The following is a 55397-nucleotide window of genomic DNA, read 5'->3' on the forward strand; positions in this document are numbered from 1 at the left end:
GTGCCGGAAGATCAGTTGCGCGATCTCTATCTGAACGGAGACTTCGACAGCCCGACTACCGAAGCCATCGAGGCGGCCCCGGCGGATAGTGCCCCAGAAGTGGAATACGACATTTTCGGCGACGCTGTGACCCCGGCAGCCGAAGCACCACCTGTTACAGTGGCGGTACCGCAATACCAGAGTCATGAGCATCGCTTTGCCCGCGCGGCATTCAACCTGTGGGCAACGCACTTGCGTGGCCTCAGCCGTCGCCAGCATTTGCTGGACCAGTTGGAGCTGCCGTCCGACGCCATTGCCTTGCTGGTCAAGGAACTGGTGGTCTGCGCCGAACGTCTGGACCTGCCCTTGCAGCTAAGCCAGGCCTTGCTCAAGCGTGCCCAGAGTGGTGTGCGCAGAGAAAACCTGGTTCAGCGCCAGGTGCTGACTGCACAACTGTTGCTCGACGATTTTACCGCCTGGTTCGGTCATACCGCACAGCCTGCCAGCCAACGGCCTACCGGCCTGCTGGGCGCAAAGCAGCCGCTGTTTTCTTTCTATCAGAAGGAAATGCCCGGTCGCTTCCCGCTTCTGGCACCGCAAGCAGACGACCAGAGCGTGATCTTCGCCGACGACTGGATTTCCGGTATTGCCATTCACACCCAGAACAATGTGGGCCATCGCAAGGGCAAAGAAATCACGCCCGAGCAGAATGAGGCCCTGGGCCGCGTCATCCAGGCCTTCAAAGCGAGATAATTCATGTCCATCACGATCAAGCTCACTCCCCTGGCCAATCCGGCCCCCGGACGCGCCTTTCTCCAAGTACGTGGTTGGGAGCATGATGCTGGCAACCTGGAGTTCGCCATCCAGCGCAATCAGGATGATTACTACCTGCAGCACAACCAGCAATGGGGCAATGCGCCTTGCTGGTTCGCTCAGCACTTTGTAGAAGATGCCGACGGCAACTCGATAAGCTATGAGGCTGGCCCGGAAATCGTCGATCCGCTGCTGAGTTCAGTGACGAGCATATTCAACTTTCGCCTGCGCAGTCCGGACGGCAGCGCCGAAGATGAAAACCCCATGCGCCTTGCTCCCGGCCTGAACTCATCTCTGGCGGTGAGTGCAACCAATGTGGGAGCAGCGCAAACAACTGTCAGCCTTGGCCAGCCTCAGGCAATACCACAACCGGTTGTCGAACCCGTAACCGAACAGCCAGAAGAAGTACAACCGCTGCCCGCCCCCATCGCCGAACCACCGACACCAGCCAAAAGCCGCACGGCCCTGTTGCTGATCGGTGTTCTGGTCTTGCTGGCTATCGCGGCGGGATTGTGGTTCTGGCTCAAGCAGCCGGTGACTCCCGAACCCGTTGCACCTGTAGCAACTCCGACAGTCACGGTGCCTGCACCGACAGTAGCCGCAGCACCATGCAGCGTCGAAGCTTTGAGCAACGAGACTGAACTGAACTTTGTCCAGGGCTGCATCAAACAGGCACCCGACAGCGCGACTCTGCTCAAGGTCATCGAGCTGGCCAAAGCCAACAAACAATGTGGCGTCGCGCAACGGCTGTACGCCAACCGTGCCCAGGCAGGCAATGTCGAAGTGGCTCAGGCCTATGCTCGCGAGTACGACCCCAAGTACCTGCAACCCAGCGCCTGCTTCACCACTGCGGACAATGCCACTGCCGCTTACTGGTACGAAACCATCCTCAGTTATCAGGCCGACAACGCCGAAGCAGCAGAGCGTCTGAAGGAGCTCAAGCCGTGATCCTGCGCAACGTCTCCCTGACTCTCGCCACTTGCCTGTGTTTGAGCAGTGGCTACGCCCTGGCCGCCGACAAACCGCTGCTGCAGGAAGGCAAGAAAACCCTGTTCCAGCGCGTACTCACCACGCCCGGATGTCACTTGAGCACTGCTGCCGGTGGTACTCCCGGCGCAGAGCAACCGGCGTTCAGCCGTTTCTATGTTTACGAGCATGCCACTGCAGGTAATGCAGAGTGGCTGAAGGTCGGCCCGGACAGTTTCGGCAAGACCAGTGGTTGGTTGCCCGCATCCTGCACCGTGGACTGGAAGATGCAGTTGACCCTGGCCTTCACCAACCCGGCCAACCGCGATCGTTTGATGTTCTTCAAGGAGCGCAAGACCCTGGAAGGCATCCTCGATGCGCCGGACCCGGTGAGCCATGTTGCTCCGCTGCGGGCCAAGCTCAAGCAGAACACGCTTGCGCCGGGCGTACTGGCTCAGGAGCCGGAATATTTCATCGACATGCAAAAGCAGTTCTACCTGCTGCCGGTTCTCAGTGGCGAAGAAGTCATGACCGAAGCAGGCTTTCGCACGCGCATTCTCAATGTTGCCTCGGTCAGCAAGGCTGATCCGGCGAATGCTGTGCAGGCAGGCCTGGCCGGTGCAGCACAGGGGCAGCCGCCTATGGACGCTGCCAGCCAGCTCAAGGAGTTCAGCGCTGCCGTCGTGTTCGTGATCGATTCGACCATTTCCATGGACCCTTACATCGAACGCACTCGCGAAGCCATCAGCAAGGTCTACGCGCAGATCGCCAAGGAAAACCTTGGGCGCCAGGTGAAATTCGGCCTGGTGGCGTTCCGTTCCAGCACTCAGGCAGTACCGGGACTGGAATATGTGACCAAGATGTATGCCGACCCCAATACCGTGAAAGACGGTGATGACTTCCTGGCCAAGGCCGCCGATCTCAAACAGGCGAAAGTATCGAGCAAAAGCTTCGACGAAGACTCGTATGCAGGGGTCATGCAGGCCATCGAACAGGTGGACTGGAACCCTTTCGGCGCCCGCTATGTGGTGCTGATTACCGATGCAGGCGCTCTGGATGGCGACGACAAACTGTCCAAGACTGGTCTGAATGCCGAACAGGTACGCATCGAGGCCAGCAACCCTGGCGTGGCCATCTACACCCTGCACTTGAAAACAGCCGCTGGCGTCAAGGACCACGCCAAGGCCGAAGCACAGTATCAGGCGCTGTCCACCTACACAGGCACCAACACCTCGCTGTACTACCCGGTGGATGCTGGCGACCTGAATACCTTTGGCAGCAAGGTCGATACTCTGGCCAGCGCCATTACCAGCCAGGTGAAAGCCGCCTACATGGGCGACGATGCCATTGGCAGTGCCATGAACGCCAAGGCCACCCCTGCCGAGCAGAAGATGCTCGACGACGCGGCACTGATAGGCCATGCCATGCGCCTGGCCTATCTGGGTGAGAAAACCGGTACCCAGGCACCGCCGGTATTCCAGGCGTGGATTGCCGACCGTGACCCGATCAAGCAGAACGTCCCGACCACTGACGTGCGGGTGCTGCTGACCAAGGCGCAACTCAGCGACCTCAGCGACGTATTGAAGAAAACTCTCGATGCAGCCAACGAAGGCCTGATTTCTCCGAGCGAGATGTTCGAGCGCCTGCGTTCTGTTGCCGCCACCATGGGCACCGACCCCAATCAGCTCAAGCAGAACGGCACCGCCAAGCTGTCGGAACTGGGCGTGCTGGGAGAATACCTGGAAGACCTGCCCTACCACAGCGAAGTGCTGAACCTGGATGAGGAAACCTGGAAAAGCTGGGATGGCCTGGCTCAGGAAAAATTCATCCGCACCCTGTCTACCAAACTGCGCCATTACCAAGTGTACAACGCCGACGTTGACCGCTGGGTATCACTGGCAGAAGGCAGCGACGCCCGTGACAACGTTTACCCCGTACCGCTGGAAATGATGCCCTGAAATGCTTCGGATCAAGGGACTGAAGATACAGCGAGGAACCGGCTCGAGCGTGCATCGGGTTCATATGCCTGAATTGAATCTGGCACGCGGCGCAGTCCTGGCGATTACCGGCGAAAGCGGATGCGGCAAAAGCACACTGCTCGAAACCCTGGGACTGTTGCTGGCTCCCGAAGCGCTTGGGCAGTATCGCATGGGCAATCAGGACATTGCTGCCCTGCTGGCAGCCGACGATCAAGTTGCACTGGCCGATGTACGCGCCCGCTCACTGGGGTTTGTGCTGCAAAGCGGCGGGCTGCTGCCGTTCCTCAAGGTCAGGGACAACATCAACCTGCCCAGACGATTGCTGGGGCTGAGCAACAAAAGTGCTCATGTGGAGCGGGCCATCGATGCCCTGCATCTGGGGCCCTTGCTGGACAAGCTGCCTCAGGCCCTGTCTATCGGTGAACGGCAACGGGTTGCCTGCGTGCGCGCCATTGCCCATCAGCCACAACTCTTGCTGGCCGACGAACCCACCGCGGCACTCGACCCCCACAACGCGCGACAACTGTTCGAGTTGCTGCTGGGGCTGGTGGACGAACTGGGCCTGAGCGCGCTGGTGGTCTCCCATGACTGGAGTCTTGTGGACAGCTTCGGCCTGCCGCGCCTGAATGCCGTCAACCTGCCGGGGGAGACGCGCTTTGAAGCAATCCATTGAACGCCTCGCCCTGTTGGTCAGCCTGGCTCTGACCGATCTCTGGCATGACCGCAAGGTATCCTTATGCATCGCGGCCTCGCTGGTGGCAGTGATCGCTCCCCTGTTGTTGTTATTCGGGCTCAAACATGGCGTGGTCAGCCAGTTGCAGGGCGAGTTGCTTCGCGACCCGCGCAATCTGGAAATCAAGCTGTTGAGCAGCGGCAACTATGACCAGCATTGGTTGGATACGCTGCAACAGCGGCCGGAAACCGGCTTTGCCCTTGGCATGACCCGCTCGCTCAATACCCAGGCTGATCTGATCGGCAGCAAAGGCCGTTTTGTCGATAACGCCGAAATCATTCCCACCGCTGCCGCCGACCCTCTATTGAACATGCCTGCCAGCTCACTCCTGCCCGGCCAGGTAATTCTCAGCTCTGCGGCTGCCGAACGCCTTTCCCTGATGGCCGGCGATACCCTGCGCCTGCGTGTGCAACGGCGTCTGGCCGGCACTCTGGAAAGAGGTGAAACCACTCTGACGCTGGCTGCCACCCTGCCAGCGGCGAGCTTTTCGCGTCCGGCAGCATTCGTCCATCCCGATCTGCTGCTGCAACTGGAACGTTTTCGCGATGGCTATGCGGTCGATGCCTTGGGTGCCACAAGCGGCCAGTCAGCAGAGCCTCTGACGCCCCGCTATGCCCGAGCTCGCCTGTATGCACGGGACATCGAGAGTGTCGCACCACTAGAGAGCTGGCTGAACGCGCAACATATCGAAACCGGCAGTCGACTGGCCGACATCGAGAATGTCAAAGCGATAAACCACGTGCTGGGCGTTATCTTCGGAGTGATTGCCGGTGCAGCCCTGCTGGGTTGTATCGCTTCGCTGGTGGGTGCCTTTCTTGCCAATATCGACCGTAAACGTCGCAGCCTGGCATTGCTGAGACTGCTGGGTTTTACCGGCCCGGCGGTTGCCGGTTACGTGGTCTTGCAGGCCATCGTACTGGCATTGGCAGGCTACCTTGGCGGTCTGTGTTTCTACCTTGCTGGCAGTCAGGCCTTCAACCAGTTGCTGGGCGGTCAGCGCATCACCGGCAGTTTCGTTTGCCATATCACCCCTTTGCACAGCCTGACAGCGCTGGCGCTCGCCCTTGCGGTCGCGGCGCTAGTCGCGCTGGTCGGTGCCACACGTGCTATCAGAATCCAACCTGCGGAGAGTCTTCGTGAACTCTAGACACTGGCGCCACTTGCTGTTTGTACCACTGGCCATGGCCAGCCTTCAGGCTTCGGCTGCCTGGGAAGAGAAACTCTACAACCCTATGCCCGCAGCCGAAGACGTGGTACTGCCCATGCCTTGCGACGGCGCCATGGTGTTTCGCAAAGTGTTCATTCCCCTGGCCGGCCCGCTGGACGACTACCCCATCAATATCGGTGGCGACAACAGCGAATGGGGCTATGTGGAACAGACTCACCCGGCATTCATCGCGGGCAGCTTCACCGCAGAGAAAACCGCCAAATCGCGTTACTACCTGCTGGCCAAATACGAGATGACGGACCTGCAATACCGAGCCCTGACGCAGACAGAATGTCCGACACCCTCGAACAAGCAACGACTGCCAGCGGTATCCCTGAGCTGGATGCAGGCCATGGAAGCCGCCGACAAATACAACCTCTGGTTGCGACAGAACGCAGCCGACAAGTTGCCAAAGGAAGATGGCGTAGCTGGCTTCGTGCGCTTGCCGACCGAAGTGGAGTGGGAGTTTGCCGCTCGCGGCGGACTGAACGTCAGCACTGCAGAGTTTCGGGACCTGCGCTATCCGATGCCGGATGGACTGAACGCTTATGAATGGTTCGCCGGGGCACAGTCTTCCAACGGACAGTTGCAACTGGCAGGCCTGCTCAAGCCCAATGCCCTTGGCCTGCACGATATGCTCGGCAACGTCGACGAGATGATGTTCGAGCCGTTCCGCCTGAACAAGCTCGACCGTCAGCACGGGCAAGCGGGTGGCTATGTGGTACGCGGTGGCGACTACCGCACGGCTCAGGGCGAGTTGCGCAGTGCTTTACGCAAGGAGCGCAATTACTACGAAGACAAGGCCGCCGCCACCAGCAAGACTACAGGCCTGCGTCTGGCATTGGTGTCCAGCACCCTCACCTCCCGCGAGCGGGTCAGCAGTATCGAGAGCAGTTGGAAAAAACTCGGTACCGGTAGTGGCGAAGCCGCTGAGGGTAACGACAAGAATGCCGTGCAGGCGTTAGGCACTCTGGCTTCGGGTGTGGCCGACGAAGCCTTGAAGGAACAGCTCAAGACCCTGGAAAACCAGCTGCGTGCCAGCAATCAGCAGCAAGAAGAGACCCGTGACCAGGCCATACGCGCCAGCCTCAATCTGGGCGCATTTCTGTGTACCAAGATGCTCGACGACGGCAAATACCTGGACTTTCTGCAGAAGAACTACGACCTCAACTGTTCAGCCAACGAGCAGGACAGCAGTTGTCCGATGCGCAAGGGCAAGCTCGACGAGCAGAAAGACCGTCTGCACAAGCTCAGCCGCTACTACGCCAGCAGTCTGGTGGATTCCGGCACCCTGTATGGCGAACCACTGCTGGCACGACAAGTACCGGTCATGGGTGAAATCGTCGCCCGCAACGAACAGCTCAAAGAGCTCAAGCCGTATCTGCAGACACACTGGATCAATCAGCAGGCCTTTCTCAAAACCCAGAAAATCGACACCGATGCCTGGCTTGGCCGCTGCAAGGCCGTCAGTCAGTAATTCGATGCACCGTATACCACCAGGAGCTGTAGCATGAAACAAGTATGTGATTATCTTCCCAAGGCCATGCTGGGCCTGTTTCTTTCCGTCACTCTGGTACTGGGCGGTTGCGCTCACACCGGCAGCAACATGCTTGGTGAGACCGGCACGGCACCCGACCCGCGCCTGACCCAGAGCGCCGACGCCAAATTCTTCTCCACTTCCGGCCTTACAGCCTGTGCCGGCGCTGCCGGGGTCGGCATTCTGGCCTGCGCAGTAGCCAACCCCAACGACAAGGTCAAATGCATGGTGGTCGCCGGTATCGCCGCGTGCGGCGTGGCCATGGGTGCCAACTATTATTACGACTATCGCCGCAGCCAATACTCCAACACGGCCCAGCGTCTTCAACTGATGAATGACGAAGTCAAAGCCGATACCGATAAAGTCGCTTTGCGCACCGCAACCCTGCAACAGGTGATCAACGACGACAAAGGGCGTATCGCCGATATCCAGAAGTCCATCCAGAACAAGACTGTAGACAAGGCCAAGGCCCAGCAGGAAATCGCCAGTGTCGACAGCAACCTGACGCAAATGCGCAAGGATCTGGACGGCATGCGCACAAAAGTGACGGAGTACCAGAAAACCGCGCAACTGGAACGCACCAATGGGGGTGGTAAGCAAGTCGCTGAAATCGAAGCTGAAATCACCAAGATGAACACCAAGGTCGCTTCTCTGCAAAAAGAAGTTGACGGCCTTTACAGCCAGCGCTCGGCTATCACTCTGGGTTGAGGTAAACATGATCATTCGCGCATTGCTGGTCAGTTCCGGGCTGTTGCTGCTGGGAGGCTGTGCCACTCAACCGGGTAGCTGCGACTCAAACAATACTGAAGCGAGCCTGATCGCCAAGATGAACTGCGATCATTCGGGTGGCTACAGCGACCAGGTCCGCCAGCGTGAGCAGGCATTGGTGGCGGCACGTAACGAAAACGCTGCTTTCCACGAGGTCTACAACAATCTGGTCGCCCAACAGCAAGCCACCAGCAAAAGCCTGGCCGAGCAGCAACGTCAACAGGCCGTCCTGGACACGTCCATGAGCACACTGCTGGGTCAGCTCAAGACCCGTCATGCCAACAAGTCACAGGTCCAGCAGCAGATCACCGACCTGGAAAAACAGATGGCTGCCCAGAAGAAACTCACCGCCAGCACAGACCCGGCAGTGATCGAAGCCCGCAAGCAGGAACTCAAAAACCTTCAACAAAAGGTTTCAAGGCTGCAGCTCAGCCTCGGCTACGAATGACCCTCTCTTGAGGCCCTGCGGGGCCTCATCCTGTTCTGGACCGCGCTATGCAACGCATCACCCGCGACGCTACATCCCCTCCTCCAGAACTGCTTCGCAGCCTGGAAAGCAAAGTCGAACTTCTGCACCGTCACTTTCCGCCCAGTGTTGCCAGCCTTTACGCCACTCCACGTGCCGGAACGCAGGACACACTGCATTGGTGGTCAGAACTCGGAGGCCAGCCGCTGACCTATGACAGCCTTGGCCCTGGAGCACGAAAAGCATTACTGGCCCGCTATGAACAACGCCAGCAGGCCATTCAGCAATTGGTGGATGAGCTTGAGGCTCGCGGCAAAATCGAAGATTCTCAGGCCCTGGGCACCCTGATCAGTGCTCCGGACCTGGATAATCTCTACAGCCTGAACGACGAGCCGGTGGTGGTCCGCTGGGGTTTGAAACCCAAATTGCCCCCCGTTGTACCACCCGCTTCCAGTACTACGCCTACGTCTGTACCAACACTTTTGCCTGGAGTGTCATCAAGGCAATGGGGGCTGCGCATTCCTCTGTGGCTGCTGTTGTTACCTTTACTGCTTCTTTTGCTATGGCTGCTCTGGACCTGGCGTGGCAGTTTGTGGAGTCTGATTTACCCAACGCCTGTAGAACGTTATAGCTGCACCGCGAACGCCCCAAAACCGGATTTCGTAGTAGTACTGGATACCTCCGGCTCGATGAATCTCAACATCAATGCAACGGCCGCAGACGAAGAATGGCTATTTCAGGTAGGCCAGAACCTGCCTGAAACCAATCCGAGAAAAGCCCGCCTCCTCGCAGAGCCCACCCGCCTGACCGTGGCCAGACAATCCTTTGCGACCATGATCGATCAACTGCGCCCGGATATCGACGCCCGCCTGATTACCTTCAAAGGCTGTACCACGACGGTGGATCAGGGTTTGTTTGGCCTCAAGGCTCGACCACAACTGATTGCCAAGGTTAACCAGCTCCAGGCGGATGACGGCACGCCTCTGGCAGCCAGTCTTGCCGAGGCAGCCAGCAAGGTCGACGGGCGCTTCAAGGATGCGGTCGTGGTGATGTTTGTTGACGGAGAGGATGGGTGTGAGCAAAACGCTTGCGAGGTGTCCGCACGTATCGCCAGCCAGCAGCCACGACTGCGGGTGAACGTGGTTAATATCAGTGACAGCACCCTGTCCAACTGCATTGCCGAAAACACCGGAGGCCGGGTCTATGCGGCAAACGATGCGGTAGAGGTACAACGCATGCTGCTTGAAGCCATGGATGAAGTATCGGAGCAGAACTGCTCGGGCGAGCAGCAGCCATAACGACCTGGAAATTGACCTGAAGCGGCTCACACCGCTTCAGGCTGACGTTCACAAGACCGGCTTCAGATGTCGAAACGATCCAGGTTCATCACTTTGGTCCAGACGGCAACGAAGTCGCTGACAAATTTCTCCTGGGCATCGGCGCTTGCATAGACTTCGGAAATTGCACGCAGTTGAGCGTGGGAGCCGAAGACCAGATCGACGCGGGTGCCGGTCCACTTCACTTGACCGGTCTTGCGATCACGCCCCTGGAAGGTGTCGTTGGCGCCTGAAGCCGCATTCCACGCCGTTCCCATATCGAGCAGATTGACGAAGAAGTCATTGGTCAACGCCTCTGGCCGTTTGGTAAACACACCATGCTGGCTATTGTCGGCATTGATGTTCAGGACCCGCAGGCCCGCCAGCAGCACGGTCATTTCCGGTGCGGTCAGGGTCAGCAGTTGAGCCTTGTCCACCAGCAGCGCTTCGGCCGAGACCTTGTAGTTGCCCTTGAGGTAATTGCGGAAGCCATCGGCAACAGGTTCAAGGAAGCCGAAGGACTCCACATCTGTCTGCTCCTGCGAAGCGTCGGTACGGCCCGGTGTGAACGGCACCTTGACGCTCTGCCCGGCGTTGCTGGCCGCCTTTTCGATACCTGCACTGCCCGCCAGTACGATCAGGTCGGCCAAGGAAATCTTCTTGCCACCCGTTTGGGCACTGTTGAATTCGGCCTGAATCCCTTCAAGGGTTTTCAGTACTTTCGCCAGTTGCTCAGGCTGGTTGACCGGCCAGTCTTTCTGCGGAGCCAGACGGATACGCGCACCATTGGCACCACCGCGCTTGTCGGAACCACGGAAGGTCGAAGCCGATGCCCATGCAGTGGATACCAGTTGCGAAACCGACAAGCCTGAAGCCAGGACTTTGCTCTTGAGGGCTGCGACGTCATTGTCATCAACCAGGGCATGGTCGAGGGCTGGAAGCGGATCCTGCCAGAGCAGTTCTTCGGTTGGGTTTTCCGGCCCGAGATAACGCGCCAGCGGGCCCATGTCGCGGTGGGTCAGCTTGAACCAGGCGCGGGCAAAGGCGTCGGCCAGTTGATCCGGGTTGGCGAGGAAGCGACGGGAAATCGGCTCGTAGATCGGATCGAAGCGCAGCGCCAGGTCGGAAGTCAGCATGCTCGGCGCATGGCGCTTGGAGGGATCGTGGGCATCAGGCACCGTACCGGCGCCTTCGCCGTTCTTCGGAGTCCACTGGTGAGCACCTGCCGGGCTTTTGGTCAGTTCCCATTCGAAGCGGAACATGTTTTCCAGATACTCGTTGCTCCACTTCGTGGGAGTGGAGGTCCAGGTCACCTCCAGGCCGCTGGTGATGGTGTCGGCGCCCTTGCCCGTGCCAAAGCTGTTTTTCCAGCCAAAGCCCTGCTCTTCAAGGCCTGCCGCTTCAGGTTCGGCCCCCACATGGCTTGCCGGACCTGCACCATGGGTCTTGCCGAAGGCGTGACCGCCTGCGATCAGGGCAACGGTTTCTTCGTCGTTCATGGCCATGCGGCCGAAGGTTTCGCGAATGTCCTTGGCGGACTCGATCGGGTCCGGGTTGCCCTCGGGACCTTCCGGGTTTACGTAAATCAGGCCCATCTGCACGGCGGCCAGCGGGTTTTCCAGATGGCGCCCTTCGCTGTCGGTGCGCTTCTCTTCGCTGCCATGCAGCTCAGGCTCGGCGACCAGAACGCCTTCCCCCGGTGGCTGGGTGTCCTTGCCATAGCGAGTGTCGCCACCCAGCCAAGTCTTCTCCGCCCCCCAATACACGTCTTCTTCAGGCTCCCATACGTCCGGGCGACCGCCGGAGAAGCCGAAGGTCTTGAAGCCCATGGACTCCAGCGCCACGTTGCCGGTGAGGATGATCAGGTCGGCCCAGGAAATCTTGCGTCCGTACTTTTGCTTGATCGGCCAGATCAGACGCCGTGCCTTGTCCAGGCTGACGTTGTCCGGCCAACTGTTGAGCGGTGCAAAACGCTGCTGACCGGCACCTGCGCCGCCACGACCATCGGCGGTCCGGTAAGTCCCGGCACTGTGCCAAGCCATGCGCACGAACAATGGGCCGTAATGACCGAAGTCGGCTGGCCACCAGTCCTGAGAGTCGGTCATCAGGGCGTGCAGGTCTTTTTTCACGGCCTCCAGATCGAGGCTTTTGAACGCTTCAGCATAATCGAAGGCCTCGCCCATTGGATCGGACAAGGATGAATGCTGATGCAGGATCTTCAGATTGAGTTGCTCAGGCCACCAGTCTCGGTTCGTTGTACCACCACCTGCAGCATGGTTGAACGGACATTTTGATTCGGTTGACATGTACTGCTACCTCTTGGTCTGCATCCTGCTATCCGGCCGGGCCTCAGCCCGGAACGCGCGACAGATGATGTCTATGGCATATACGGTGCCCGCAGATTCTCTGGGCTCCGTTCTCACGGCAGTGCTGTTTGGCCGATCATCAAGCAGCGCTTGACCGGCTCAATTAGCCTAGACGACTCCATGATGCAGAGCTAGAGGGGTAAATCCGACGGGCAACAAAAAACCCGCTGCCAGCCAGAGGGGGCGGCAGCGGGTTTCGGAGGTTGTGGGTTTATTTGCTGTCAGGCAGCGCGTAGGCGATCACATAATCGCCACGATCAGGTGACTGACGCGCGCCACCGGCAGTGATGACGATGTACTGCTTGCCGGTCTTGGGCGAAACATAAGTCATAGGGCCGCCCTGGCTGCCCACTGGCAGACGGGTTTTCCAGACTTCCTCGCCGTTGGCGGAGTTGAAGGCGCGCAGGTAGTAATCCTGAGTTCCGGCGATAAACACCAGACCGCCCTGGGTAGACAGTGTCCCGCCCAGTGTCGGCATGCCGATCGGCAATGGCAGGTGCATCTTGATGCCCATGGGGCCGGTATCTTCAACGGTGCCCACCGGCACTTGCCAGGCGACTTTCTGTGTCCTCATGTCGATGGCCGTCAGAGTGCCGAAAGGCGGTGCCTGACAAGGAATACCGGCCACCGACAGGAAACGGTTCTTGTTCACGGCGTACGGCGTGCCCTTGAGCGGTACTGCACCCATGCCGGTGTTCAGCGCTTCACCGCCGGACGAGGCCTTGGCATCTTTTTCCTGCGGCACCATCTGAATCCACAGGCCCAGGCGCATATCGTTGACGAAGATGAAGCCATGGACCGGATCGGTGGAAATGCTGCCCCAGTTCATGCCGCCCAGAGAACCCGGGAAACTCAGCGAAATGTCAGTGCCCGGTGCGGTGTACAGGCCCTCATAACGCATTTTCCTGAACGAGATACGGCACAGCATCTGATCGAACGGCGTCGCGCCCCACATATCCGATTCCGTCAGGTGCGGCGCGCCGATCTGCGGCATCCCTACCGACAGAGGCTGGGTTTTCGAGTAAGGCTCGTTGGGGATGTTGGACGGTTTGACCGGAATCTCGTCAACCTGGGTCAGCGGCTGACCAGTGGCACGATCCAGGACGTAGATCTGACCGGCCTTGGTGCCGATCACCACGGCTGGCACCTTGCTGCCATCGGCCTTGGTGAAATCGATCAGGCTGGGCTGCATGGGCAGGTCGAAGTCCCACAGGTCGTTGTGAACGGTCTGGTAGACCCACTTCTCTTCACCTGTGGTCGCGTTCAAGGCCAGCAGCGAAGCACCGTACTTGTGATCCAGCGCGGTACGCTCTACCCCATAGATGTCGGTGGACGAACTGCCCATGGGCAAGAACACGGTATTCATCGCCGGGTCGTAGGACATCGGCGCCCAGCTGTTGGGCGTACTGCGCACGTAAGTGCTGTCCGCAGCCGGTGCATTCCGCTCCTGAGGGTTGCCCGGATCGAAGGCCCAGCGCATTTCACCGGTGACCACGTCAAAACCACGGATCACTCCGCCCGGCATATCGGCCTGAACGTTGTCTGCAACACGACCACCGACGACTACAGTGGTCCCGGCCATGAGCGGCGCGGAAGACAACTGATAGTAAGAATCCGGAACCTTGCCCAGACCGGCTTTCAGATCGACCTGCCCGTTATTGCCAAAACCCTGGCAAAACGCACCGGTATCGGCATCCACGGCAATCAGGCGCGCGTCGATGGTGTTGGTCAGCAACCGGCGCTGGCAATTGGCACCCGCCGGAACGGAAACGGCCTTGGCTGGCGTGCTGCCATCGGTTGGCTGAGTAACGGCGGCTGTGGCATCAAAGTAAGCCAGTCCGCGACAACGCTGCCAGACTGCCGACTGCGCGTTGATCTCGTTCTTCCACAGCTTTTTACCGGTGTCTGCATCCAGCGCAATGATGTTGTTGTGCGGGGTGCAGATAAACACCTTGTCGCCAATCTGCAACGGCGTGGTCTGGTCTTCGGCACCATTGCCGTTGCTGATTGCGATGTCGCCGGTGTTGTAGCTCCAGGCTGGCACCAGTTCCGAGACGTTGCTGCGATTGATCTGGTCCAGCGCTGCGAAACGGCTGCCGCCTTCATCATTACCGTAGTGCTGCCAGTCTTTCTGCGCCTTTGCCGGATCGACACGGGTCAGGCCCGGGCCATTGCCGTCAGGAGAAACCGAGGCATGGGGCACGAACATTCCCGCACCAGACGCAACAATGGCGATAAGCAAAGCACCCGCCAGCGCGTATCCGGCAGCACCGCCCTTCAAGCCATTGGCCCTGCACAGCGCCGGATAGATCAGCGCCACCAACAGGCTGAGGACACCCAGAGCGAACAGCCGCGAAATCAGCGGCCAGAAATTCAATCCGGCATCGGCCAGCGCCCAGATCACCGTAAGTGCCATCAGCGCAGCGAACAGCCAGGCACCCGCAAGACGTTGTCTGAAGAGCAGAACGCTTGATGCAATCAGTCCAAGACCAGCCAGCAGAAAGTACCAACTGCCGCCCAGCGTGACGAGATAGCCGCCTCCTGCGGCGAAAAGCAATCCAAAGACCAGCACACCCAGCGCGACAACCCGGATGGGCCAGCGACTGAAGGATGCCGAAGGTTGAGACTTAGTCATGTTGCATGATCCTGCTGATGCATGAACCCTTGAGAAAAGAGGCTTTTCCGTCGGCTCAGAGGCAAAGCCCACTGTAGGATTTTCCGGCTCTGAACATCGGGCCCGATGTCTGCGAAAAATTATTAACTAAACGGTTACTTTTTTAACGATACCAAAAAAGCCGCTACCTGCGTCAGATTGTCACCCACGCAAAATGAGAATGACTCTTACGGATCTGGTAACAATCTATCTACCGGAACAAACAAGGAAGTGCCGACGGGAATCTTCGCGTCATGCAATTCGTAGCGGGCTGGCTGTGAGATTGAGTGGTTCGGGCAGGTACTCTCTCGGGGAAAGCGAGTTCATTCGCGAATGACTGCATTGAAGGCGATACATTCCCTTTGGATGTACCGGCCTTTCGCGAATGAGCGGAGCGCCGCCCGATTCACTCCTATAGGGGCCTATCTGAGTGGCGGCTCTTCATCTTCGTCTACCGGCGGGTTGACCGGCAGATCAGGATCGTCGCTCTCATCATTGTTGAGATCATCCAGGGCTGGATCGGCATCAAAACCGGTTTCGCTGTCCGTCGGTCTGGTAGCGGGGCTTTGTGAAACATTACCCGGTGCATTCTCGTCAATTTCCATGACCATTCTCCGCGTGAAGCACAGGATATCTGCGCTTTGTAGTGAGAAACGCCAGGGGTCCAGGAGTGCAAGGCAAACGATGAGTGGTGGATGCTTGACCACAAATGGCCATCAATCAGGATTCGGCCATGGGTCCTGTGCATTGGCGAATCGACATGATCCAGCATCGCCAAAATACATCACGCCATGATATAAATGCCGCCCTTCCCTAAACCGAAGCGACGCTATCCCCATGGCTGACACCCTCCACAAGCAGGATTTTGAAACCCTGTCCGAATTCCGTTATCAACTGAGGCGTTTCCTGCGTTTTTCCGAAGAGGCCGTGCAGACCTGCGGTGTTACTTCCCAGCAGTACCTTCTGATGCTGCATACCCAGGGTTTCAGCGAGCGCGACTGGGCAACCGTGGGTGAGCTGGCAGAGCGTCTGCAGATCGTGCCGCATGGGGCAGCGGCGCTGATGAAACGTTGCGAGGCTCTGGGACTGGTGAAGACTCAACGCAACGCCGCGGACCGGCGTGAGGTACAGGTCCGTCTCACCGACAAAGGCAGTGAGGTGCTGGCACAACTGGCTTTTCTGCATCGTGAAGAGCTCAAGTCGGCTGGCAAGCGTTTCCGCGTGCCTTTCGAGCAGGAGTGAGCCATGCAGCATAAACGTGACTTTGCCGTGAGCTACAGGATGCTGGCCCTGGTTGCCCTGTCGGTGCCGATTGGTGCCCTGGCCGTGGCTGCTGCGGCCCTTCTGTTGGCATTGATTCATCTGTTCACCAATCTTTTTTACTTCCAGCGTCTTTCGTTTACCGACGTCTCCCCGGCTGACAGTCATCTGGGCTTGTGGGCCATTGCCTTGCCCGTGCTGGGCGGTCTGATCGTGGGGCTGATGGCTCGTTATGGCTCCAGCAAGATCCGTGGACATGGCATTCCCGAAGCCATCGAGGCGATTCTGTTCGGCAAGAGCAAGCTGTCGTTTCGGGTCGCCGCGCTCAAGCCGCTGTCTTCGGCCATTGTGATTGGCAGTGGCGGGCCATTTGGAGCCGAGGGTCCGATCATCATGACCGGCGGTTCGATCGGATCGCTGCTTGCCCAGCACATTCAACTCAGCGCCGCCGAGCGCAAGACGCTGCTGGTGGCCGGTGCCACTGCCGGTATGACCGCCGTATTCGGCACTCCGATTGCCGCGGTCCTGCTGGCCGTGGAACTGCTGTTGTTCGAGCTTCGCCCGCGCAGTCTGGTACCGGTTGCGATTGCCTGCGCGGTTGCAGGTTTCCTGCGTGGGCAGTTGCTGTCCAGTGAACCACTGTTCGCCGTACAGACGCCTGCCGTAACCCCGATGATCATGTGGGGCTGCGTCATCGCCGGGCTGGCCAGTGGGATGCTGTGTATGGTGCTTTCCTGGTCGTTGTACCGGGTCGAGGACCTGTTCGGTCGTCTGCCATTGCACTGGATGTGGTGGCCGGCGCTGGGTGGTCTGGCGATTGGTGTTGGCGGCTATTTCGAGCCTCGTGCACTGGGTATCGGTTTCGATGTCATTCGCGATCTGCTCAACAATCATTTACTGCTGAGTGCCGCGCTGGCATTGCTGGCGGTCAAGGCAATCATCTGGGTCATCGCTTTGGGTTCCGGCACTTCCGGTGGCGTACTTGCACCGCTACTGATGCTCGGAGCCGGCCTGGGCGCAGCATTGGCCCATGTGCTACCCGATGGCCAGGGAGCGCTCTGGCCACTGGTCTGCATGGCCGCGACGCTGGCCGGCGTGCTCGGTGCGCCACTGACGGCTGTGGTTTTCGCTCTGGGGCTGAGCCATGACCTGGAAGCCCTGCTACCCCTGCTGCTGACCGTCACTGTGGCCTATGCACTGACGGTACTGGTCGCCAAGCGCTCGATCATGACCGAAAAAATCGCCCGTCGGGGTTTGCACATCTATCGGGAATACTCGGTGGACCCGCTGGAACGTCACGAAGCAGGCGAGATCATGACACGTCAGGTGCTGACCCTCGACGCCGACGCCTCTGTCGATCACGTTCGTGAACAGGCCTTCGGCAGCGGCCAGGCACATCGAGCCTATCCAGTCGTGCAGCAGGGCCGCTTGCTCGGGATGGTCGATCGCCAGACCATGAATGCCCCTGCCAAACGCCTGGGCGATCTGTTTTCAGAACCGCCCGTCTTCTGCCTGCCCGGTGATAACTGCCGCCAGCTAGCCGGACGCCTGCTTGCCTTGGGGCTTGAACGCATTCCAGTGGTCCGCGACGCGGACAGTCTCGAAGTTGTGGGGCTTGTCAGCCGCAGCGATCTGCTCAAGACCTCTGTCGGCGTCCACGAAGAAGAAAATGTACGGGAACAGCCTCTGCGCTGGGGAATCCCACGCTGAAACACCACAGTAGCCTGGGGCCGTGCGCCCCATGGTTTTCAATTATTCACGGTTGCCCTGAACATGCCTTCACCGTCCAACATGACCCTTGCGGCGCGCTTGCGCTCGCTATGGCCTGCGCCCCACGCCATCGACACCCGAGAGAAGTTACGCGCCAGCAGCGGCGCGGCCCTGGGAATTCTGTTGGTCGCAAGCGTTGCAGCGCTCTGGCTGCACGGCGCATTCGCCATGGAACACAACCTTCTGGCCATGGCTATCGTCGCGCCCATCGGGGCCAGTGCGGTATTGGTGTTTGCCGTGCCATCGAGCCCGCTGGCGCAGCCCTGGTCGGTGGTGGGCGGTAATACGGTTTCGGCGCTGGCGGGCATTGCCTGCGCCAAATGGATTCCGGATGCCACACTGGCTGCCGCCCTGGCAGTCAGCTTGGCGATTGCCGCGATGCTGGCGACCCGTTGCCTGCATCCGCCGGGAGGCGCAGCGGCGCTGTTGATGGTGATTACCGGTTGCGATCAGTTTATATACGCGCTGAGCCCGGTGATGCTCGATTCACTGCTGCTGGTGGCCGCGGGCGTGGTCTACAACAATCTGACCCGCCGTCCCTGGCCCCATGTTCAACAGGCGAAAAGCGACTCGCCTGCCAGCCGTTTCAGTGACGCGGATCTGGATGCCGCCCTGGCCCATTACAACCAGGTGCTGGACGTCAGCCGCGACGATCTTCACGAACTGCTGGAACGGGCAGAAGCCTCGGCCTACCAACGCAAGATGGGCGAGATACGCTGCGCAGACGTGATGAGCACGACACCGATAGTCGCCCGCCAGGAAATGCCTCTGCGCGAAGCCTGGGCCTTGATGCGTCGACACAAGATCAAGGCGTTACCGGTGATTGACCGGCAACGCCATCTGATGGGCATAGTGACAGTGGCCGATTTCATGAAACAGATCGACCTGGACGCCCACGAAGGCGTGGGCTGGCATCTGCGCGCACTGCTGCGTCAAGTCAGCAACAAGCAACCGGCGAGCATTGTCGGTGAGATCATGACCCGCAAGGTACGCGTCGCCAGTGCCGAGCGCCTGCTGACCGATCTGGTGCCGGTGTTTTCGGAAAATGGCCATCGACATGTGCCGATCATCGACGCCCAACGCCATCTGGTGGGCATCATTACCCAGTCGGACTTGATCAAGGCGCTGTATACGGCGGTGCGGGTCTAGAGCGCTTTCAAAAAACGCCCCACCCCCGCACTCGACAATGCTGACCGCTAAACTTTCAGGCCGAACGCTCAGTTCGAGTTCTGGGTAACGAAGCTGCTGACCGCACGCACCACGGAGTTTGCACCTTGCTGAATCTCCTGGATCACACGGTCTGCATCGTTGGCCAGGGTCAGCGCCTCGGTGGCCTGCTCCGTGCTGCGCTCGATCACGCCAACAGCGCCGGAAGCAAGGCTCTGGTTTTCCTTGACCACGCTCACGATATCTTCCGTTGCCTTGGTGGTCCGGGAAGCCAGTTGTCGAACCTCGTCAGCCACCACGGCAAAACCTCTGCCCTGCTCACCGGCCCGGGCGGCTTCGATGGCAGCGTTGAGAGCGAGCAGGTTCGTCTGCTCGGCAATACTGCTGATGGTCTTGACGATTGTCCCGATCACCTGACTCTGGGAATCGAGCGCTTCGATGCCTTGAGTCGCCTCCTGCATGGACCGGGTCAGACGATCCAGGACCTCGACCGTATTCTTGATCACTGCGCGCCCCTGCTGGGCAGTAGTGTCAGTCTGGACAGAGGTCTGATACGCCATATTCGATGCCTCTGACACCGCCTTTTCGCGCTCGACCTGGTCAGTGATAACGGTTGCGAACTTGGCAATTTTATACAGCTTGCCATTCGCATCCGTGATGGGGTTGTAAGAAGCTTCAAGCCACACATCCCGACCGTATTTATCGATACGGCGGAAACGATCGACAATGAACTCGCCTCTGCGCAGCCTTTCCCAGAAGCTTTTATAAGCCTCTGAACCGGATTCCTCCGGCGTACAAAAGATGCTGTGATGTTTGCCTTTGATCTGGGCAAGTTCATAGCCCATGGCCTTGAGGAAGTTGTCGTTTGCGCCAGTCACAATTCCATCGAGCGTGAAATCGATGACAGCGGTCGAACGCTGCAAGGCATTGACCAGCGCCTCATTCTCCCGCGAAGCCTCGATGGTACGCGTCAATACGCTCGAATACAGCGTGATCTGTTCGACACCACCGGTTTCATTCCTCAATGGCACGACAATCGTTCGCAGCCAGACCTTGGAACCCTGCTTGTGATTCAACCGCAGCGTCCCGCTGAAGTGCTTCCCTTCCCGAATAGCACCCAGAGCCCGCTTCTGGTGGACATCACCGCTGAGCTCCGACGGACTCAATTCTTCCAGACGACGCCCGACCACATCGCTGGGCGAATAGCCGAGCTCGGCTTCAAACAGGGAATTGATGGATTTCACGTTCCCTCGACCATCCAGTACTGCAGCTACAGTCTCTAAATCCAGAGCCTGACTGGCCTGCTCCAGCATGGCGAGTCGAAGTTCCAGTGCCTTGTTGGCTTGTTTCAAATGGGAATTGAACATGATGTGTATCCGAGGAAGGTTGCATATTGCATCGGATATTGAGCGGGAATCTTTAGTGGTGGCGAGGAAGAAAGCACGATATTCGTAACGCAGACGCGAGGTTTTGAAGGAAAGCCGTAAAAGCACCAAGCCCGCTAGATGCGGGCTTGTCATATCTGCTCTATCCCTGACGCTTGATCTCCTCCTTGTCAGCCGCCTTGACGCGTCTGGCTTCATCTTTGATTTCCCCCACCAAGGCCGCAATGGCGCGCCCCCCACTGAGTTTGGCAGTCGAAATGCCGGTCATGGTCAGTTCCGGGATATGGGTTTCCGGGTTTCTCAGTTCGATGGACATCAATCCGTCCGGGGTGATGGTGCATTTGCAGATCGAAGGCCTGAAGGCCACTTCCATAACATGACGCAATTCGAGATGAGAAAGCATTTGACCGTCCCTGTAGACGCTACATCGCGGGTTGACACTTGAGTCTAGCCCAAGGTTGCAGATGTGGTTTTTGTCTGACGGAGCATGTGTAAATTTTTATGTCGATACTGCACACCAGCAACAGAACAGCATGGTGTAATTGGCATAAGGCCGGGGCTACTCGATTTCCTGGAGGACTATTCAGGTAAGAAGCTAAAAACACCTACTCCGAATCGATAAGGCTGTCAGTTTCAGGTCCTTCATCATTTTCAAGATTTGTTTGAGCTTCGCCGCCAGACTCCGGGCTTTCCGGAGGTGGATTCCAGTCTTCTGGCCGCTCGTCACTGCCCTGCTTTGGCTCAGACCGGGCTTGCTCAAGACCGGAGCCATGGTTTTCACCCGTATCGGTCGTCTTTTCAGCCGGCCCTGGGTAAGCACTTTCAGGCCCGTTGTCTTCGATTCCCATGGTTGATCTCCTTCTGTGCGCAGGGTTTCTGCGCGTGTATCGAGTGAGAGAGTCAGGGGGGCTGGGAGTGCAGAGTTGTTAGACGAGCGGCTGACCATAACTGAGCAAGCCCCCAAGCCGTCCATTAAAGCTTGTGGCTGCCCAAGGCCAGAAACCGCCGCGGGATGCCTTGCGATATGCACAGAAAGAAATCATGAACTCGATATTTTCTTACTGGACTACGGCCTGCTTCTCGATAAGGCCTTATCAACGCTTCGTCTCGATATCTGTTAAATCGCAGGATTGGCAGTCGCCTTCAATCGGCGGACATCACAAAGAAAGGTTGTACAGCGCGGCTCAGCCATAAGAACGGCAGTATTTGATTAAAGCTGAGAACATGGCAGCAGTAACCGGTTCACGCGGACCGGTTCTGACAATCTTGAAGAGAAGGCAAGTGTAAGTCGAAATCCCAAGATCACTCGAAATATCACTGGGCCATAAATGAAAAAGCCACCAAAAGGTGGCTAAGTCATTGAAAAATATGGTCGGGACGGAGTGATTCGAACACTCGACCCCTAGCACCCCATGCTAGTGCGCTACCGGACTGCGCTACGCCCCGACTAGGCGTGAAACTGTTTCGCAACTTGCGAAAGCGATGAGGAATATACCCTAAGCTTTTGAATTATGGAAGTATCTTGCTCACTCATCATGCACGAAGAATGACAAGGACATCTTCCAGCTCGGCAATCATCTGCCGGATCATCTGCTTGTTGTGCTGGGTATCGTCCTTCGCTTCGCCACTGGAAAGACGCAACCGGGCTCCACCGATGGTGAAGCCCTGGTCGTAGAGCAAACCGCGGATCTGGCGGATCATCAGCACGTCCTGGCGCTGATAATACCGACGGTTTCCGCGTCGCTTGACGGGGTTGAGTTGAGGAAACTCCTGCTCCCAATAACGCAGAACGTGCGGCTTGACCGCGCAGAGCTCGCTGACTTCACCAATGGTGAAGTAGCGTTTGCCCGGGATAGGCGGTAGCTCGTCGTTATGACTTGGTTCCAGCATAAGCCTCAACTCGGGCCTTCAACTTCTGCCCTGGACGAAAGGTGACCACACGGCGAGCAGTGATCGGAATCTCCTCGCCGGTCTTTGGATTTCTACCAGGCCGCTGGCGTTTGTCGCGCAGGTCGAAATTGCCGAATCCGGACAATTTCACCTGTTCGTTGTCCTCCAGAGCGTGCCTGATTTCCTCAAAGAACAGCTCAACCAATTCCTTGGCTTCTCGTTTATTCAGGCCCAGCTCTTCGTACAGACGTTCGGCCATCTCAGCTTTCGTCAGAGCCCCCATACGCTACTTCCTTAACGTGGCGTTTAACCGTTCCTCAAGTGAATTGAGGATAGCAAGTGTCGTTGCGTTTACCTCATCGTCAGTAAGAGTGCGCGATGGATGCTGCCAGGTCAAGCCAACTGCAAGGCTTTTTCTATGCGGATCAATGCCTTTACCCTGATAAACGTCAAATAGCCTGAGGTCCGTGAGCCATTCGCCTGCATTTTCACAAATAACGTCAAGAACTGCGCTTGCATTGACGTCCCGATCAGCCAGCAGAGCCAGGTCGCGACGCACTTCCGGGAAGCGAGAAAGCTCGTGGAATTTCGGCAGACGGCCTGTGGCCACTTCAGCCAGGACCAGCTCGAACACGAATACCGGACGATCAAGGCCCAGCGCTTTTGCCAGTTCCGGATGAATGGCACCCAGGAAACCGACTTCACGACCATCGCGTTCGATGCGAGCAGTCTGACCGGGATGCAGAGCCGGGTGCTGACCTGCCGAGAAGGTGAACTCACCCAGCGCGCCAGCAAAACCAAGCACCGCTTCCACGTCCGCTTTCACGTCGAAGAAATCGACGGCATCACGGCCTTGTGCCCAGCCTTCAGGCAAGCGGCTTCCGCAAACCACACCGGCAAGCATAGGCTCTTGCTTGAGACCCTCAAGCTGGCCGACGAAACGCAGTCCGCTTTCGAACATGCGAACGCGATCCTGCTGACGGTTGAGGTTATGCTGCAACGCCCTGACCAGACCCGGCCACAACGAGGAGCGCATGGCTGCCATGTCGTTGGAGATCGGATTGGCCAGCAGCAGCGGCTGAACGCCCGGATTGAAGAGTTCGAACAGCTTCGGATCAATGAAGCTATAGGTGATCGCTTCCTGATAGCCACGGGCAACCAGCAGACGACGCAGCTCAGGCAGATCGCCACGCGCTTCAGCCTTGGCCTGAGGTGCCAGGCGGGCTTGCGGGTAACGAACCGGCAGGTGGTTATAACCGTACAGACGCGCCAGCTCTTCGATCAGGTCGACTTCAAGGCTGATGTCGAAACGGTGACTTGGCACTTCAACGCGCCACTGACCGACAGCCTCGCTGCTCAGCTTCAAGCCCAGAGCAGTCAGAAGACGTTCGATTTCAGCGTTTTCAATGACCAGACCGAGCATTTGCTCGACACGGCTTGCACGCAGGGTCACGGAGGCAATCGATGGCAGGTGCTGTTCGCTGACCACTTCGATGACCGGACCGGCTTCACCGCCGGTGATTTCCAGCAGCAGACCAGTAGCACGCTCCATGGCTTCACGGGCAAGTTGCCAGTCCACGCCACGCTCGTAACGGTGCGAGGCATCGGTGTGCAAGCCATAGGAACGAGCCTTGCCGGCCACCGAAATGGTGTCGAAGAAAGCACTTTCCAGGAAGATATCGCGAGTCTTGGTAGTAACGCCGCTGTGCTCGCCACCCATGACGCCAGCGATGGCCAGGGCGCGCTGCTGGTCGGCAATGACCAGGGTGTCGGCGCGCAGGCTGACTTCCTGACCGTCGAGCAGGACCAGTTTCTCGCCCTCCTCGGCCATGCGCACACGAATCCCGCCATTGATTTCGGCCAAGTCGAAGGCATGCAGCGGTTGACCCAGCTCCAACATGACGTAGTTGGTGATATCGACAGCTGCATCGATACTGCGCACGTCCGAACGACGCAGACGCTCTACCATCCACAACGGAGTAGGACGCGACAGGTCAACGTTGCGAATCACACGCCCCAGGTAACGTGGGCAGGCAGCAGGAGCCAGCAGCTCGACAGGACGCACTTCGTCATGCACGGCAGCCACGGGCGCCACGTGCGGACGAGTGACCTCGGCCGCATAAAGCGCGCCGACTTCACGAGCCAGACCGGCAACCGACAGACAGTCGCCACGGTTCGGAGTCAGGTCGACTTCGATACTGGCATCGTCCAGCTCCAGGTAAACACGAATGTCCTGCCCCACCGGCGCATCGGCAGCCAGCTCCATCAGGCCATCGTTACCCTCGCCCAGTTGAAGTTCGGCAGCGGAACACAGCATGCCGTTGGACTCGACACCGCGCAGCTTGGCCTTCTTGATCTTGAAGTCGCCAGGAAGCTCGGCACCGATCATTGCGAAAGGAATTTTCAGACCCGGACGCACGTTCGGCGCGCCACATACGACCTGCAGTGTTTCGCTGCCATTGCTGACCTGACAAACGCGCAGCTTGTCAGCATCGGGGTGTTGCTCGGTGCTCAGGACTTCGCCTACGACCACACCGGTGAAGACGCCGGCGGCCAGCGTAACGCTGTCAACCTCAAGACCGGCCATCGACAGACGGGCAACCAGCTCGTCACGGGAAACCTGCGGGCTTACCCAGCCACGCAACCATTGTTCACTGAATTTCATCCTGCTCTCCTAATAGATTCGTTACGGGCATGCGTTCTAGCGAAATTGCGCCAGGAACCGCAGGTCGTTGTCGAAGAACAGGCGCAAATCATTGACGCCGTAACGCAGCATTGCCAGACGCTCGACACCCATGCCGAAAGCAAAGCCCTGGAACTCTTCAGGGTCGATGCCGGACATGCGCAGCACGTTCGGGTGGACCATTCCGCAGCCCATGACTTCCAGCCAGCCGGTCTGCTTGCAGACGCGACAGCCCTTGCCGCTGCACATCACGCATTCCATATCGACTTCAGCGGAAGGCTCGGTGAACGGGAAGAACGAAGGACGGAAACGCACCGCCAGCTCTTTCTCGAAGAACACGCGCAGGAACTCTTCGATGGTGCCTTTCAGATCCGCAAAGTTGATATCGCGGTCGACCAGCAGGCCTTCGATCTGGTGGAACATCGGCGAGTGGGTGATATCCGAATCACAGCGGTATACACGACCCGGGCAGACGATACGGATCGGCGGCTGTTGCGACTCCATGGTCCGCACCTGCACCGGCGAGGTGTGGGTACGCAGCAGCATGTTCGCATTGAAATAGAAGGTGTCATGCATCGCCCGCGCCGGGTGGTGGCCAGGGATGTTGAGCGCCTCGAAGTTATGGTAATCGTCTTCGACCTCGGGGCCTTCGGCAATGCCGTAGCCGATATGGGTGAAGAATTGTTCGATACGTTCCAGAGTCCGGGTGATCGGGTGCAGACCACCAGAGGTCTGACCGCGTCCCGGCAAGGTCACGTCAATGCACTCGGCCGCGAGCCTGGCAGTCAGTTCTGCCTGCTCAAACGACGCCTTGCGGGCATTAAGAACCTCTGTGACACGTTCCTTGGCAACGTTGATCAGGGCGCCGACTTGCGGGCGCTCTTCAGCAGGCAGGTTCCCCAGGGTCTTCATCACCTGAGTCAACTCGCCTTTCTTGCCGAGGTAGTGAACCCGGATTTGCTCCAGGGCATTGATATCTTCGGCGCTTTGCACAGCCTCAAGAGCTTGCGAGACCAGCGCGTCCAGGTTTTCCATGTACAGACTCCAGATACGAAATAGGGGAAGAGCCAAAGGCTCTTCCCCTATTTATGACGTTCAAAACCGCTTCCGGAACCCGGAGGCGGTGATTGTCGGGGACTTAGGCCAAAGAGGCTTTAGCTTTCTCGACAATCGCAGCAAACGCCGCTTTTTCGTTCACTGCCAGATCAGCCAGAACCTTACGGTCGATCTCGATGGACGCCTTTTTCAGACCAGCGATCAAACGGCTGTAGGACAGGCCGTTGGTACGAGCACCAGCGTTGATACGAGCGATCCACAGAGCGCGGAACTGACGTTTTTTCTGACGACGGTCACGGTAGGCGTATTGGCCTGCCTTGATTACCGCTTGCTTGGCAACACGGAATACGCGTGAACGCGCGCCGTAGTAGCCTTTAGCAAGTTTCAGAATTTTCTTGTGACGCTTACGGGCAATGACGCCACGCTTTACACGAGCCATGAGTTACTTCCTCTATTCTTGATCAAAATTAACGAAGGCGCAGCATGCGCTCGACTTTTGCCACGTCAGACGGATGCAGCAAGCTGCTACCGCGCAGTTGACGCTTACGCTTGGTCGACATTTTGGTCAGGATGTGGCTCTTGAAAGCGTGTTTGTGCTTGATGCCGTTAGCAGTTTTCAAAAACCGCTTAGCTGCACCACTTTTAGTCTTCATCTTTGGCATGTTCGGATACTCCGCATTCAATTGATAAACATAACCGCAAGGCCTGCCGTGCCCTGGTGGTTACTTCTTCTTTTTCGGGGCGATGACCATGATCAGCTGGCGTCCTTCCATCTTAGGATGCTGTTCGACGGAACCGTATTCGGCCAGGTCAGCTTCAACCCGCTTCAACAGATCCATACCCAGCTCCTGGTGGGCCATCTCACGACCGCGGAATCTCAAGGATACCTTGGCCCTGTCCCCGTCACTCAGGAAACGTACCAGGTTGCGTAGTTTTACCTGGTAATCCCCTTCCTCCGTCCCTGGACGAAACTTGATTTCTTTAACCTGGATCTGCTTCTGGTTTTTCTTCGCAGCAGCAATCTGCTTCTTCTTCTCGAAGATCGATTTGCCGTAGTCCATGACACGGCAGACCGGAGGTACTGCGTCGGCAGAAATCTCTACCAGATCCAGCTTCGCCTCTTCGGCTATACGAAGCGCTTCATCAATCGAGACGATGCCAATCTGCTCGCCGTCAGCGCCAATTAACCGAACCTCGCGGGCCGAGATATTCTCATTGATCGGGGCCTTGGGTGCAGCTCGTTTATCTTGTCTCATTTCACGCTTAATAATAATTACTCCGAATCTTGGCGACCACGCCGGGAAACCGCTTGTGCGAGGAATTCAGCGAATTGGGCGACCGGCATTGAACCGAGGTCAGCGCCTTCGCGGGTACGCACAGCGACAGTTTGCGTTTCAACTTCCCGATCTCCGATAACGAGGAGATAAGGGACCTTGAGCAAAGTATGCTCGCGGATTTTAAAGCCGATCTTTTCATTTCTCAAGTCAGACTTGGCACGAAATCCGCTTTGAGCCAGAGTTTTTTCGACTTCGAGAGCAAAATCTGCCTGTTTATCAGTGATATTCATGATCACTGCCTGCGTCGGAGCAAGCCAGGCCGGGAATGCACCTTCGTAGTGTTCGATCAGAATACCGATGAAACGCTCGAAGGAACCGAGGATGGCACGGTGCAACATGACCGGATGCTTGCGACCGTTGTCTTCCGAGACGTACTCGGCGCTCAGACGGATCGGCAGGTTGAAATCGAGCTGCAAGGTACCACACTGCCAGACGCGGCCGAGGCAGTCCTTCAGGGAAAACTCGATCTTCGGACCATAGAAAGCGCCCTCGCCCGGCTGCAGATCGTAAGGCAGACCCGCGCTGTCCAGCGCAGCAGCCAGTGCCGATTCGGCACGATCCCACAAGTCATCAGAACCCACGCGTTTCTCAGGACGGGTCGACAGCTTGAGCTCGATATCCTTGAAACCGAAATCGGCATACACATCCAGGGTCAGCTTGATAAAGGCTGCCGACTCGGACTGCATCTGCTCTTCGGTGCAGAAAATGTGCGCGTCGTCCTGAGTGAAGCCACGTACGCGCATGATGCCGTGCAGGGCACCCGACGGCTCGTTGCGGTGGCAGGCACCGAATTCGGCCAGACGCATTGGCAGCTCACGGTAGCTCTTCAGGCCCTGATTGAATACCTGCACGTGGCATGGGCAGTTCATCGGCTTGATGGCGTAGTCGCGACTCTCGGACTCGGTGGTGAACATGTTGTCGGCGTAGTTGGCCCAGTGCCCGGATTTCTCCCAGAGCGAGCGGTCGACCACCTGTGGCGTCTTGATCTCCAGATAGCCGTTCTCGCGCTGCACTTTGCGCATGTACTGCTCAAGCACCTGATACAGGGTCCAGCCCTGCGGATGCCAGAACACCATGCCCGGCGCTTCTTCCTGAGTGTGAAACAAGCCCAGGCGCTTGCCGATCTTGCGATGGTCACGCTTTTCGGCTTCTTCGATACGCTGGATGTAAGCAGCCAGTTGCTTCTTGTCAGCCCAGGCCGTGCCGTAGACGCGCTGCAACTGCTCGTTCTTGGCATCGCCGCGCCAGTAGGCACCGGACAGCTTGGTCAGCTTGAAGGACTTGAGGAAACGGGTGTTCGGCACGTGCGGACCGCGGCACATGTCGACGTATTCTTCGTGATAGTACAGGCCCATGGTCTGCTGATCGGGCATGTCCTCGACCAGACGCAGCTTGTAGTCTTCCTGGCGCGAAGTGAACACTTCGATCACTTCTGCACGCGGCGTCACCTTCTTGATGACGTCGTAATCCTTCTCGATCAGCTGCTGCATGCGCTGCTCGATGGCTGCCATGTCGTCAGGCGTGAACGGGCGCTCGTAGGCGATATCGTAATAGAAGCCATCGTCGATGACCGGACCGATGACCATCTTGGCGGTCGGGTACAGTTGCTTGACGGCATGCCCTACAAGGTGAGCGCAGGAGTGACGGATGATTTCCAGCCCTTCCTGATCCTTGGGAGTAATGATCTGCAGGCTGGCATCGCCTTCGATCAGGTCGCAGGCATCGACGAGCTTGCCGTCGACCTTGCCGGCCACGGTGGCCTTGGCCAGACCGGCACCAATGGAAAGCGCGACATCGGCTACGGAAACCGGATGATCGAATGAACGTTGACTGCCGTCGGGAAGAGTAATGGTGGGCATGGCGCCTCCTCTCCTAGTGGTGACCCCTACCAAAGGTCACGTGGGTTGGGATGAGCCAGTACGTGATTCGGTGGTATGCCTGCCTCACAGTGGCAGGAGCCTTTCAGGCCAACCTTCAACCGAACCAGATGACTGGATTGTGCGAAAAAACCTGCATGTGCCGCGCCGATGACCATTGAGCCACGGGGCAAAGAATCTACAGGACGCGCATCCTAGCACAGCCACGTCGATTCACACGCACAACCTGCCCGATGAGTATGGAAATAGAGCGTTTTTGCATATCGCCTGAACTGGAGCCGCTCAAGGCCGTCTGAATAAGTCGGGTTCCTGTATGACTCTTCCAGCAAAGGAGAACACCATGAAGCGCTTTCACCTTATGCCTGCCCTGCTTGCCTGTGCCGCCCTGGCCGGCCCGCTGACTGCTCACGCGGCCATGGACAGTGCGACTCGCTCTGCCTTCACTCAAGAATGTGTCAATGCTGCGAAACAGCATAATCTGGATGACAAGACGGCCAAGGCCCATTGCGATTGCGGCGCAAAACAGGTCGACAGCCATTTCTCGGACAAGGAGATCGCCAGCCTCAACGCCGACGCGACTCAAAACCCGGCCCTGGCTTCGAAACTGCAGAAACTGGTCGCCGAAAACTGCAGCGCGGCAAAAAAATAATTCCCGCCGCGGCCTGAGGCAAAACTTCATCAACAACTGCCAAAGGCAATGGTAAATATTCCCGAAAGCCCCGCAAGACGGGGCTTTCGGCGCACCACAAGCACCTGTCCTCCTCGCCCGACCGGGGATATCACTTTTACAAAACAGCAATATGATGCCTTACATCTATTCGCTTTTAATTCAAAGTTCCTACCTGAATGACTCTCTTTTCGTACATTTCGACTATTATGCCTCGGTGTGCCCAGTTGGCCTGAGCAGCACGTTCTACTGAAAAACTATGTTCTTGGAGATACACCATGTCTAATCGCCAAACCGGCACCGTAAAATGGTTCAACGATGAAAAAGGCTTCGGCTTTATCACTCCACAAGGTGGCGGTGACGATCTGTTCGTACACTTCAAAGCAATCCAGAGCGACGGTTTCAAAAGCCTGAAAGAAGGCCAGACCGTTTCTTTCGTTGCTGCCAAAGGCCAGAAAGGCATGCAAGCAGAAGAAGTCACTGTGGTCTGATCCACCTGACTTGAAAAAAACCCGTCTCATTGGACGGGTTTTTTTATGGAAAAGGGAAATGCAGGCATCAACCGCAGTTGACGCGAATCACCTTGCCACTGGCATCCGCATTGATATTCACGCGGTCGGACCGATACTCCAGCGTGACCATATCGTTGGGACCCAGAATCCGCGCTTCGTTCGAACCGGATTGAGTACGCACCTGGGCCAGCAATGCAGCCGAAGCCTGCTGCCCTACCGCCGACTGGGCCTGAGCCGCATCGCAGCGCCCATGCCCTGCATGAGAGGCTGCCTGGGCAGGCTCGGGAGACGATCCCGATGTAGAGCTGCATCCTGCCAGCAAAGCTGTCAAAGCGAAAAAACCCACTGTTGCAAATTTCCGGGGCATACACCCTCCTCTACCAATGAACATGTTCAGACCATGTGCGACCGCATCCAGGCGCATTGGTTGCAGGCACAGGCCCACGTGCCACAAAAGTCTGCCCCAGAGAACGAGTACATACGCAGCCGGGAATCGTCACAAAACGTTTATTCGCATAGGCTATTAATAAACCGACATGATGCCTAAGCAGAAGTGTCACCCTGTGCGTGGAATGATCTACTGCACACGGCGTCCAGGCATTCGGCAACGCTCAGGATGATGCGCTGCTTTCACACGAGACGAGACAGACATGACAATCATATCCATCGATGCGGATATCAAGGCCAAATGGCCTCAGGGACATTGCTCGCACAGCCCGGGCACGGCAGAAGAGCTTACGATCATTGCAGTCGACCTGCTGATCAAGGAACTGGGCACCGAAGGTGCCCGAACCTTTCTCGGCCAGGTGCTGAGCAGGTACTCCCCGGTGGAGCTACCTGCCTGAAGCACAGCGACTCACTTCAAACGCGCCAACCGGCTGGTCAGCAGATCGAAGAAGCCCTGAGCGTCGCCATTCTCGACCCAGAACACATTCTGTGGCTGCTTGAGCGTGCCGTACCAGTCTGCGACGGTCTGACCAAAGCCGATGCCATCGCGACTGTCGATGGCAAGATTGATCTGCCGACCTGAAAACAGCTCCGGCTGAAGCAGCCAGGCAATCACGCTTGCATCATGGACAGGACCGCCGGGCAGTCCGTAATGCTCCATATCCAGCTTGACGTACTCATCGAGAATTCCACCGACCAGCTTGCCCGCCTGATTGCCCAGTGCCGCGATCTTCTGCAGACGCTGCTCGCTGGTCAGGATCTTGTGGGTCACGTCCAGCGGCACATAGGTCAGCTTGACGCCGCTGGCCAGGACAATCTGCGCCGCATGGGGGTCGGCGAACAGGTTGAACTCGGCAGTCGGCGTGATATTGCCGCCATTGAAGTGCGCACCGCCCATGACCACGACTTCCTTGATCCCCTGGGTGATCTCGGGAGCCTGAACCAGTGCCAGCGCCAGATTGGTCTGCGGACCGAGCATGGCAATAGTGATGCTGTGCGGCTCGGCTTTTTTCAGGGTGTCGATCAGGTAATTGACGGCGTTACCTTCGGCCAGCCCTTTTGCCGGCTCGTGGATCGGCACACCCGGCAATCCTTCCTGACCATGCACGTTTTCGGCATAGATCGGCGTACGTACCAGAGGCTTTGGCGCACCGGCATAGATCGGCACCTCCTCACGACCTGCCCACTCGCGGGCAAGCCTGGCATTGCGCGAGGTCTTGTCCAGACGCACATTGCCTGCCACCGTGGTGATTGCCAGCACGTTCAGCTCTTCCGGAGAAGCCAGCGCCAGCAGCAACGCGACCACATCGTCGGCACCCGGATCGGTATCGATGATCAGGTTGCGCTTTTCAGCCGCCTGGGCGGCACTCATACCGAGAATGGACAAAAGCGACAGACCCCACAGCAGTTGCCTGGAAAACTTCAATATCTGCATGGTTTACTCCCTGTTGGATATTTCCTTAAAAAACGACTCCAGCCACCAAGGCAACATTGCTATACGGCTGGCATTCCCCGCTACGCACGATAGCCTTGGCACGACGGCTCAAGACCTTCAATTCCTCATGACTCACCCAGCGCTGCTGACCCAATTGCTCATCGAGCGCCAGGGCTTCGATCACTCGCAACCCGGGCGGCTGAACTTCCAGCATCTCGCTGGCCAGCACATGGCTTTCGACCTCCATTTCCGTCAGCACGACATCCAGCACGCTGGCGAAATCCGGCACACCATGGGTCAAGGCCAGGTCGATCAGTTCGACACCTGCAGGCACGGGCATGCCGGCATCAACGATCATGAGGATATCGCCGTGCCCCAGTGAAGCGATCACGCGGGACAAGGCAATATTGAGAAGAGGTGTCTTTTTCATGAGGCTTTGAATTCCTGCACTTCATCGAATGTCGGTATCGAAGGCTGCGCACCGGCACGGGTGACAGACAGTGCCGCCGCAACCTGAGCAAAACGGATCGCTTCGGACTCGCTCCCGCCTTGCGAAAGAGCCGAGGCAAAACCGCCGACAAAGGTATCACCTGCTGCCGTCGTATCAACCGCCTTCACACGTTGCGCAGGTACATGCTCAAAACCCTGGGCATTGGCCAGCAGGCTGCCCTGTTCTCCCAATGTGATGATGACATTACGTGCCCCGGCTGCCAGCAGCGCTGTCGCGGCCTTCTGCGCCGACGCGGGTGAATCCACCACGATTCCTGTAAGCGCCTGCGCCTCACTTTCATTGGGAATCAGATAGTCAATCAATCGATACCATTCCTGAGGCAGAGGCGCAGCAGCCGGTGCGGGGTTGAGAATGACGGTCTTGCCCAGCTCACGGGCACGGGACAAGGTGTAGTGCACCGTTTCCATCGGCACTTCGAGCTGGCATATGACCACTTCGGCAGCGACCAGCAGCGCATCGAACACTCCGATCAGAGAAGGCGTCAGTTGAGCATTCCCCCCGGCGACAATAATGATCGCGTTCTGGCTGTTGTCATCCACCACAATGGAGGCAATCCCGGTGGATACACCGGAAGCCGAGGTGACGGCGCGACAATCGATGCCTTCTGCCAGCAACGCACCTCGCAACTGTTCGCCATAGGCGTCTTCACCCACGCACCCGATCATCGCCACGCTGCCACCCAGGCGCGCAGCCGCAACGGCCTGATTGGCCCCCTTGCCGCCGGGCACGGTCATGAAGGTTTCTCCGGCAAGTGTTTCACCGGGTCGCGGCAAACGCCGGGCGCGAATCACCAGATCCATGTTGAGACTGCCCACTATCACTATTTTTGCTTGCATGGCTCATTCGCTCGGCGCTGTATTTCAGCGCAACTCATTGAAGGCATTGTTCGGCGGTGCAGTGGATTCACGCACCACGACACTGGGCGTTACAAGACGCCTGCCGGACGATTCGGTCGAAGCTCCGATAATCCGGGATAGCAGCATTTCTGCAGCCGTTTCCCCCAGTTGCATGATCGACTGGCCGACGGTAGTCAACGCGGGGTAGACATAGCGGCTCATCTGGATATCGTCGAAACCGATCACCGACAGATCACGGGGAACCCGGATATTGCGCTCGGCCGCCGCCCGCAGCACGCCAATTGCAATCACGTCGTTACCAGCAAAAATGGCGGTAGGTCGATGACCAGACAACAGGCCGACTGCCGCCTCATGACCGGCGGAACTGCTGAAATCACTGTGGATCGCCCACTCAGGCGGCACCTCGACACCTGCCTCTTGCATGGCACGCCGGTAACCGACAAAACGCATCTGGGCCACCACCGTATTGTCCGGGCCACCGATGCAGGCAATATCGCGATGCCCCAGATCGAGCAGATGACGAGTCGCCAGATAGGCACCATGCTCGTGATCGATGCGCACCATATCGGCATCGATGCCCTCAAGCTCGCGGTCGACGATCACCAGAGGCGTTCGAACCTCTGCCAGACCGCCCGCGATACTGACATCGCCGCCCACCGAAGAAACGATCAGGCCGTCGACGCGTTTCTCCAGCAACACGCGCAAGTAGTTGCGCTGTTTTTCCGGGTTGTCGTCGGAGTTGCAGAGGATCACGCAAAAACCGTTACGCTCGCAATGATCCTCGATCCCTCGCGCCAGTTCGGCGAAATATGGGTTGATGCCATTGGGAATCAACAGGCCGATCGTCGAAGTGGTCTTGGCCTTGAGCGAGCGGGCAACGGCACTGGGCACATAATCGAGCTGGGCAATGGCCGCCTCGACCTTGATACGCACCGGGTCGCTCACCGGACGGGTCTTGTTCAGCACATGGGACACCGTGGTGTAGGAAATCCCTGCGAGCGCCGCAACGTCTTTGATGGTTGCCATATCAGCCCTGCCGCCGTGCCCGGTGGCTACGATAGGTATCCAGCACCACCGCGATCACGATCACGGCACCGGTGATGATGCGCTTGGTGGGCTCCGATGCACCGATCTGCGCAAGACCTGCCGCCAGGACGGAAATGATCAACACGCCAAAGAAGGTGCTGATGATCGAGCCGCGCCCGCCCATCAGACTGGTCCCACCAATCACCACTGCCGCGATGACCTGCAGTTCCAGGCCCGCACCGGCATTCGGATCGGCCGCTTCCAGCCGGGATATCTGGAACAGCGCCGCCACACCGGCCAGCAGGCCCATAAGTGAAAACACCAGAATCTTGTAAGGCTTGGGATTGATCCCTGCCAGACGCACGGCTTCTTCGTTGGTGCCGATGCCGATCAGGTAACGACCGAATACCGTACGCGTCAGCACCGCCTGGGCAATGAAGATCACCAGCAGCGCGATGAGGAACGAGGGCGAGATCCCGAAAGCCAGCGGATTGGAAAGCCAGGCGAAGGAATCACCGATGTAGGCCGTGCGCGAGTCCGTCATCTGATACGCCACGCCGCGTGCCATTTCCAGCACGCCCAACGACACGATAAAGGACGGGATTCGCCATGCGACGGTGATGGAGCCGGTAAGAGTACCCGCCAGGGTCGCGCAGGCGATGCCCAGCAAGGCTGCGGGAAATACGCTCCAGCCCCAGCCCAGAATCGCGACGCTCACCGCCGAAGCGGCCAGGGCCAGAACCGACCCCACCGACAGGTCAATACCACCGATGATCAGTACCAGCGTCATACCCACCGCCAGCACCATCAGATCCGGAATCTGGTTGGCCAGGGTGCTGAAGGTCTGGTACGACAGGAAGTGATCACTGAGCAACGAAAACAGCACAATCATCGCCAGCAAGGCGCCCGCCAGCCCGAGGTAAGTGCCGAGGCCGAAATAATTCCGGGCAGCTGAAGGCTGCGTCTGGGAAACAGGGTTATTCATGAGTCATTCCTGGGCGCCGCTTCGCTGAGCAACGCATCACGTTTTTGATAGCCGGCAAAAGCAGCGGCGAGCAGTTGATCCTGAGTCCAGTTGTCGCGCTCGAAGGTATCGATCAGGCGACCTGCCGACAGCACGCCGATGCGGTCACAGATCAGCATGAGTTCCCGCAGATCGCTGGACACCACCACCAGCGCCCGTCCCTGGCGGGTCAGTTCACCCAATAGCGCGTAGATGTCGAACTTGGCTCCCACATCGATCCCGCGGGTGGGTTCGTCGAACAGCATTACCGGGCAGTCACGCTCCAGCCAGCGACCGATAACCACTTTCTGCTGATTGCCCCCGGAAAGCTCCGAAACCAGTTGTGCCGGGCTGGAACTGCGAATACGCATGGCCGCAACCTGCCGCTGCGCCAGTGCCAGTTCATCCCGGGCACTGACCACACCACCCCGGGAAATCGCCGGCATATTGCCCAGCGCGACGTTGGCGCTGATGGACTGCGACATCAGCAGGCCTTCGCCCTTGCGGTCTTCAGTGATCAGCGCAATGCCCTGCTCGACTGCATCGGCCGGCGAGCGAATGGTCACTTCGCGCAATGGTTGCCCCACTTCGATGCTGCCGCTGTCGGCCTTGTCGGCACCATAGATCAGGCGCAAAAGCTCGGTTCGTCCCGCGCCGATCAGGCCGGAAATACCGAAAATCTCGCCGCGACGAACCTGAAACGAAACGTCCTGCACCTTGCCGGTACGCCCCAGCCCCTTGACCGACAACGCGACTTCACCAATCTGCCGAGCGCCCATGTCGATGTGCTCGCCCAGCTCTCGCCCGACCATCAGCGTGACCAGTTGCTCGCTGTCATAGCGAGCAATGGGCTCCACGCAGACCAGCTTGCCGTCACGCAGCACGGCAATGCGCTGGGCAACCCTGGCCAGTTCCTCAAGGCGGTGGGAAATGTAAATGATCGAGACGCCACGTGCCTGCAGGCGGCTGACCTGCTCGAACAGCATCTCGACTTCTCGCGACGTCAGCATCGCGGTCGGCTCGTCGAGAATCAGCACATGACAATCGCCAGCCAGGTTACGGGCGATTTCGACCATCTGTTGATGACCGATACCGAGATCACCGACCAGCGTATCCGGGTCGATGGCTTCCAGCCCGACTTGAGCCATGGCCTTGATGGCGTTTTCGCGCAGAACCTTGCGATCGATCCAGCCCAGGCGCCGCGGCATGTCATCCAGAAACAGGTTTTCCGCCACCGTCAGGGTCGGCAGCAGATTCAACTCCTGCATGACCATGCGCACACCCAGCTTTTCAGCCTGCGTACGGTTTGCCGGTTGATAAGGCTGCCCGTGGAAATGCATCACACCGGCATCGGGTATTACCAGCCCGCCAATGATCTTCGACAAGGTGCTTTTGCCGGCACCGTTCTCGCCGGTCAGGGCCAGCACTTCGCCGCGCATCAGCGTCAGCTCGATATCGGCAAGTACCGGTTGGGCGTAGGTCTTGCCGATTCCACTGATGGACAGAACAGCATCCTGGACAGGTGCTGACATAAGATTCTCCCGACGCCCGCCCGGTTCGGGCAGGCGCCATTACCAGACAGGGATCAGGGTTTGGTGACGAGCTCGACAGGGGTTTCGATCACGCCATTGACGCTATCGACAGGCTGTTTCCTGACCAGCTTCAATGCTGCTTCGATACCGAAAACGGCCTGTCTGGCTGCGAACTGGTCAGCAGTGGCCAGCACTCGACCATCCTTGAGCATCGGCTTGATGGCATTGATATTGTCGTAACCGACTACAGCAACCTTGCCCGCCTTGCCTGCGGCACGAACCGCCGACACTGCGCCCAGTGCCATGCTGTCGTTGCCCGCCAGCAGCGCCTTGAGGTTCGGATATTCGTTGAGCATGGCAGAGGCAACGGCGTTACCCTTGTCGATTTCCCAGTTACCGGACTGCACGGAAACGATCTTCAATTGCGCAGCTTCCATGGCGTCCTTGAAACCGGCAGTACGTTGCTGGGCATTGGTGGTGGTCGGCACACCTTCGATGATGCCGACTTCATCGCCTGCTTTCAGATCCTTGGCCAGGTACTCACCGACCAGACGAGCGCCCTTGCGGTTATCCGGGCCTACGAAAGGCACTTCGATGTTCTTGCTTTTCAGCACGGAGGCATCCAGCTGGTTATCAATGTTGACGACCTGGATACCGGCATCCATCGCCTTCTTGATCACCGGTACCAGAGCCTTTGAATCGGCCGGGGCAATGACCAGTGCATCGACCCTGGAGACGATCATCTGTTCGACGATACGGATCTGGCTGGCCGTGTCGGACTCATCCTTGATGCCATTGGAAACCAGATCGAAGTCGTTGGAATGCTCTTTCTGATAGGCCTTGGCACCATCTTCCATGGTCCGGAAGAACTCGTTGGCCAGTGATTTCATGACCAGAGCGACCTTGGGCTTTTCAGCCTCCTGCGCATGGACGAAAGAGAGGGGCGTGACTGCCGTGGCGGCAGAGAGAATGGCGGCAGCGAGAAGACGTCCAGCGAATGGCAGCTTCATGAGTTCATCTCCGATGTTGTGATTATTTTTCGGGCGAACGACGCAGGGTCGAACCTCGGGCTCGACACGCAAACGTTTGCGAGTGAGAACTATGAGAAAACCAGCAGCTTTTGTCAATTAACATAAAGCCAGCCGTCAGCCCTGCCGACCAGAAGAAAAGTCCATCGCGAAGCCAGAAACGAGACATGAAAATCAACAGACAGCGATATATCCCTGAAGCAAAGTGATTGATCCTACATAAGAGTTGCGAAAGGTACGACAGTGAAATACTGTATGTCCGTACAGCAACCCAAGGGATCTTTTTTCGTGGCAAGACAAAGCGCAGCAGTGACCCCCTCCCTTCCCGGCTCCTATGAACGCCTTGGCATCCGGGTGCAAAAAATCATCAACTCGCCAACCGCCCAGAAAGCCAGGGCCGCGCTGATATTTCGCCAGCCTGACGAACCGGAAGACGACTGGGCCCAGTTGCTGGAAGAAATAGCCGAGAACGATAACGTCACCCTCGCCTGGCGCGATGACGGTGGCGTGCAGATTTTCTGGACATTGCCGAAGGAAGACTGACGGCATGATGGTTCGATTTTCTACCCTGCTCTGCACCACCCTGCTCCTCATTGCTCCACTGACCGTACAAGCCGATGCTCCGCGAACATTCAGCGAGGCGAAAAAAATCGCCTGGGGCCTCTATGCGCCTCAAGCGACCGAGTTCTATTGCGGCTGCAAATACACGGGCAATCAGGTTGACCTTGCAGCCTGTGGCTACGTACCACGCAAGAACGCCAACCGCGCCAAACGCATCGAGTGGGAACATATCGTGCCCGCCTGGCAGATTGGCCATCAGCGCCAGTGCTGGCAGGACGGCGGTCGAAAAAACTGCGCAAAGAACGACGACATCTATAAGCGTGCCGAGGCTGACTTGCACAATCTGGTGCCGAGCATCGGAGAGGTAAACGGTGACCGGAGCAACTTCAGTTTTGGCTGGCTGCCCGAACAGAAAGGCCAGTACGGTTCCTGCCTGACACAAGTGGACTTCAAGGCGAAAAAGGTCATGCCACGCCCTTCGATCCGCGGCATGATCGCACGCACTTACTTCTATATGAGCAAGCAATACAACTTGCGGCTGTCACGCCAGGATCAGCAGCTCTATCAGGCCTGGAACAAGACCTATCCGGTTCAGGAATGGGAGCGTCAGCGCAATCAGCGGGTTGCCTGTGTGATGGGCCGCGGCAACGACTTCGTGGGGCCGGTGAATCTCAAATCCTGTAGCTGAGCACTCCTGAATATCCGTTTGAGCAGTTTTCGATGAGTAATCCATGCATCTGGATAAGGCACTTCGCCACTCATCGGACAACTGTTCAGTTGGATCCAAAACAATGTAATTTCCCTCATCGCGCCCCGCCCGACTCATGACCGCATCTGCCCGGCAGCATTGCAATACGGGCAACATACCGGACAGGACGCTAGAGAACCGCAGTCCGATCAGAACCGTCTGAAGTAATTGCAACCCTGTATCGATCTCGAAATGAAGTAGCAATGCGCCCCAGCTACCTGTACCCGCACGTACTCATTTTCAGATGGCGTAACCTCTACGCCCAACAGGCAGGCATGAATGACAACTCAAACGGAATTTGAAATCCATTATCAGTTCAAGGGCGAAGCTCGCCAGTTTCTGCATCAAGCCCTGCTGCTCAGCCAAAGCGACGCCCTTCATATCGCCACATTGCACGCCGGAGTAGGCACTGTCAGCGACAATGTATCGGCTGGCCCCATACGCCTGGCGATCTTGCAGGCGCAAGGTTTTGGGGTGACACAAGTGCATTGGAAGAAAAGCTCTGCAAACATTTAAGCCTCTCTGAAAATGAAACCGGCCCTTCAAGGGCCGGCTTCATCAATGCGCTCAGATCGGAGCGTAATTGCCCGTGCCATCAGGCCAGGGCGTCAGCAATTCGAACCCCGTCTGAGTCACGGCAACCATATGCTCCCATTGGGCGGACAATGACAGGTCACGTGTCAGCACCGTCCAGCCATCCGCCAGAGCCTTGGTTTCCGGCCTGCCGGCGTTGATCATCGGCTCGATGGTAAACACCATTCCCGGCTTGAGCTTGAGGCCCTTGCCAGCAGTGCCGTAGTGCAGAACCTGCGGCTCTTCGTGATAAGTGCGGCCGATGCCATGACCGCAATACTCGCGCACGACACTGAAGCCTTCGCGATGAGCTACCGTCTGGATGGCGTGACCGATATCACCCAGCGTGGCCCCCGGGCGCACGGCATGAATACCGGCACGAGTGGCTTCATAGGTGGTCTCCACCAGTCGCTTGGCCAGCGGACTGACTTCACCCACCAGATACATGCGACTGGTGTCGCCGTACCAGCCGTCCTTGATGACCGCCACGTCGATATTGACGATATCGCCGTCCTTGAGAATGTCGTTCGGCGAAGGAATACCGTGACAGACCACGGCATTGGGCGAAATGCAGGTGGTCTTGGTGAAGCCGTGATAGCCCACGTTCGCCGGAATGACTTTCAGCTCTTTAACGATGTATTCGTTGCAGATGTCGTCAAGGGCTTCGGTACTGACACCAGCCTTCACATGAGGCGCAATCATTGCCAGTACTTCGGCAGCCATCCGGCCTGCAATGCGCAGCTGGACCAGATCCTGCTCGGTCTTGAGCGTGATACCGCGACTCATGAGGCCACCCGCACAACCGGCAAGATATCGGAAGCCTGGGCAGTCAGCACGGTGCCACCTGCACCTTCGGCACGAATCAGCATCTGACAGATTTCGCTGTAATCGAGTGTCGGATGAAGTTCGGCAAGCATGCCAATGCGCATCCAGTGTTCCGCCTGAGCGTTGATGGAACGGCTCAAGGCAACGCTGGCCGAGCGCAGATTGGCGTGCATGTGTTCAGAAATCTTTACCAGCCCCATAACTCACCTCATATGGAATATACGAATCATATATGTTTCGTATATCAGCAAGCAAGTCGGGACTGGAAACACCGGCTATCAGGCGACAGCGGCTGTGCAGCGATCGTCGCCATGGCGGGTTTCAGTGACGGACATCGAGCCATGCGGCTCATCGAAATTGAACTGGCGCAGCGCGGTTGCCAGGGCAAGGAAATCTTCGCGCTGCATCTCGTTGACCAGCAGAGCGCCGAAGGAGTGGTGAGTGATCGAACCTTGCAATGCATTCAGGGACATGACGACCTCGTTACCGGATACTGTTCTTATATACAGTATTCATAGAGCAGGCCCGGCACAAGCCTGCTCGCGACGAATGGTCATTCAATGCCGCCCTCGATCACGACCTGGCCAGCGCCTGCAGCCGCTCCCAGTCGCTCGCATCGATAGGTATGCCATCGACCAGTGACCGGGCACGCAAAGCATGGCGGCGATCGCCTGGAATTCGCTCCTGCCCTGCTCCGCGCATCTGCCTGACAAGCTCTTCGCTGCGCTGGGCAAAATGTTGCCCACTGCCGCCCCTGTCCGGATCGATGACGATAAGCAACTGCCCGGTCCAGGGCGTCTGGGCACCGGGGTGTTTCGACCAGTCGAACTCGAACGAGAAATTCCCGCCGGTCAGCCCGGCGGCCAGCAACTCCACCATCATGGACAGCGCCGAGCCCTTGTAGCCACCGAACGGCAACAGCGCACCGCCATCGAGAATGGCCTTGGGGTCTTCGGTGGGGTGCCCATTGCGATCCACGCCCATGCCCGCTGGAAGCATCCGCCCTTCCCGTGCGGCGATCTGGACATCGCCATGGGCGATGGCGCTGGTCGCCAGATCGAACACCACGGGCTCGCCACCGGCACGGGGTGCCGCGAAGGCAATCGGGTTGGTGCCAAACAGCGGTTGTTGCGCGCCATGGGGCACGACGCAGGTCATGCTGTTGACCACACTCAGTGCCACAAGACCTTGCTGGGCAAAGGGTTCGACATCCAGCCATAACGCCGCGAAATGATGGGAGTTGCGAATCGCCAGAATTGCGATCCCGGCATTGGCGACCTTTTCGAGAAGCAGCGAGCGAGCAGCCTCCAGGGCCGGCTGGGCAAAGCCATTGCCGGCATCGACTCTGACGAAGGCCGCGGCCACATCCTCGACCACAGGCACGGCCTGACCATCGACCCAGCCACTGGCCAGGGACGACAGGTAGCCTGGAATACGAAAGATGCCATGACTGTGAGAGCCATCGCGTTGTGCGCTGGCGCAGTTTTCAGCCAGTACGCGAGCGGCCTGCGGCGAAACACCATGCACCATGAATATCTGCTGAAGCAGGTCGGCCAGTTGCTGATACGAAACGCTCATGGCCTGGTCATTATCACGAGTTGCGGACATCAAAAGCTCCGGCGTCAAGATTGAAAAAGCAAGTATCGGCCTGTCTGAAAATATCGCAGCGCACTTCAGGGAAAACTTTTACACCGTGTTTTACATCAATGAGAGCCGATCACATTCACGATGAAATACTCCTCTAACTGATACTCAATAGCCATACATTGTTCTCTCCAATAGACATCAGGAGGTAGAATGCCCCCACGGTAGACACCGGAGAGCCAATGAGCGCCCCCATCCTCAGCGAAGCAGAATATGACGCGATAACCGATGCCGCCGCGCATTGGTGCATGCGCCTGCATGCCGACGACTGCACGGATGCCGAGCGAAAGGCTTTCAATCAGTGGCTCAACGCCCATCCACAGCATGCAATCGAGTACGAAGCCATGCTGGAGATATGGGATATTTCCGAACAGGTCACTCCAGTCAATCCGGCTCCGGTGATCGAGATACCGCCTCAAGCCCCCAAGGCCATGCCCCGTCGCAAAAGCTCGCGTCGTCACTACGCCGTGGCTGCCACGATTGCTGCCCTGGCGATTCCTCTGGCAGGTATTGTCGGCTGGAATCAAGGCTGGATTCCCGACACTTACGACACCTACGAAGCACAGGACGCCACCCGGGTCGTCACCATGGCCGACGGCAGCCGCGTCGAGCTGAATCTGGGCACGCAACTGACTTACGCCAATTACAAGGATCGACGCAGCGTTACCCTGGAAAAGGGCGAGGCATTCTTTGAAGTCGCCCATGACAGCACTCATCCGTTCGTGGTCAAGGCAGGCCAGGGCAGCGTCAAGGTGACCGGCACCCGCTTCAATGTCTGGATGTATCAGGAGCAGGTACGGGTCATGCTGGTCGACGGTTCGGTGCAGATCTGCAGCGACCGTTCACAGCCCGGCACTGGTTATCGCCTGGAACCGGGCATGCAGGCCAGCTACAAGCCGGGCGATGTCCAACCAAAAATCAGTGAAACCCACAGCGGCGACACCAGCCTGGCCTGGCGCAATGGCAAGCTGATCTTCAATGATCTGCCACTCAGCCAGGCCCTGCCCCTGATAAACCGCTACCTCCCGACGCCGATCCTGCTGGCGGATAACGCCACGGGGGCCATTCGCCTGGGTGGTAGTTACAACACTCAGGACATGTCGAACCTGCTGACCTCACTGCCCAAAGTGCTGCCGGTTTTTGTCACCCGCAATCAGGAAGGCAACCCTGTCCTTAACAGACGCCCTTCGGCAACGCCGAAAGGCTGATCGTTTTACTCCCGCAACTTTTCCTTTGCAACCAATGCAAATGCGAAGCATTTTCACAGATTTTTGAATGATCCCCCGGTATGATCCGGGCGTGCGTGTTGCTTTTCTCGACCCGGGAAGCTGCCGTCGTCCGTGCAAAATCACATTTTTATGTTTTTTTTGCGTTCAAAGATGAGTTTTTCAGGCCCTCGTTCGTCATTAGTAATGAGTTTCGTTCACACCACACAATGAGCCGCACCTGAAAAAGCCTGAAAAGGAGTTTGCATGTTCAATCGTCAAGGAATTACAACCCGCACGATGCTCCGGCAGACGGCCCTTTCTGCCCAGGCAGAATCGCCCGCCACAGAAACCGATCGTCCCGGCAATGAACATATAAGGCTGCTGCTGAAAAGTTTTGGTCTGCGCACCAGCCTGGTCAGACTGAAGGTGCTGGATGCGCTGCTGGCGGCCAATGACGAAGGCCAGGCCCTGGGAGTACGGGGTGTACACAGCCAGTTGCTGCGACTCGATGTTCCGTTGTCTTTTCTCAGTGTCCGCGAGGTGCTCAAACGCTTGTGCGATGAAGGCGTTATCAATCTCAATGCGGACAAGACTTACAGCCTGCACCCTCGCGCCTGGGAATGGCTGAACGAATCAGACAAGGATTGCACCCCTTGAGGCGAAGATGCAGGACAGCGAATCTCAGCGCTTGACCTTGCGTCGCATGATGCCGTTCAGAATGACCACGATCACGGCCACGCTGATGGCAATGTACTGGAAGGTCTTCTCACTCAGCACACCCGTATTCTGCAGGTGTGACAGCCCCAGCATGATCGCCATGACGGACAGGATGATCAGAATGGAATAAATCAAGCGTTGCTTGTTGGTCATAACGGTTTCCTGAGTTCTCTGGACAGCATCGGCTCTGCGCAAATGCCCGCATATGGTACGCCGATGCGCCGTTTCTGGCACCGCTCCCCCGCCTCATCGCAGCCTCTTTGACACACACAGGGCACAATTGAACATTGTTCTGTGAATCACGCATGGTTTAATGCCGCCCCTCAAGGTCGTTTATCGACTGTTCATGACTTGCCAAGGAGTTCTAACATGCCTCATGAAGGCAGCCTGCTACAGGCCGCAGTCGTGTTCCTGCTCGCCGCCGTATTGACCGTTCCGCTGGCCAAACGCCTGCAACTGGGCGCCGTGCTGGGCTATTTGTTCGCGGGCGTCATCATCGGCCCTTCAGTGCTCAAACTGATCGGCAACCCGGAAAGTGTCAGCCACATCTCGGAACTCGGGGTGGTGTTGCTGCTGTTCATCATCGGTCTGGAACTGTCGCCCAAACGTTTATGGGTCATGCGCAAGGCGGTCTTCGGAGTCGGCATGGCGCAGGTCCTGCTGACCGGACTGGTGATTGGCTGTGTTGCCCTGCTGGCCTTCGAGCAGCCCCTCAATACCGCTGTGGTGCTGGGTCTGGGGCTTGCGTTGTCGTCCACCGCTTTCGGCCTGCAAAGTCTGGCCGAGCGCAAGGAACTGAACAGCCCCCATGGACGTCTGGCATTTGCCATTCTGCTGTTTCAGGACATCGCTGCCATCCCGCTGATTGCCATGGTTCCTCTATTGGCCGGCACCAGCCACGAGCAGGATCTCAGTTCTCATGAAAGCCTGCTTCACAGCCTGCAGGTGCTGGGCAGCATCGCCATTGTGGTGGTCGGCGGTCGCTACCTGCTACGCCCGGTGTTCCGCATCGTGGCCAAGACCAAGATCCAGGAGGTGTCCACAGCCACCGCGCTGCTGGTGGTCATGGGTACCGCCTGGCTGATGGAGCTGGTAGGCGTGTCCATGGCGCTGGGCGCATTTCTGGCCGGCCTGCTGCTGGCCGACTCCGAATACCGGCACGAACTGGAAGCTCAGATCGAGCCTTTCAAAGGCCTGTTGCTGGGGCTGTTTTTCATCAGCGTCGGGATGGGCGCCAATATCAGCCTGTTGTTCAGCTCGCCAGTGACTGTGCTGGGGCTGACATTTCTGCTGATTGCCCTGAAATTCCCACTGCTGTTTTTCATCGGACGCCTGGCAGGCGGACTGAACAAACAGAATGCCCTGAGCCTGGGGCTGGTACTGGCCGCGGGTGGCGAGTTCGCTTTCGTCGTCTTCAAGATCGGCAACCAGCAAGGCCTGTTCGAACCCGCGCTGTACGACATTCTGATCCTGGCCATTACGCTCTCCATGGCCATGACGCCGCTGCTGTTCATGGCCATGGCCCGCTGGATCAAGCCCAAGGCCAAGCCTGTCGATGTGCCGGACGAGTATCGCGATATCAATACCGACAGTCCTCGCGTGGTGATTGCCGGCATGGGCCGTATGGGCCAGATCGTGGCACGTATTCTGCGAGCGCAGAACATCCCTTTCGTGGCCCTGGACACTGCTGTGGAATCCATCGAATTCTCACGCAGCTTCGGCAATGTGCCGGTGTTCTACGGCGATCCGATGAAGCCGGAAATCCTGCGGGCGGCCAAGGTTCATGAGGCGGAGTTCTTTATCATCGCCACCGATGATCCTGACACCAACATCAAGACTGCCGAGCTGATCCGCAAGCTGTATCCGGACATGAAGATCATCGCCCGCGCCCGTAACCGCCAGCACGTCCATCGCCTGATCGACGTCGGCGCCCAGGCGGTACGTGAAACCTTCTATTCCAGCCTGGAAATGAGCCGTCAGACCCTGCTGGGCCTTGGTTTGAGTCAGGCCCAGGCCGATGCGCGGATCGACCGTTTCAAGCGTCACGACGAGCAGGTACTGGCTGCCCAGCATCTGGTGTATGACGATGAAGCCAAGCTTCTGCAGACCGCACGGGAAGCCAGGAAGGAACTGGCGCAGTTGTTCGAGGCGGATCGTCAGGAAGAGGAATCGGGCAAGTAGCGCTTCGCGACTGAAACGGATCGCCGCCCGGTCGCTCCGTTTCAGTCGCGTGAACTGTCGGCATACGGACTGTCCCAGTAGCGTTTGTGCATGCCAAGCTTTTTCTTCAGGCCCTTGGGCAAACGCTTTTCCTGTTTGCTCAACTTGTAGGCCAGCAGCTTGAGGGCATTGCGCACGAAGGACAGTGGCCACAAGAGAAAGCGGCGCTTGCCCAGAAAGGCCAGCTCTGATTTCACGTAGCGCATCCCCTCGCCTGCAATCCCGCCGAAGGTTTCGTAGATCCAGGATTCCCGCGACTGGAACACGCCAATATCGAAGTAACGACAAAACTCTTCGCGAAGGCTGTAGTTGTGGGAATGCCTGCACACCGCCGAACCTTCGTAAGCGATTTTCCAACCCGCGAGCAACATCCTGGCCGTGACATACATGTCTTCGGACAGGATCACATGTCGCGGAAACCCTCCCGTCGCCAGCAATGCCTCACGCCGATACGCCGCAAAGGAGTTCGACATGAACGGTGTCTTGATGCCCAGGGTAGCAGCATCGTCCAGGGTCTTGATCCGGGAGGTCGGCGGGTAATTGAACAGCCGCGCATGCTGTGCGAGCAGGTTGGCATCCTTGTGCGGCAATTGCCGCCCGCATACCGCACCTACCTTGGGGTCGGCAAACGGCAGCAGGATATTGGCGATAGCCTCGACATCCTCGACATAGGCATCCTGGGTCATGTAGACGTAGACGTCGTAGTCGGGGTAGCGCTCGACCATCATCTGTCGGGTGCCGCCGTGGTTGAAGTCCTTGCTGTCGATACGGATCACATTCGCGCAGCGAGCCTGTGCCAGCTCCAGGGTGCCATCCGAAGAGCTGGAATCAACGATCAAGGTGTCGAAGGTCGCAGTCTGGGTCGCCAGCGAATCCAGCAGGCGGTCCAGATCCTTGCGCCCATTGTAGGTCGGAATGACACAAGCCACTCTCAAAGACGGCATAACAATACTCCAGAGCAAAATCCTGATGCCCAATCTGTCAGCGTGTTTGAGGGTAGCTCATGCCTCGCCGGACGACCATTTGAATGCAATCAGCCCAGCACTTCGCTCAAGGGAATGAAATTGATCCAGTCCCCTTCAGCGACCGTGGTGCCTTCGCGAACCTCGATCAGCCCGTCGGCCCAGGCCGCACTGCGCAGGACGCCGGAGCTTTGGTTGCCATAGGCCACGGCCCGCCCCTGTTGCAGACGCCCCCGCAGATATTCGCGACGATTGCCCGCCTTGCGCCAGACAAATCCGGCCGGTACGGGAAACTGCATGGGCGCGACATCCGCCACGCCCTGGCGACGTAGCAGATAGGCGCGAGCCAGCAGCGCAAAGGTGACCAGCGTTGAAGCCGGATTACCCGGCAGGCCGATCACCGGCACACCACGGAAATGGCCGAAGGTCAGTGGCTTGCCGGGCTTGATCGCCAGCTTCCACAACGACAGTTCGCCCTCTTCCCGCAGCGCATGGCCGAGGAAATCCGCTTCGCCTACGGATACGCCACCCGTGGACAGGATCAGGTCGACCTCGTTGAGCCCCGCCAATGCAGCGCGGGTCTTTTCCAGATCGTCCGGCAGGATACCGGCATCCACGACTTCGCATTCAAGACGCTGCAACCAACTGCACAGCAGCACGCGATTGCTGTTGTAGATCTGCCCCGGCCCCAATGGCTGACCGGGCTCGATCAACTCATCGCCGGTGGACAGCACGGCCACCCTGACCCGGCGTATGACCTCAAGCTCGGCCAGCCCCAGGGATGCCGCGAGCCCCAGTTCGATGGGACCCAGGCGAGTACCCGCCGCCAACACCTTGTCGCCGACTGTGGTTTCCTGGCCTTGAGGACGAATGTTCTGGCCAGGCTTCAGCGGCTCGATAAAACGGACGCGCTGGTCCTGCAGAACCTCGGCGTTTTCCTGCATTTCAACGCAATCGGCCCCTTCCGGCATGGGCGCGCCGGTGAAGATCCGTGCACAGGTGCCAACTGCCAGCGGCTCGGGAGCCTGACCGGCGAAGATACGCTGACTGACCGGCAGCGGCTCGCCGGTCCAGTCCGCCAGACGCAGCGCGTAACCGTCCATGGCGCTGTTGGGCCAGGGCGGCAGGTCAAGGGTGGCGATCAGATCCACCGCCAGCACACGCCCCTGGGCTTCGGCCAGAGAAACCCGTTCACGCCCGGTAATGGGCGAGGCTTCGGCCATCTCCAGCAGGCGCGCGATGGCTTGTTCGACAGGCATCAGGGCCTGAGGTGCGTTCATCTGCGCTCAACCACGGGTGGCGCAGGGCTCGGCCTGCTTGAGGTGCGGCACGAAATTGCACGGACGGAAACGTGAATCCAGCTGTTGAGACAGAATCCCGTCCCAGGCAGTACGCACCGCGTTGGTGGAGCCTGGCAGGCAGCAGACCAGCGTACCGTTGGCCAGACCGGCCAGCGCCCGGGACTGAATGGTCGAAGTGCCGATATCCGGCACGGAAATCTGCCGGAACAGCTCACCGAAACCATCGACCTGTTTGTCCAGCAGGCAGCTCACGGCCTCCGGCGTGCTGTCACGTCCGGTAAAGCCCGTGCCGCCAGTGATCAGCACGACCTGCACCTGTTCGTCGGCAATCCAGGTCGCGACCTGGGCGCGGATCTTGTAAAGGTCATCCTTGAGCAGCACGCGCTCGATCAGGCCGTGACCGGCTCCGGTCAGGCGATCGACGAACATCTGTCCCGATGTGTCGTTTTCAAAAGTGCGGGTATCGCTGACGGTCAGGACGGCGATATTCAGGGGTACAAAAGGTGTGTCAGCCTTGGCTTTCATGGCCTCGATCCGGTTGTTAAGGAAACAGGCCGGTGTTATATCACAGCACTCCTTTTTACTGCCCGGTGAGTCTTTGATGAATGTTGGCGTCACATTGCCGAATTGCTCCATTCTGCTGCTGGCCGGAGGTCAGGGACAACGCATGGGCGGACGCGACAAAGGCCTTGTGCAATGGCGAGGCGAACCGTTGATTCAGCACCTGCATCGCCTGACACGTCCCCTGACGGACGACCTGATCATTTCCTGCAATCGCAACCAGGAGCGTTACGCCGCTTACGCAGATCAACTGGTTCAGGACGATAACACTGACTTCAGCGGGCCTCTGGCCGGTATTCGCGCCGCCCTGCCCCGTGCCCGGCACGACTACCTGCTGGTGCTGCCTTGCGATGTGCCGCTGATCGATCATGCCTTGCTGCAGGCGCTGCGAAACACTGCATTCGAACACCCCGATCAGCCGGTCATGATTCGTGAAGGCGAGCACTGGCAACCGCTGCTCTGCATCATTCCGACCGCCCATGCCGAAGCTCTGGAGCGTGCGTGGCAGAGCGGTGAACGCAGCCCGCGCCGGGCCATGGCGGACCTTCAGCCCGTGGCCTTGCAACTGGAAGCTGGCGACCCTCGTCTGGCCAATCTCAATACCCCCGAGTTGCTGAGCCAGATCAATGATCAGGCTCCATGAACTTTTCATGGAACTTGCAGAAGGTGTATACGTCTGAGAGTCATTAACCAAGAGTCCATCCGGAGACACAGTCATGAAACAACGCACACTTCCTGCCGCCTTTTTGCTGGCACTGGGTATTGCATCCCTCGCAGGTTGCGCATCCCCAACTGTAATCACCCTCAATGATGGCCGTGAAATCCAGTCCGTAGATACCCCTCACTACGATGAAGATTCGGGCTTCTACGAGTTCAAGCAACTCGATGGCAAGCAGACCCGCATCAACAAGGATCAGGTACGTACCGTCAAGGATCTGTAATCCGGACGTGATGTAGAAAAAAACCCGCCAGTCGTCTAGCTGGCGGGCTTTTTATTGGCTTCCACAATTCCACACCATCCCGTAGGACCGATTTCAGTCGGGAAGGCGTTAGCGAGCGATGAGGCTGAAGCCGGTCTTACCTGTACGGGCTTACCAGTCAAGCCTGAGCAGGCTCTCGAACTCGCGGGGTTCCCCGCTAAGCGGGTCGACAAAGCGCAGCCCCTGGGCCAGCAGCTTCAATGGCCGGTCGTAATCGTCGACGGCATCCTTGATGACCTCGGGATAGAACGGGTCATTGCAGATCGCCGCGCCCAGCGCTGCCATGTGTACGCGCAACTGGTGCTTCTTGCCGGTCACCGGATACAAGCCGTAACGCCATAACTCCCCGTTGCGCTCGCAGACTTCGATGCGGGTCTCGGTATTGCTTGCCCCCGGCCCTTCCTGCATGCGGAAAAACGGTTCGCCATCCACCAACCGGCTCACATGCAGACGAGGAAACTCGAGCCCGGGCAGCGCCGGCGCGATGGCTTCGTAACGCTTGTCGATCCTGCGGGTGGGAAACAGCGCCTGATAGGCCGAGCGGCTTTGCCTGTTGGCCGAAAACAGCACCAGCCCGGCGGTATGCCGGTCGATGCGGTGCAGCGGAACCAGGTCCGGATTGCCCAGCCGATGGATCAGACGCCGCAGCAGGGTCTGCTCGACATACTCGCCAGCCGGGGTAACCGGCAGGAAATGGGGCTTGTCGGCCACCACCAGATGCTCGTCGGCATACAGAATCGTTTCCACGACCGGGATCGGCGTTTCGTTCGGCACTTCGCGAAAATAATGAATCTTCAGACCTTCCCGATAAGCCAGATCGGGGGAGACAGGCATGCCATCGGCATCCAGCACCTTGCCACGGGCGATGCGGTCCAGCCATTGCTCGCGGCTGATGGCTGCGAATCGCGCGCACAGGCAGTCGAGTACCGTCGTCCAGGGGCCAGGCGGCAGATAGAGGGTACTGGCTTGGTTATGGGCGGCAACGAAAGCGGACTCGGACATGGGTAGATCTGACACTCGTGAAAATGCTGGAGCAACTGGCCGGGCATTATCCCTCAAGGACCTGATCATCGCTATCCGGGCGATAACCGCACCAAATCCCTGCAAGGCCCGAGATAGAGACTGCAGCACTTTGAACCATCTGGTACATTTTGCCGAAATGTTTGCCCGACATCGGGCATGTGACGCCAGAACAAGAGACAGAAAGTCATGACCCAGATTGAAAAACCGTCCATTCTCGCCGGCCTGATCGGCTCGGGCATCCAGGCTTCAAGAACCCCGTCGATGCATGAACATGAGGGCGACGCCCAGGGTTTGCGTTATCTGTATCGGCTGATCGATATCGACGCCCTCCAACTGGATATCAATGCACTGCCACGTTTGCTGGAAGGTGCCCAGAACATGGGGTTCACAGGCCTGAACATTACCTTCCCCTGCAAGCAGGCCGTCATCCCCTTGCTGGACGAACTGTCCGATGAGGCTCGCGGTATCGGTGCGGTCAACACCGTGGTCTTCAAGGATGGCAAGCGCATCGGCCATAACACCGACTGCCTGGGCTTTGCCGAGGGTTTGCATCGCGGTCTGGCCCAGGCACCGCGTCAGCATGTGGTGCAGATGGGCGCTGGAGGTGCCGGTGCTGCCGTGGCCCATGCGTTGCTCAGTTCAGGCGTTCAGCGCTTGAGCGTTTTCGAGGTTGAGCCTGAACGCGCCCGCGGTCTGGTGGATAACCTCAACGCCTGTTTCGGAGCCGGCCGGGCTCAGGTGGGACTCGATCTGCCGGGCGCAATGGCCGAAGCCGACGGACTGGTGAATACCACCCCCGTGGGCATGGCCAAACTGCCCGGCACGCCATTGCCGGTGGAGCTGCTGCGCCCCGAACTCTGGGTAGCGGAAATCATTTACTTCCCGCTGGAAACCGAACTGCTCAAGCATGCCCGCGCGCTGGGTTGCCGCACCCTCGACGGCTCGACCATGGCCGTGTTTCAGGCAGTGAAGGCCTTCGAGCTGTTCAGTGGCCGCCCTGCCGATGCAGAGCGCATGATGGACCACTTCCACAGCCTGTAAGGCTCAGCGTTTGAGGTAACTCAGCACAGCGTCGCAGATCATGGTCTTGTGACGCTGCCTGACCTCATCGCTCCACAGCTCGATCTGGAAAATCTCGCTGAACGTGTGCCGGTTGGAGATGCGATAGAAGCAGAACGAGCTGATCATCAGGTGCAGATCCACCGGATGAACCCCCTCGCGGAACAGCCCCATGGACTCGCCGCGCCGCAGGATATCGTCCAGCGCCCGAATGATGTTCTGGCTCTTGGCCTGGATCGACTCGGACTGCTTGACGTTCTCGCCGTTATGTATGTTTTCGATGCACACGATGCGCACGAAATCGACATTGCGGTCATGGTGATCGAAGGTGAACTCCACGACCCGGTGAATGGCTTCCACCGGCTCAAGCTCGCCCAGATTCAACTGGCTTTCGGTGGTGCGGATATCGCCATAGAGCTTTTCCAGCACCTCGACGTACAGCTGCTCCTTGCTACCGAAGTAGTAATAGATCATCCGTTTCGAGGTCTTGGTGCGTTCGGCGATGGCGTCGACACGCGCACCGGTCAGGCCGTAGGCAACGAACTCGACGATTGCCGCCTGAAGAATATCCTCGCGGGTCTTTTCCGGATTGTTCTTGCGGCTCTTGCGCAGCGCATCGACGGGCTCGACGGCAGCGGAGTCGGCAGTTTTTTTCATTATTCGCTCACGACCACGGTTGAATTCCGGATTATGAAGCGCGTAATGGATCGAGGGAAGCTGCGCAGCACTCCTGCACTGCGCAGCCCGGCATCAGAAGTCAGAGACGCGCCTGACGCGCCGCCACGTTCCGTGCCTTGGCCATGGCTGCAAGACGCACCGGAACGTTGGCCGCACCATAGCCGACATAACCGTTCTTGCGCTGCAGAATCTCGAAGAAGAAGCGCCCGTCAAAGGCGTCGGTGTAGACATGGAACAGCTCGCCGCCCTGGGCATCGCGGTCATACAGCACGTTGTAATACGCCAGCTCGCTGAGGAATTCGTCATCGAAGTCGAAGCGTGCGGCCAGGTCGTCGTAATAGTTGAGCGGGATATCCAGCAACGGCACGCCCGCTTCCTTGGCACGACTGACCTCGGCAAAAATGTCTTCGCACGAAAACGCGATGTGATGCACGCCGGAGCCACGATAACTCGACAGGGCGTGGGATATCGCCGTATTGCGGTTTTCCGAAATGTTCAGCGGCAGTCGAATCGTGCTGCACCGGCTGCGCAACGCACGGCTTTTGACCAGTCCGTAAGGATCGGGCAGCACCACTTCGTCATCGGCCTCGAAGTCCAGCAGGCTCTTGTAGAACAGCACCCAACTGTCGAGACTGTCTGCCGGCAGCGCCATGGCCATGTGGTCAATGCGCTGTAGACCACCCCGACCTCTGGTTTCGGGGTCGACGACAAAATCGATGTCATAGATCGACTGGCCAGGCTCGGCCCCCTGAACCAGATAGATCAGGCTGCCGTCGGGCGCACGCACCGAAGGAATTTCCCGCTCGTTCGGCCCGACCAGTCCGCGATAGGGCTGGCCCTTGAAGGCGCGCGCACGCTCCAGCGCCCTGTTGCCGTCATCCACTCGCAAGGCCGTGGCGCACAGCGAAGGGCCATGGGCCTCGAAAAAGCTGTGGGCAAAGGAATAGGGTTCGGCATTGAGCACAATCTTGATATCGCCCTGCCCCAACAGGCTCACCGCCTTGGAACGATGTTGCCCCAAGCGGGCGAAGCCGAGACGTTCGAGCCAGCCGGACAGACGTGCGCCCTGCGTCTCGTCAACCGCGAACTCAAGAAACTCGACGCCACTGTACGTGCTGGCAGGCGGCGGATCGAACAGGATTTCGGAAGCGACCGGCTCAGCCTCACGGGCCAGAAGCTGACGGGTCTTTTCCTCCAGATAGAGCAATGAACGGAAACCATCGGCAGCGTTGGCCCGGGTCGGCGCAGCACGAAACCCGTCATTGAAGACTTCCAGCGACAAAGGTCCGGTGTAGCCACTGCGCAGGATCGGCGCCAGAAAACCCGGCAGGTCGAATTCGCCCTGCCCGGGGAAGCAGCGAAAATGCCGACTCCACTCCAGCACATCCATGGCCAGGATCGGCGCATCGGCCATCTGCACGAAAAAAATCTTGTCACCGGGAATCCGGGCGATGGCACTCGGATCGCCCTTGAGCGAAAGCGTGTGGAAACTGTCGAGCAACACACCCAGGGCCGGGTGATCGACCTGACGCACCAGATTCCAGACCTGTTGCCAGGTATTCACATGGCGGCCCCAGGCCAGCGCTTCATAACCCACCCGCAGGTTACGCGCACCGGCGCGCTCGGCCAGCAGGCTCAGGTCATCGAGCAGGATATTTTCATCGCCCACCGAGTCGGCGGCGGCATTGCTGCAGACCAGCACCAGATCGGTGCCCAGCTCCTGCATCAGATCGAATTTGCGTTCGGCCCGATCGACATTACGCTGAAGGCGGTCACGGCGACAGCCTTCGAAGTCACGAAACGGCTGGAACAGAGTGATGGCAATACCCAGGTCGGCGCAGATCTGCCTGACGTTGCGCGGGCTGCCGTCGTAATACAAAAGGTCGTTCTCGAAAATTTCTACCCCGTCGAAGCCCGCTGCAGCAACGGCTTCGAGCTTTTCCGGCAGAGTACCGCTCAGGGATACGGTGGCAATAGAACGCTGCATGCTTTGAGCTCCTGGATGAGCACAACCTCTTCGGGTCGTGACTGGATAGCACCGCATTCTCGGCCTGACTCGGCCTCATTCAGGGGTGCGAGTAAAGTATTTCCCTGTCAAAATGCCAGATCAA

57 protein-coding genes, 1 tRNA gene and 1 pseudogene (1 of these 59 cut by a window edge) are annotated in these 55397 nt (G+C 58.3%); 24 read left to right on the forward strand and 35 right to left on the reverse strand.

Features of this window, described 5'->3' with window-relative positions; all coding sequences use genetic code 11:
* The 9 genes in view from JSY17_RS10840 to JSY17_RS10880 are tightly spaced (at most 47 nt apart) and all read left to right on the forward strand, a layout consistent with a single transcriptional unit that may run on beyond the window.
* Positions 1–732 carry the 3' end of a putative virulence factor gene (locus tag JSY17_RS10840; RefSeq protein ID WP_206401727.1) on the forward strand. The gene continues 1962 nt to the left of window position 1, outside the view, so only the last 732 of its 2694 coding nucleotides appear in the window; its start codon lies off the left edge, out of view; it ends in the stop codon at positions 730–732.
* 3 nt (positions 733–735) lie between these two features.
* Complete coding sequence (locus JSY17_RS10845; protein WP_206401728.1) at positions 736–1740, forward strand: hypothetical protein; 1005 nt, start codon at positions 736–738, stop codon at positions 1738–1740.
* 2 nt (positions 1741–1742) lie between these two features.
* On the forward strand, positions 1743–3716 hold the full coding sequence (locus JSY17_RS10850; RefSeq protein ID WP_232849411.1) for a vWA domain-containing protein: 1974 nt from the start codon (positions 1743–1745) through the stop codon (positions 3714–3716).
* Position 3717: 1 nt separating this feature from the next.
* Positions 3718–4410 (forward strand): ABC transporter ATP-binding protein, encoded by a 693-nt coding sequence (locus JSY17_RS10855; protein WP_206401730.1) that lies wholly within the window; start codon positions 3718–3720, stop codon positions 4408–4410.
* On the forward strand, positions 4394–5617 hold the full coding sequence (locus JSY17_RS10860; RefSeq protein ID WP_206401731.1) for an FtsX-like permease family protein: 1224 nt from the start codon (positions 4394–4396) through the stop codon (positions 5615–5617). The genes JSY17_RS10855 and JSY17_RS10860 overlap by 17 nt, the downstream gene beginning before the upstream one ends.
* A gap of 34 nt (positions 5618–5651) precedes the next feature.
* Positions 5652–7154: a formylglycine-generating enzyme family protein gene (locus JSY17_RS10865; RefSeq protein ID WP_162883233.1), complete on the forward strand. Its 1503-nt coding sequence runs from the start codon at positions 5652–5654 to the stop codon at positions 7152–7154.
* Between the two features lie 33 nt (positions 7155–7187).
* Positions 7188–7922: a hypothetical protein gene (locus tag JSY17_RS10870; RefSeq protein WP_122369974.1), complete on the forward strand. Its 735-nt coding sequence runs from the start codon at positions 7188–7190 to the stop codon at positions 7920–7922.
* A 7-nt stretch (positions 7923–7929) separates the two neighbouring features.
* A complete protein-coding gene (locus JSY17_RS10875; protein WP_122369976.1) occupies positions 7930–8430 on the forward strand; it encodes a hypothetical protein in 501 nt (166 codons plus the stop codon).
* A gap of 47 nt (positions 8431–8477) precedes the next feature.
* Positions 8478–9746: a vWA domain-containing protein gene (locus tag JSY17_RS10880; protein ID WP_122369978.1), complete on the forward strand. Its 1269-nt coding sequence runs from the start codon at positions 8478–8480 to the stop codon at positions 9744–9746.
* A gap of 62 nt (positions 9747–9808) precedes the next feature.
* Here JSY17_RS10880 and katG read toward each other — a convergent pair whose 3' ends face one another.
* The 3 genes from katG to JSY17_RS10895 form a co-directional block, all read right to left on the reverse strand.
* Positions 9809–12070, reverse strand: coding sequence for a catalase/peroxidase HPI (gene katG / locus JSY17_RS10885; RefSeq protein WP_200997625.1), 2262 nt, complete (start codon positions 12068–12070; stop codon positions 9809–9811).
* 271 nt (positions 12071–12341) lie between these two features.
* Positions 12342–14765: a glucose/quinate/shikimate family membrane-bound PQQ-dependent dehydrogenase gene (locus JSY17_RS10890; protein ID WP_206401732.1), complete on the reverse strand. Its 2424-nt coding sequence runs from the start codon at positions 14763–14765 to the stop codon at positions 12342–12344.
* A 440-nt stretch (positions 14766–15205) separates the two neighbouring features.
* Entirely contained in the window at positions 15206–15388 is a 183-nt protein-coding gene (locus tag JSY17_RS10895) for a hypothetical protein (RefSeq protein ID WP_117181885.1), read from the reverse strand.
* 232 nt (positions 15389–15620) lie between these two features.
* Here JSY17_RS10895 and JSY17_RS10900 point away from each other — a divergent pair, with 232 nt between their 5' ends.
* The 3 genes from JSY17_RS10900 to JSY17_RS10910 all read left to right on the forward strand — a co-directional run bounded on the left by JSY17_RS10900 (position 15621) and on the right by JSY17_RS10910 (position 18962).
* Positions 15621–16025, forward strand: coding sequence for a MarR family winged helix-turn-helix transcriptional regulator (locus JSY17_RS10900; RefSeq protein ID WP_206401733.1), 405 nt, complete (start codon positions 15621–15623; stop codon positions 16023–16025).
* A gap of 3 nt (positions 16026–16028) precedes the next feature.
* A complete protein-coding gene (locus tag JSY17_RS10905; protein WP_206401734.1) occupies positions 16029–17753 on the forward strand; it encodes a chloride channel protein in 1725 nt (574 codons plus the stop codon).
* A gap of 63 nt (positions 17754–17816) precedes the next feature.
* Positions 17817–18962 (forward strand): HPP family protein, encoded by a 1146-nt coding sequence (locus tag JSY17_RS10910; protein WP_201015656.1) that lies wholly within the window; start codon positions 17817–17819, stop codon positions 18960–18962.
* Positions 18963–19030: 68 nt separating this feature from the next.
* Here JSY17_RS10910 and JSY17_RS26000 read toward each other — a convergent pair whose 3' ends face one another.
* The 13 genes and pseudogenes from JSY17_RS26000 to thrS all read right to left on the reverse strand — a co-directional run bounded on the left by JSY17_RS26000 (position 19031) and on the right by thrS (position 29190).
* Entirely contained in the window at positions 19031–19540 is a 510-nt protein-coding gene (locus JSY17_RS26000) for a methyl-accepting chemotaxis protein (RefSeq protein ID WP_404823322.1), read from the reverse strand.
* 30 nt (positions 19541–19570) lie between these two features.
* Positions 19571–20563: pseudogene (locus JSY17_RS26005) on the reverse strand (PAS domain-containing protein); the annotation flags it as partial.
* On the reverse strand, positions 20508–20768 hold the full coding sequence (locus JSY17_RS10920; protein WP_117185466.1) for a DUF1652 domain-containing protein: 261 nt from the start codon (positions 20766–20768) through the stop codon (positions 20508–20510). The gene JSY17_RS10920 and the pseudogene JSY17_RS26005, both read right to left, overlap by 56 nt.
* A gap of 202 nt (positions 20769–20970) precedes the next feature.
* Positions 20971–21213, reverse strand: coding sequence for a hypothetical protein (locus tag JSY17_RS10925; RefSeq protein ID WP_206401738.1), 243 nt, complete (start codon positions 21211–21213; stop codon positions 20971–20973).
* Between the two features lie 521 nt (positions 21214–21734).
* A tRNA-Pro gene (locus JSY17_RS10930) sits at positions 21735–21811 on the reverse strand.
* An 87-nt stretch (positions 21812–21898) separates the two neighbouring features.
* Positions 21899–22255, reverse strand: a complete 357-nt coding sequence (locus JSY17_RS10935; RefSeq protein ID WP_117165622.1) for a MerR family transcriptional regulator — start codon at positions 22253–22255, stop codon at positions 21899–21901.
* Complete coding sequence (gene ihfA, locus JSY17_RS10940; RefSeq protein WP_002553164.1) at positions 22236–22538, reverse strand: integration host factor subunit alpha; 303 nt, start codon at positions 22536–22538, stop codon at positions 22236–22238. Before ihfA ends, JSY17_RS10935 begins: the two co-directional genes overlap by 20 nt.
* A gap of 3 nt (positions 22539–22541) precedes the next feature.
* A complete protein-coding gene (gene pheT / locus JSY17_RS10945; RefSeq protein ID WP_206401740.1) occupies positions 22542–24920 on the reverse strand; it encodes a phenylalanine--tRNA ligase subunit beta in 2379 nt (792 codons plus the stop codon).
* A gap of 36 nt (positions 24921–24956) precedes the next feature.
* Complete coding sequence (gene pheS / locus JSY17_RS10950) at positions 24957–25973, reverse strand: phenylalanine--tRNA ligase subunit alpha (RefSeq protein ID WP_024685429.1); 1017 nt, start codon at positions 25971–25973, stop codon at positions 24957–24959.
* Between the two features lie 103 nt (positions 25974–26076).
* Positions 26077–26433, reverse strand: coding sequence for a 50S ribosomal protein L20 (rplT, locus tag JSY17_RS10955; RefSeq protein WP_045490382.1), 357 nt, complete (start codon positions 26431–26433; stop codon positions 26077–26079).
* A gap of 28 nt (positions 26434–26461) precedes the next feature.
* Complete coding sequence (gene rpmI, locus JSY17_RS10960) at positions 26462–26656, reverse strand: 50S ribosomal protein L35 (protein WP_002553160.1); 195 nt, start codon at positions 26654–26656, stop codon at positions 26462–26464.
* Positions 26657–26716: 60 nt separating this feature from the next.
* On the reverse strand, positions 26717–27268 hold the full coding sequence (gene infC, locus JSY17_RS10965) for a translation initiation factor IF-3 (RefSeq protein ID WP_183133906.1): 552 nt from the start codon (positions 27266–27268) through the stop codon (positions 26717–26719).
* Positions 27268–29190: a threonine--tRNA ligase gene (thrS, locus tag JSY17_RS10970; protein ID WP_117181879.1), complete on the reverse strand. Its 1923-nt coding sequence runs from the start codon at positions 29188–29190 to the stop codon at positions 27268–27270. Before thrS ends, infC begins: the two co-directional genes overlap by 1 nt.
* Before the next feature lie 358 nt (positions 29191–29548).
* On the opposite strand from thrS, the gene JSY17_RS10975 reads away from it, so the two are divergent.
* Together JSY17_RS10975 and JSY17_RS10980 are read left to right on the forward strand one after the other, a co-directional pair.
* Positions 29549–29857, forward strand: coding sequence for a hypothetical protein (locus tag JSY17_RS10975; RefSeq protein ID WP_162881745.1), 309 nt, complete (start codon positions 29549–29551; stop codon positions 29855–29857).
* 296 nt (positions 29858–30153) lie between these two features.
* On the forward strand, positions 30154–30366 hold the full coding sequence (locus JSY17_RS10980) for a cold-shock protein (RefSeq protein ID WP_024685433.1): 213 nt from the start codon (positions 30154–30156) through the stop codon (positions 30364–30366).
* A gap of 67 nt (positions 30367–30433) precedes the next feature.
* Here the strand turns inward: JSY17_RS10980 and JSY17_RS10985 are convergent, their stop codons facing one another.
* Complete coding sequence (locus JSY17_RS10985) at positions 30434–30754, reverse strand: I78 family peptidase inhibitor (RefSeq protein WP_117181878.1); 321 nt, start codon at positions 30752–30754, stop codon at positions 30434–30436.
* A gap of 283 nt (positions 30755–31037) precedes the next feature.
* Here JSY17_RS10985 and JSY17_RS10990 point away from each other — a divergent pair, with 283 nt between their 5' ends.
* On the forward strand, positions 31038–31232 hold the full coding sequence (locus JSY17_RS10990; RefSeq protein ID WP_117165627.1) for a hypothetical protein: 195 nt from the start codon (positions 31038–31040) through the stop codon (positions 31230–31232).
* Between the two features lie 11 nt (positions 31233–31243).
* Here JSY17_RS10990 and JSY17_RS10995 read toward each other — a convergent pair whose 3' ends face one another.
* From JSY17_RS10995 to JSY17_RS11025, 7 genes are read right to left on the reverse strand one after another with little or no spacing between them, the layout of a single operon-like run.
* The gene (locus JSY17_RS10995; RefSeq protein WP_206401742.1) at positions 31244–32269 is read right to left on the reverse strand and encodes a nucleoside hydrolase; all 1026 of its coding nucleotides are present in this window, start codon (positions 32267–32269) and stop codon (positions 31244–31246) included.
* Positions 32270–32294: 25 nt separating this feature from the next.
* A complete protein-coding gene (rbsD, locus tag JSY17_RS11000) occupies positions 32295–32699 on the reverse strand; it encodes a D-ribose pyranase (RefSeq protein ID WP_117165629.1) in 405 nt (134 codons plus the stop codon).
* Positions 32696–33616, reverse strand: a complete 921-nt coding sequence (gene rbsK, locus JSY17_RS11005; RefSeq protein ID WP_206401744.1) for a ribokinase — start codon at positions 33614–33616, stop codon at positions 32696–32698. Before rbsK ends, rbsD begins: the two co-directional genes overlap by 4 nt.
* Positions 33617–33640: 24 nt before the next feature.
* Entirely contained in the window at positions 33641–34663 is a 1023-nt protein-coding gene (locus JSY17_RS11010) for a LacI family DNA-binding transcriptional regulator (protein ID WP_206401745.1), read from the reverse strand.
* A gap of 1 nt (position 34664) precedes the next feature.
* Positions 34665–35648, reverse strand: a complete 984-nt coding sequence (locus JSY17_RS11015) for an ABC transporter permease (RefSeq protein WP_117181875.1) — start codon at positions 35646–35648, stop codon at positions 34665–34667.
* Positions 35645–37198 (reverse strand): sugar ABC transporter ATP-binding protein, encoded by a 1554-nt coding sequence (locus JSY17_RS11020; RefSeq protein WP_206401746.1) that lies wholly within the window; start codon positions 37196–37198, stop codon positions 35645–35647. Before JSY17_RS11020 ends, JSY17_RS11015 begins: the two co-directional genes overlap by 4 nt.
* Positions 37199–37251: 53 nt before the next feature.
* On the reverse strand, positions 37252–38208 hold the full coding sequence (locus JSY17_RS11025; protein WP_117165633.1) for a sugar ABC transporter substrate-binding protein: 957 nt from the start codon (positions 38206–38208) through the stop codon (positions 37252–37254).
* A gap of 306 nt (positions 38209–38514) precedes the next feature.
* Here JSY17_RS11025 and JSY17_RS11030 point away from each other — a divergent pair, with 306 nt between their 5' ends.
* The 3 genes from JSY17_RS11030 to JSY17_RS11040 all read left to right on the forward strand — a co-directional run bounded on the left by JSY17_RS11030 (position 38515) and on the right by JSY17_RS11040 (position 40051).
* Positions 38515–38769, forward strand: coding sequence for a DUF1654 domain-containing protein (locus JSY17_RS11030; protein ID WP_117181922.1), 255 nt, complete (start codon positions 38515–38517; stop codon positions 38767–38769).
* A 7-nt stretch (positions 38770–38776) separates the two neighbouring features.
* Positions 38777–39475: an endonuclease gene (locus JSY17_RS11035; RefSeq protein WP_404823108.1), complete on the forward strand. Its 699-nt coding sequence runs from the start codon at positions 38777–38779 to the stop codon at positions 39473–39475.
* 339 nt (positions 39476–39814) lie between these two features.
* Positions 39815–40051, forward strand: a complete 237-nt coding sequence (locus tag JSY17_RS11040) for a DUF6555 family protein (RefSeq protein WP_201012125.1) — start codon at positions 39815–39817, stop codon at positions 40049–40051.
* Positions 40052–40102: 51 nt separating this feature from the next.
* Here JSY17_RS11040 and map read toward each other — a convergent pair whose 3' ends face one another.
* The 4 genes from map to JSY17_RS11060 form a co-directional block, all read right to left on the reverse strand.
* The gene (map, locus tag JSY17_RS11045) at positions 40103–40894 is read right to left on the reverse strand and encodes a type I methionyl aminopeptidase (RefSeq protein WP_117165636.1); all 792 of its coding nucleotides are present in this window, start codon (positions 40892–40894) and stop codon (positions 40103–40105) included.
* Positions 40891–41133 carry a ParD-like family protein gene (locus tag JSY17_RS11050; RefSeq protein WP_206401748.1) on the reverse strand — a complete coding sequence of 81 codons (243 nt, stop codon included), beginning with the start codon at positions 41131–41133 and terminating at the stop codon, positions 40891–40893. Before JSY17_RS11050 ends, map begins: the two co-directional genes overlap by 4 nt.
* A gap of 78 nt (positions 41134–41211) precedes the next feature.
* Positions 41212–41406, reverse strand: a complete 195-nt coding sequence (locus JSY17_RS11055) for a hypothetical protein (protein WP_117165638.1) — start codon at positions 41404–41406, stop codon at positions 41212–41214.
* Positions 41407–41506: 100 nt separating this feature from the next.
* Positions 41507–42541 (reverse strand): Ldh family oxidoreductase, encoded by a 1035-nt coding sequence (locus JSY17_RS11060; RefSeq protein WP_206401750.1) that lies wholly within the window; start codon positions 42539–42541, stop codon positions 41507–41509.
* Positions 42542–42759: 218 nt separating this feature from the next.
* On the opposite strand from JSY17_RS11060, the gene JSY17_RS11065 reads away from it, so the two are divergent.
* Both JSY17_RS11065 and JSY17_RS11070 read left to right on the forward strand, forming a co-directional pair.
* The gene (locus JSY17_RS11065; protein WP_200997638.1) at positions 42760–43785 is read left to right on the forward strand and encodes a FecR family protein; all 1026 of its coding nucleotides are present in this window, start codon (positions 42760–42762) and stop codon (positions 43783–43785) included.
* Positions 43786–44049: 264 nt separating this feature from the next.
* A complete protein-coding gene (locus tag JSY17_RS11070; RefSeq protein ID WP_117165641.1) occupies positions 44050–44442 on the forward strand; it encodes a Fe2+/Zn2+ uptake regulation protein in 393 nt (130 codons plus the stop codon).
* Between the two features lie 24 nt (positions 44443–44466).
* On the opposite strand, the gene JSY17_RS11075 is transcribed toward JSY17_RS11070, so the two are convergent.
* Complete coding sequence (locus JSY17_RS11075; RefSeq protein WP_117165642.1) at positions 44467–44655, reverse strand: hypothetical protein; 189 nt, start codon at positions 44653–44655, stop codon at positions 44467–44469.
* A gap of 216 nt (positions 44656–44871) precedes the next feature.
* Between JSY17_RS11075 and JSY17_RS11080 the strand changes: the two genes are divergently transcribed.
* A complete protein-coding gene (locus JSY17_RS11080) occupies positions 44872–46683 on the forward strand; it encodes a monovalent cation:proton antiporter-2 (CPA2) family protein (RefSeq protein WP_117165643.1) in 1812 nt (603 codons plus the stop codon).
* 41 nt (positions 46684–46724) lie between these two features.
* Here JSY17_RS11080 and JSY17_RS11085 read toward each other — a convergent pair whose 3' ends face one another.
* The 3 genes from JSY17_RS11085 to moaB all read right to left on the reverse strand — a co-directional run bounded on the left by JSY17_RS11085 (position 46725) and on the right by moaB (position 49510).
* Positions 46725–47666, reverse strand: coding sequence for a glycosyltransferase (locus tag JSY17_RS11085; RefSeq protein ID WP_200978482.1), 942 nt, complete (start codon positions 47664–47666; stop codon positions 46725–46727).
* An 89-nt stretch (positions 47667–47755) separates the two neighbouring features.
* On the reverse strand, positions 47756–48964 hold the full coding sequence (locus JSY17_RS11090) for a molybdopterin molybdotransferase MoeA (RefSeq protein WP_206401752.1): 1209 nt from the start codon (positions 48962–48964) through the stop codon (positions 47756–47758).
* A gap of 6 nt (positions 48965–48970) precedes the next feature.
* Entirely contained in the window at positions 48971–49510 is a 540-nt protein-coding gene (gene moaB, locus JSY17_RS11095; RefSeq protein ID WP_117165646.1) for a molybdenum cofactor biosynthesis protein B, read from the reverse strand.
* Between the two features lie 76 nt (positions 49511–49586).
* On the opposite strand from moaB, the gene mobA reads away from it, so the two are divergent.
* Together mobA and JSY17_RS11105 are read left to right on the forward strand one after the other, a co-directional pair.
* A complete protein-coding gene (gene mobA / locus JSY17_RS11100; RefSeq protein ID WP_206401753.1) occupies positions 49587–50189 on the forward strand; it encodes a molybdenum cofactor guanylyltransferase MobA in 603 nt (200 codons plus the stop codon).
* A gap of 73 nt (positions 50190–50262) precedes the next feature.
* Entirely contained in the window at positions 50263–50487 is a 225-nt protein-coding gene (locus JSY17_RS11105; RefSeq protein ID WP_025260518.1) for a YgdI/YgdR family lipoprotein, read from the forward strand.
* A 150-nt stretch (positions 50488–50637) separates the two neighbouring features.
* Here JSY17_RS11105 and JSY17_RS11110 read toward each other — a convergent pair whose 3' ends face one another.
* The gene (locus tag JSY17_RS11110) at positions 50638–51528 is read right to left on the reverse strand and encodes an RluA family pseudouridine synthase (protein ID WP_206401754.1); all 891 of its coding nucleotides are present in this window, start codon (positions 51526–51528) and stop codon (positions 50638–50640) included.
* 207 nt (positions 51529–51735) lie between these two features.
* Between JSY17_RS11110 and JSY17_RS11115 the strand changes: the two genes are divergently transcribed.
* Entirely contained in the window at positions 51736–52590 is an 855-nt protein-coding gene (locus JSY17_RS11115) for a shikimate dehydrogenase (RefSeq protein ID WP_206401755.1), read from the forward strand.
* A gap of 3 nt (positions 52591–52593) precedes the next feature.
* Here the strand turns inward: JSY17_RS11115 and JSY17_RS11120 are convergent, their stop codons facing one another.
* Both JSY17_RS11120 and quiC read right to left on the reverse strand, forming a co-directional pair.
* Positions 52594–53265 carry a TetR family transcriptional regulator gene (locus JSY17_RS11120; protein ID WP_117181863.1) on the reverse strand — a complete coding sequence of 224 codons (672 nt, stop codon included), beginning with the start codon at positions 53263–53265 and terminating at the stop codon, positions 52594–52596.
* A 100-nt stretch (positions 53266–53365) separates the two neighbouring features.
* Positions 53366–55273 carry a 3-dehydroshikimate dehydratase QuiC gene (gene quiC / locus JSY17_RS11125; RefSeq protein WP_117181862.1) on the reverse strand — a complete coding sequence of 636 codons (1908 nt, stop codon included), beginning with the start codon at positions 55271–55273 and terminating at the stop codon, positions 53366–53368.
* Positions 55274–55397 lie beyond the last annotated feature (124 nt).

This window comes from Pseudomonas capsici (assembly GCF_017165765.1).
GTDB classification, from domain to species: Bacteria; Pseudomonadota; Gammaproteobacteria; order Pseudomonadales; family Pseudomonadaceae; genus Aquipseudomonas; species Aquipseudomonas capsici.

Excerpts from the sequence above, each read along its gene's own strand:
- JSY17_RS10845 (WP_206401728.1), top strand. The coding sequence starts at position 736 with ATGTCCATCACGATCAAGCTCACTCCCCTGGCCAATCCGGCCCCCGGA.
- JSY17_RS10855 (WP_206401730.1), top strand. The coding sequence starts at position 3,718 with ATGCTTCGGATCAAGGGACTGAAGATACAGCGAGGAACCGGCTCGAGC.
- JSY17_RS10865 (WP_162883233.1), top strand. The coding sequence starts at position 5,652 with ATGGCCAGCCTTCAGGCTTCGGCTGCCTGGGAAGAGAAACTCTACAAC.
- JSY17_RS10870 (WP_122369974.1), top strand. The coding sequence starts at position 7,188 with ATGAAACAAGTATGTGATTATCTTCCCAAGGCCATGCTGGGCCTGTTT.
- JSY17_RS10875 (WP_122369976.1), top strand. The coding sequence starts at position 7,930 with ATGATCATTCGCGCATTGCTGGTCAGTTCCGGGCTGTTGCTGCTGGGA.
- JSY17_RS10880 (WP_122369978.1), top strand. The coding sequence starts at position 8,478 with ATGCAACGCATCACCCGCGACGCTACATCCCCTCCTCCAGAACTGCTT.
- katG (WP_200997625.1), bottom strand. The coding sequence starts at position 12,070 with ATGTCAACCGAATCAAAATGTCCGTTCAACCATGCTGCAGGTGGTGGT.
- JSY17_RS10890 (WP_206401732.1), bottom strand. The coding sequence starts at position 14,765 with ATGACTAAGTCTCAACCTTCGGCATCCTTCAGTCGCTGGCCCATCCGG.
- JSY17_RS10895 (WP_117181885.1), bottom strand. The coding sequence starts at position 15,388 with ATGGAAATTGACGAGAATGCACCGGGTAATGTTTCACAAAGCCCCGCT.
- JSY17_RS10900 (WP_206401733.1), top strand. The coding sequence starts at position 15,621 with ATGGCTGACACCCTCCACAAGCAGGATTTTGAAACCCTGTCCGAATTC.
- JSY17_RS10905 (WP_206401734.1), top strand. The coding sequence starts at position 16,029 with ATGCAGCATAAACGTGACTTTGCCGTGAGCTACAGGATGCTGGCCCTG.
- JSY17_RS10910 (WP_201015656.1), top strand. The coding sequence starts at position 17,817 with ATGCCTTCACCGTCCAACATGACCCTTGCGGCGCGCTTGCGCTCGCTA.
- JSY17_RS26000 (WP_404823322.1), bottom strand. The coding sequence starts at position 19,540 with ATGGCGTATCAGACCTCTGTCCAGACTGACACTACTGCCCAGCAGGGG.
- JSY17_RS10920 (WP_117185466.1), bottom strand. The coding sequence starts at position 20,768 with ATGCTTTCTCATCTCGAATTGCGTCATGTTATGGAAGTGGCCTTCAGG.
- JSY17_RS10925 (WP_206401738.1), bottom strand. The coding sequence starts at position 21,213 with ATGGGAATCGAAGACAACGGGCCTGAAAGTGCTTACCCAGGGCCGGCT.
- JSY17_RS10935 (WP_117165622.1), bottom strand. The coding sequence starts at position 22,255 with ATGCTGGAACCAAGTCATAACGACGAGCTACCGCCTATCCCGGGCAAA.
- ihfA (WP_002553164.1), bottom strand. The coding sequence starts at position 22,538 with ATGGGGGCTCTGACGAAAGCTGAGATGGCCGAACGTCTGTACGAAGAG.
- pheT (WP_206401740.1), bottom strand. The coding sequence starts at position 24,920 with ATGAAATTCAGTGAACAATGGTTGCGTGGCTGGGTAAGCCCGCAGGTT.
- pheS (WP_024685429.1), bottom strand. The coding sequence starts at position 25,973 with ATGGAAAACCTGGACGCGCTGGTCTCGCAAGCTCTTGAGGCTGTGCAA.
- rplT (WP_045490382.1), bottom strand. The coding sequence starts at position 26,433 with ATGGCTCGTGTAAAGCGTGGCGTCATTGCCCGTAAGCGTCACAAGAAA.
- rpmI (WP_002553160.1), bottom strand. The coding sequence starts at position 26,656 with ATGCCAAAGATGAAGACTAAAAGTGGTGCAGCTAAGCGGTTTTTGAAA.
- thrS (WP_117181879.1), bottom strand. The coding sequence starts at position 29,190 with ATGCCCACCATTACTCTTCCCGACGGCAGTCAACGTTCATTCGATCAT.
- JSY17_RS10975 (WP_162881745.1), top strand. The coding sequence starts at position 29,549 with ATGAAGCGCTTTCACCTTATGCCTGCCCTGCTTGCCTGTGCCGCCCTG.
- JSY17_RS10980 (WP_024685433.1), top strand. The coding sequence starts at position 30,154 with ATGTCTAATCGCCAAACCGGCACCGTAAAATGGTTCAACGATGAAAAA.
- JSY17_RS10985 (WP_117181878.1), bottom strand. The coding sequence starts at position 30,754 with ATGCCCCGGAAATTTGCAACAGTGGGTTTTTTCGCTTTGACAGCTTTG.
- JSY17_RS10990 (WP_117165627.1), top strand. The coding sequence starts at position 31,038 with ATGACAATCATATCCATCGATGCGGATATCAAGGCCAAATGGCCTCAG.
- JSY17_RS10995 (WP_206401742.1), bottom strand. The coding sequence starts at position 32,269 with ATGCAGATATTGAAGTTTTCCAGGCAACTGCTGTGGGGTCTGTCGCTT.
- rbsD (WP_117165629.1), bottom strand. The coding sequence starts at position 32,699 with ATGAAAAAGACACCTCTTCTCAATATTGCCTTGTCCCGCGTGATCGCT.
- rbsK (WP_206401744.1), bottom strand. The coding sequence starts at position 33,616 with ATGCAAGCAAAAATAGTGATAGTGGGCAGTCTCAACATGGATCTGGTG.
- JSY17_RS11010 (WP_206401745.1), bottom strand. The coding sequence starts at position 34,663 with ATGGCAACCATCAAAGACGTTGCGGCGCTCGCAGGGATTTCCTACACC.
- JSY17_RS11015 (WP_117181875.1), bottom strand. The coding sequence starts at position 35,648 with ATGAATAACCCTGTTTCCCAGACGCAGCCTTCAGCTGCCCGGAATTAT.
- JSY17_RS11020 (WP_206401746.1), bottom strand. The coding sequence starts at position 37,198 with ATGTCAGCACCTGTCCAGGATGCTGTTCTGTCCATCAGTGGAATCGGC.
- JSY17_RS11025 (WP_117165633.1), bottom strand. The coding sequence starts at position 38,208 with ATGAAGCTGCCATTCGCTGGACGTCTTCTCGCTGCCGCCATTCTCTCT.
- JSY17_RS11035 (WP_404823108.1), top strand. The coding sequence starts at position 38,777 with ATGGTTCGATTTTCTACCCTGCTCTGCACCACCCTGCTCCTCATTGCT.
- JSY17_RS11040 (WP_201012125.1), top strand. The coding sequence starts at position 39,815 with ATGACAACTCAAACGGAATTTGAAATCCATTATCAGTTCAAGGGCGAA.
- map (WP_117165636.1), bottom strand. The coding sequence starts at position 40,894 with ATGAGTCGCGGTATCACGCTCAAGACCGAGCAGGATCTGGTCCAGCTG.
- JSY17_RS11050 (WP_206401748.1), bottom strand. The coding sequence starts at position 41,133 with ATGGGGCTGGTAAAGATTTCTGAACACATGCACGCCAATCTGCGCTCG.
- JSY17_RS11055 (WP_117165638.1), bottom strand. The coding sequence starts at position 41,406 with ATGTCCCTGAATGCATTGCAAGGTTCGATCACTCACCACTCCTTCGGC.
- JSY17_RS11060 (WP_206401750.1), bottom strand. The coding sequence starts at position 42,541 with ATGTCCGCAACTCGTGATAATGACCAGGCCATGAGCGTTTCGTATCAG.
- JSY17_RS11065 (WP_200997638.1), top strand. The coding sequence starts at position 42,760 with ATGAGCGCCCCCATCCTCAGCGAAGCAGAATATGACGCGATAACCGAT.
- JSY17_RS11070 (WP_117165641.1), top strand. The coding sequence starts at position 44,050 with ATGTTCAATCGTCAAGGAATTACAACCCGCACGATGCTCCGGCAGACG.
- JSY17_RS11075 (WP_117165642.1), bottom strand. The coding sequence starts at position 44,655 with ATGACCAACAAGCAACGCTTGATTTATTCCATTCTGATCATCCTGTCC.
- JSY17_RS11080 (WP_117165643.1), top strand. The coding sequence starts at position 44,872 with ATGCCTCATGAAGGCAGCCTGCTACAGGCCGCAGTCGTGTTCCTGCTC.
- JSY17_RS11085 (WP_200978482.1), bottom strand. The coding sequence starts at position 47,666 with ATGCCGTCTTTGAGAGTGGCTTGTGTCATTCCGACCTACAATGGGCGC.
- JSY17_RS11090 (WP_206401752.1), bottom strand. The coding sequence starts at position 48,964 with ATGAACGCACCTCAGGCCCTGATGCCTGTCGAACAAGCCATCGCGCGC.
- moaB (WP_117165646.1), bottom strand. The coding sequence starts at position 49,510 with ATGAAAGCCAAGGCTGACACACCTTTTGTACCCCTGAATATCGCCGTC.
- mobA (WP_206401753.1), top strand. The coding sequence starts at position 49,587 with ATGAATGTTGGCGTCACATTGCCGAATTGCTCCATTCTGCTGCTGGCC.
- JSY17_RS11105 (WP_025260518.1), top strand. The coding sequence starts at position 50,263 with ATGAAACAACGCACACTTCCTGCCGCCTTTTTGCTGGCACTGGGTATT.
- JSY17_RS11110 (WP_206401754.1), bottom strand. The coding sequence starts at position 51,528 with ATGTCCGAGTCCGCTTTCGTTGCCGCCCATAACCAAGCCAGTACCCTC.
- JSY17_RS11115 (WP_206401755.1), top strand. The coding sequence starts at position 51,736 with ATGACCCAGATTGAAAAACCGTCCATTCTCGCCGGCCTGATCGGCTCG.
- JSY17_RS11120 (WP_117181863.1), bottom strand. The coding sequence starts at position 53,265 with ATGAAAAAAACTGCCGACTCCGCTGCCGTCGAGCCCGTCGATGCGCTG.
- quiC (WP_117181862.1), bottom strand. The coding sequence starts at position 55,273 with ATGCAGCGTTCTATTGCCACCGTATCCCTGAGCGGTACTCTGCCGGAA.